Source organism: Rhodococcus sp. NPDC056960 (genome assembly GCF_042674125.1).
In the GTDB taxonomy this organism is placed as follows: domain Bacteria; phylum Actinomycetota; class Actinomycetes; order Mycobacteriales; family Mycobacteriaceae; genus Rhodococcus_F.
Genome location: NZ_JBHURF010000008.1, coordinates 112,895 through 170,100 on the forward strand (window position 1 = coordinate 112,895; position 57,206 = coordinate 170,100).

Annotated in this window: 49 protein-coding genes (2 of these 49 running past the window's edge); 19 read left to right on the plus strand and 30 right to left on the minus strand. The window is 69.3% G+C overall.

Going from position 1 to position 57,206, the window contains the following annotated elements; all coding sequences use genetic code 11:
• Positions 1 to 384, minus strand: the 5' end (the start) of a protein-coding gene (locus tag ACFTWF_RS14555) for an aldehyde dehydrogenase family protein (RefSeq protein ID WP_378461915.1). Its footprint begins 1,032 nt before the window's first position; 384 of the gene's 1,416 nt are visible here — the first part of the coding sequence; it begins with the start codon at positions 382 to 384; its stop codon lies off the left edge, out of view.
• 135 nt (positions 385 to 519) lie between these two features.
• Between ACFTWF_RS14555 and ACFTWF_RS14560 the strand changes: the two genes are divergently transcribed.
• A complete protein-coding gene (locus tag ACFTWF_RS14560; protein WP_378461916.1) occupies positions 520 to 2,808 on the plus strand; it encodes a CoA transferase in 2,289 nt (762 codons plus the stop codon).
• 48 nt (positions 2,809 to 2,856) lie between these two features.
• Here the strand turns inward: ACFTWF_RS14560 and ACFTWF_RS14565 are convergent, their stop codons facing one another.
• From ACFTWF_RS14565 to ACFTWF_RS14605, 9 genes are all read right to left on the minus strand, one after another.
• Positions 2,857 to 3,267, minus strand: coding sequence for a MaoC family dehydratase (locus ACFTWF_RS14565; protein ID WP_378461917.1), 411 nt, complete (start codon positions 3,265 to 3,267; stop codon positions 2,857 to 2,859).
• A gap of 14 nt (positions 3,268 to 3,281) precedes the next feature.
• A complete protein-coding gene (locus tag ACFTWF_RS14570; protein WP_378461918.1) occupies positions 3,282 to 3,776 on the minus strand; it encodes a MaoC family dehydratase N-terminal domain-containing protein in 495 nt (164 codons plus the stop codon).
• Positions 3,773 to 4,912, minus strand: a complete 1,140-nt coding sequence (locus ACFTWF_RS14575) for an NAD-dependent epimerase/dehydratase family protein (RefSeq protein WP_378461919.1) — start codon at positions 4,910 to 4,912, stop codon at positions 3,773 to 3,775. Before ACFTWF_RS14575 ends, ACFTWF_RS14570 begins: the two co-directional genes overlap by 4 nt.
• Positions 4,913 to 4,946: 34 nt before the next feature.
• Complete coding sequence (locus tag ACFTWF_RS14580; RefSeq protein ID WP_378461920.1) at positions 4,947 to 6,767, minus strand: FAD-dependent oxidoreductase; 1,821 nt, start codon at positions 6,765 to 6,767, stop codon at positions 4,947 to 4,949.
• A complete protein-coding gene (locus tag ACFTWF_RS14585) occupies positions 6,767 to 7,312 on the minus strand; it encodes a VOC family protein (protein ID WP_378461921.1) in 546 nt (181 codons plus the stop codon). The genes ACFTWF_RS14580 and ACFTWF_RS14585 overlap by 1 nt, the downstream gene beginning before the upstream one ends.
• Positions 7,309 to 8,166 (minus strand): enoyl-CoA hydratase-related protein, encoded by an 858-nt coding sequence (locus ACFTWF_RS14590; RefSeq protein ID WP_378461922.1) that lies wholly within the window; start codon positions 8,164 to 8,166, stop codon positions 7,309 to 7,311. The genes ACFTWF_RS14585 and ACFTWF_RS14590 overlap by 4 nt, the downstream gene beginning before the upstream one ends.
• Positions 8,166 to 9,410 carry a CaiB/BaiF CoA transferase family protein gene (locus ACFTWF_RS14595; protein ID WP_378461923.1) on the minus strand — a complete coding sequence of 415 codons (1,245 nt, stop codon included), beginning with the start codon at positions 9,408 to 9,410 and terminating at the stop codon, positions 8,166 to 8,168. The genes ACFTWF_RS14590 and ACFTWF_RS14595 overlap by 1 nt, the downstream gene beginning before the upstream one ends.
• A complete protein-coding gene (locus ACFTWF_RS14600) occupies positions 9,407 to 9,907 on the minus strand; it encodes a nuclear transport factor 2 family protein (RefSeq protein WP_378461924.1) in 501 nt (166 codons plus the stop codon). Before ACFTWF_RS14600 ends, ACFTWF_RS14595 begins: the two co-directional genes overlap by 4 nt.
• A gap of 99 nt (positions 9,908 to 10,006) precedes the next feature.
• Complete coding sequence (locus ACFTWF_RS14605; protein ID WP_378461925.1) at positions 10,007 to 10,501, minus strand: VOC family protein; 495 nt, start codon at positions 10,499 to 10,501, stop codon at positions 10,007 to 10,009.
• Between the two features lie 96 nt (positions 10,502 to 10,597).
• Here ACFTWF_RS14605 and ACFTWF_RS14610 point away from each other — a divergent pair, with 96 nt between their 5' ends.
• Positions 10,598 to 11,767: an amidohydrolase family protein gene (locus ACFTWF_RS14610; RefSeq protein WP_378461926.1), complete on the plus strand. Its 1,170-nt coding sequence runs from the start codon at positions 10,598 to 10,600 to the stop codon at positions 11,765 to 11,767.
• A gap of 132 nt (positions 11,768 to 11,899) precedes the next feature.
• Entirely contained in the window at positions 11,900 to 13,189 is a 1,290-nt protein-coding gene (locus ACFTWF_RS14615; protein ID WP_378461927.1) for an ABC transporter substrate-binding protein, read from the plus strand.
• A gap of 15 nt (positions 13,190 to 13,204) precedes the next feature.
• On the opposite strand, the gene ACFTWF_RS14620 is transcribed toward ACFTWF_RS14615, so the two are convergent.
• On the minus strand, positions 13,205 to 15,628 hold the full coding sequence (locus ACFTWF_RS14620) for a CoA transferase (protein WP_378461928.1): 2,424 nt from the start codon (positions 15,626 to 15,628) through the stop codon (positions 13,205 to 13,207).
• Positions 15,629 to 15,720: 92 nt separating this feature from the next.
• Between ACFTWF_RS14620 and ACFTWF_RS14625 the strand changes: the two genes are divergently transcribed.
• Both ACFTWF_RS14625 and ACFTWF_RS14630 read left to right on the plus strand, forming a co-directional pair.
• On the plus strand, positions 15,721 to 16,308 hold the full coding sequence (locus tag ACFTWF_RS14625; protein WP_378461929.1) for a Rieske (2Fe-2S) protein: 588 nt from the start codon (positions 15,721 to 15,723) through the stop codon (positions 16,306 to 16,308).
• The gene (locus ACFTWF_RS14630) at positions 16,305 to 17,438 is read left to right on the plus strand and encodes an amidohydrolase family protein (RefSeq protein ID WP_378461930.1); all 1,134 of its coding nucleotides are present in this window, start codon (positions 16,305 to 16,307) and stop codon (positions 17,436 to 17,438) included. Before ACFTWF_RS14625 ends, ACFTWF_RS14630 begins: the two co-directional genes overlap by 4 nt.
• 52 nt (positions 17,439 to 17,490) lie before the next feature.
• Here the strand turns inward: ACFTWF_RS14630 and ACFTWF_RS14635 are convergent, their stop codons facing one another.
• Together ACFTWF_RS14635 and ACFTWF_RS14640 are read right to left on the minus strand one after the other, a co-directional pair.
• Positions 17,491 to 18,765 carry a cytochrome P450 gene (locus ACFTWF_RS14635; protein WP_378461931.1) on the minus strand — a complete coding sequence of 425 codons (1,275 nt, stop codon included), beginning with the start codon at positions 18,763 to 18,765 and terminating at the stop codon, positions 17,491 to 17,493.
• A 28-nt stretch (positions 18,766 to 18,793) separates the two neighbouring features.
• Positions 18,794 to 19,780, minus strand: a complete 987-nt coding sequence (locus ACFTWF_RS14640; protein ID WP_378461932.1) for a PDR/VanB family oxidoreductase — start codon at positions 19,778 to 19,780, stop codon at positions 18,794 to 18,796.
• Positions 19,781 to 19,871: 91 nt separating this feature from the next.
• Between ACFTWF_RS14640 and ACFTWF_RS14645 the strand changes: the two genes are divergently transcribed.
• From ACFTWF_RS14645 to ACFTWF_RS14655, 3 genes are all read left to right on the plus strand, one after another.
• Entirely contained in the window at positions 19,872 to 21,188 is a 1,317-nt protein-coding gene (locus ACFTWF_RS14645; RefSeq protein ID WP_378461933.1) for a hypothetical protein, read from the plus strand.
• 139 nt (positions 21,189 to 21,327) lie between these two features.
• Positions 21,328 to 21,543, plus strand: a complete 216-nt coding sequence (locus ACFTWF_RS14650) for a ferredoxin (protein ID WP_378461934.1) — start codon at positions 21,328 to 21,330, stop codon at positions 21,541 to 21,543.
• A gap of 8 nt (positions 21,544 to 21,551) precedes the next feature.
• Positions 21,552 to 22,316 carry an SDR family NAD(P)-dependent oxidoreductase gene (locus tag ACFTWF_RS14655; RefSeq protein ID WP_378461935.1) on the plus strand — a complete coding sequence of 255 codons (765 nt, stop codon included), beginning with the start codon at positions 21,552 to 21,554 and terminating at the stop codon, positions 22,314 to 22,316.
• A gap of 44 nt (positions 22,317 to 22,360) precedes the next feature.
• Here the strand turns inward: ACFTWF_RS14655 and ACFTWF_RS14660 are convergent, their stop codons facing one another.
• Entirely contained in the window at positions 22,361 to 22,897 is a 537-nt protein-coding gene (locus tag ACFTWF_RS14660) for a nuclear transport factor 2 family protein (protein WP_378461936.1), read from the minus strand.
• 229 nt (positions 22,898 to 23,126) lie between these two features.
• On the opposite strand from ACFTWF_RS14660, the gene ACFTWF_RS14665 reads away from it, so the two are divergent.
• Positions 23,127 to 24,431 carry an ABC transporter substrate-binding protein gene (locus ACFTWF_RS14665; protein WP_378461937.1) on the plus strand — a complete coding sequence of 435 codons (1,305 nt, stop codon included), beginning with the start codon at positions 23,127 to 23,129 and terminating at the stop codon, positions 24,429 to 24,431.
• 363 nt (positions 24,432 to 24,794) lie between these two features.
• Here ACFTWF_RS14665 and ACFTWF_RS14670 read toward each other — a convergent pair whose 3' ends face one another.
• From ACFTWF_RS14670 to ACFTWF_RS14690, 5 genes are all read right to left on the minus strand, one after another.
• Positions 24,795 to 25,553, minus strand: coding sequence for an ABC transporter ATP-binding protein (locus ACFTWF_RS14670; protein ID WP_378461938.1), 759 nt, complete (start codon positions 25,551 to 25,553; stop codon positions 24,795 to 24,797).
• Positions 25,550 to 28,267, minus strand: a complete 2,718-nt coding sequence (locus ACFTWF_RS14675) for an ATP-binding cassette domain-containing protein (protein WP_378461939.1) — start codon at positions 28,265 to 28,267, stop codon at positions 25,550 to 25,552. Before ACFTWF_RS14675 ends, ACFTWF_RS14670 begins: the two co-directional genes overlap by 4 nt.
• Positions 28,268 to 28,445: 178 nt before the next feature.
• Entirely contained in the window at positions 28,446 to 29,285 is an 840-nt protein-coding gene (locus tag ACFTWF_RS14680; protein ID WP_378461940.1) for an enoyl-CoA hydratase-related protein, read from the minus strand.
• A gap of 8 nt (positions 29,286 to 29,293) precedes the next feature.
• Positions 29,294 to 30,139, minus strand: a complete 846-nt coding sequence (locus ACFTWF_RS14685; protein WP_378461941.1) for an amidohydrolase family protein — start codon at positions 30,137 to 30,139, stop codon at positions 29,294 to 29,296.
• Positions 30,140 to 30,182: 43 nt separating this feature from the next.
• Positions 30,183 to 31,700: a carboxylesterase/lipase family protein gene (locus ACFTWF_RS14690; protein ID WP_378461942.1), complete on the minus strand. Its 1,518-nt coding sequence runs from the start codon at positions 31,698 to 31,700 to the stop codon at positions 30,183 to 30,185.
• A gap of 177 nt (positions 31,701 to 31,877) precedes the next feature.
• Here ACFTWF_RS14690 and ACFTWF_RS14695 point away from each other — a divergent pair, with 177 nt between their 5' ends.
• Positions 31,878 to 33,605 carry a class I adenylate-forming enzyme family protein gene (locus ACFTWF_RS14695; RefSeq protein ID WP_378461943.1) on the plus strand — a complete coding sequence of 576 codons (1,728 nt, stop codon included), beginning with the start codon at positions 31,878 to 31,880 and terminating at the stop codon, positions 33,603 to 33,605.
• Positions 33,598 to 34,083 (plus strand): HtaA domain-containing protein, encoded by a 486-nt coding sequence (locus ACFTWF_RS14700; RefSeq protein WP_378461944.1) that lies wholly within the window; start codon positions 33,598 to 33,600, stop codon positions 34,081 to 34,083. The genes ACFTWF_RS14695 and ACFTWF_RS14700 overlap by 8 nt, the downstream gene beginning before the upstream one ends.
• A 64-nt stretch (positions 34,084 to 34,147) precedes the next feature.
• Here ACFTWF_RS14700 and ACFTWF_RS14705 read toward each other — a convergent pair whose 3' ends face one another.
• The 4 genes from ACFTWF_RS14705 to ACFTWF_RS14720 all read right to left on the minus strand — a co-directional run bounded on the left by ACFTWF_RS14705 (position 34,148) and on the right by ACFTWF_RS14720 (position 38,402).
• Positions 34,148 to 34,975 (minus strand): SDR family NAD(P)-dependent oxidoreductase, encoded by an 828-nt coding sequence (locus tag ACFTWF_RS14705; protein ID WP_378461945.1) that lies wholly within the window; start codon positions 34,973 to 34,975, stop codon positions 34,148 to 34,150.
• Positions 34,972 to 35,901 carry an enoyl-CoA hydratase gene (locus ACFTWF_RS14710; protein ID WP_378461946.1) on the minus strand — a complete coding sequence of 310 codons (930 nt, stop codon included), beginning with the start codon at positions 35,899 to 35,901 and terminating at the stop codon, positions 34,972 to 34,974. The genes ACFTWF_RS14705 and ACFTWF_RS14710 overlap by 4 nt, the downstream gene beginning before the upstream one ends.
• Before the next feature lie 71 nt (positions 35,902 to 35,972).
• Positions 35,973 to 36,971: a cyclase family protein gene (locus ACFTWF_RS14715; protein WP_378461947.1), complete on the minus strand. Its 999-nt coding sequence runs from the start codon at positions 36,969 to 36,971 to the stop codon at positions 35,973 to 35,975.
• Between the two features lie 39 nt (positions 36,972 to 37,010).
• Complete coding sequence (locus tag ACFTWF_RS14720; RefSeq protein WP_378461948.1) at positions 37,011 to 38,402, minus strand: aldehyde dehydrogenase family protein; 1,392 nt, start codon at positions 38,400 to 38,402, stop codon at positions 37,011 to 37,013.
• A gap of 131 nt (positions 38,403 to 38,533) precedes the next feature.
• On the opposite strand from ACFTWF_RS14720, the gene ACFTWF_RS14725 reads away from it, so the two are divergent.
• The 4 genes from ACFTWF_RS14725 to ACFTWF_RS14740 all read left to right on the plus strand — a co-directional run bounded on the left by ACFTWF_RS14725 (position 38,534) and on the right by ACFTWF_RS14740 (position 43,933).
• On the plus strand, positions 38,534 to 39,751 hold the full coding sequence (locus tag ACFTWF_RS14725) for a cytochrome P450 (RefSeq protein ID WP_378461949.1): 1,218 nt from the start codon (positions 38,534 to 38,536) through the stop codon (positions 39,749 to 39,751).
• A 114-nt stretch (positions 39,752 to 39,865) separates the two neighbouring features.
• Positions 39,866 to 41,062: an acyl-CoA dehydrogenase family protein gene (locus ACFTWF_RS14730; protein ID WP_378461950.1), complete on the plus strand. Its 1,197-nt coding sequence runs from the start codon at positions 39,866 to 39,868 to the stop codon at positions 41,060 to 41,062.
• A gap of 46 nt (positions 41,063 to 41,108) precedes the next feature.
• Positions 41,109 to 42,245 carry an acyl-CoA dehydrogenase family protein gene (locus ACFTWF_RS14735; protein ID WP_378461951.1) on the plus strand — a complete coding sequence of 379 codons (1,137 nt, stop codon included), beginning with the start codon at positions 41,109 to 41,111 and terminating at the stop codon, positions 42,243 to 42,245.
• Positions 42,246 to 42,319: 74 nt separating this feature from the next.
• Positions 42,320 to 43,933 carry a GMC family oxidoreductase gene (locus tag ACFTWF_RS14740; protein ID WP_378461952.1) on the plus strand — a complete coding sequence of 538 codons (1,614 nt, stop codon included), beginning with the start codon at positions 42,320 to 42,322 and terminating at the stop codon, positions 43,931 to 43,933.
• 96 nt (positions 43,934 to 44,029) lie between these two features.
• Here the strand turns inward: ACFTWF_RS14740 and ACFTWF_RS14745 are convergent, their stop codons facing one another.
• Together ACFTWF_RS14745 and ACFTWF_RS14750 are read right to left on the minus strand one after the other, a co-directional pair.
• Complete coding sequence (locus ACFTWF_RS14745; RefSeq protein ID WP_378461953.1) at positions 44,030 to 44,479, minus strand: nuclear transport factor 2 family protein; 450 nt, start codon at positions 44,477 to 44,479, stop codon at positions 44,030 to 44,032.
• Positions 44,480 to 44,503: 24 nt separating this feature from the next.
• Positions 44,504 to 45,952 carry an NAD-dependent succinate-semialdehyde dehydrogenase gene (locus ACFTWF_RS14750; RefSeq protein ID WP_378461954.1) on the minus strand — a complete coding sequence of 483 codons (1,449 nt, stop codon included), beginning with the start codon at positions 45,950 to 45,952 and terminating at the stop codon, positions 44,504 to 44,506.
• Between the two features lie 185 nt (positions 45,953 to 46,137).
• Between ACFTWF_RS14750 and ACFTWF_RS14755 the strand changes: the two genes are divergently transcribed.
• Positions 46,138 to 47,784: a hypothetical protein gene (locus tag ACFTWF_RS14755; protein ID WP_378461955.1), complete on the plus strand. Its 1,647-nt coding sequence runs from the start codon at positions 46,138 to 46,140 to the stop codon at positions 47,782 to 47,784.
• On the opposite strand, the gene ACFTWF_RS14760 is transcribed toward ACFTWF_RS14755, so the two are convergent.
• The 3 genes from ACFTWF_RS14760 to ACFTWF_RS14770 form a co-directional block, all read right to left on the minus strand.
• Positions 47,766 to 48,821 carry an NADP-dependent oxidoreductase gene (locus ACFTWF_RS14760; protein WP_378461956.1) on the minus strand — a complete coding sequence of 352 codons (1,056 nt, stop codon included), beginning with the start codon at positions 48,819 to 48,821 and terminating at the stop codon, positions 47,766 to 47,768. The genes ACFTWF_RS14755 and ACFTWF_RS14760 overlap by 19 nt on opposite strands.
• A gap of 50 nt (positions 48,822 to 48,871) precedes the next feature.
• Complete coding sequence (locus ACFTWF_RS14765) at positions 48,872 to 49,432, minus strand: hypothetical protein (protein ID WP_378461957.1); 561 nt, start codon at positions 49,430 to 49,432, stop codon at positions 48,872 to 48,874.
• Positions 49,433 to 49,584: 152 nt separating this feature from the next.
• Positions 49,585 to 49,866 carry a hypothetical protein gene (locus tag ACFTWF_RS14770; RefSeq protein WP_378461958.1) on the minus strand — a complete coding sequence of 94 codons (282 nt, stop codon included), beginning with the start codon at positions 49,864 to 49,866 and terminating at the stop codon, positions 49,585 to 49,587.
• A 147-nt stretch (positions 49,867 to 50,013) separates the two neighbouring features.
• On the opposite strand from ACFTWF_RS14770, the gene ACFTWF_RS14775 reads away from it, so the two are divergent.
• Positions 50,014 to 50,358, plus strand: a complete 345-nt coding sequence (locus tag ACFTWF_RS14775) for a hypothetical protein (protein WP_378461959.1) — start codon at positions 50,014 to 50,016, stop codon at positions 50,356 to 50,358.
• Positions 50,359 to 50,470: 112 nt separating this feature from the next.
• Here ACFTWF_RS14775 and ACFTWF_RS14780 read toward each other — a convergent pair whose 3' ends face one another.
• Both ACFTWF_RS14780 and ACFTWF_RS14785 read right to left on the minus strand, forming a co-directional pair.
• Complete coding sequence (locus tag ACFTWF_RS14780) at positions 50,471 to 52,930, minus strand: CaiB/BaiF CoA transferase family protein (protein ID WP_378461960.1); 2,460 nt, start codon at positions 52,928 to 52,930, stop codon at positions 50,471 to 50,473.
• A 169-nt stretch (positions 52,931 to 53,099) separates the two neighbouring features.
• Complete coding sequence (locus ACFTWF_RS14785) at positions 53,100 to 55,412, minus strand: ATP-binding protein (protein WP_378461961.1); 2,313 nt, start codon at positions 55,410 to 55,412, stop codon at positions 53,100 to 53,102.
• Between the two features lie 357 nt (positions 55,413 to 55,769).
• Here ACFTWF_RS14785 and ACFTWF_RS14790 point away from each other — a divergent pair, with 357 nt between their 5' ends.
• Together ACFTWF_RS14790 and ACFTWF_RS14795 are read left to right on the plus strand one after the other, a co-directional pair.
• The gene (locus ACFTWF_RS14790; RefSeq protein ID WP_378461962.1) at positions 55,770 to 56,039 is read left to right on the plus strand and encodes a hypothetical protein; all 270 of its coding nucleotides are present in this window, start codon (positions 55,770 to 55,772) and stop codon (positions 56,037 to 56,039) included.
• A gap of 126 nt (positions 56,040 to 56,165) precedes the next feature.
• On the plus strand, positions 56,166 to 57,206 hold the 5' portion of the coding sequence (locus ACFTWF_RS14795; RefSeq protein WP_378461963.1) for a cytochrome P450. Its footprint extends 207 nt past the window's final position; 1,041 of the gene's 1,248 nt are visible here — the first part of the coding sequence; the start codon lies at positions 56,166 to 56,168; its stop codon lies off the right edge, out of view.

Consider the following 57,206-nt stretch of genomic DNA (forward strand, 5'->3'; position numbering starts at 1 on the left):
GCCGAGGTTGATCGTCTCCCCGAACAGTGCCCGGACCACGCCGCCGTAGTACTCGAAGTAGTCGGCGGCGACCTGCAGGCCGCCGCGCATCTCGGCGACGAGCTTGCCCGTCTCCTCGACCTCGACGTCGACGAACTCCTGGGCCCGCTCGCGCAGCGCCCGCGCGACCGCCGCCAGCAGCCGGCCTCGCTCGACCGGTGCTCGGTCCGCCCACGCACGGGCGGCCCGGCGTGCGGCGTCGACGGCCAGGTCGACGTGGTCGCGGCTCCCGAGAGCGACCCGGGCGATCGGGCTGCGGTCGAAGGGGCCGGAGACGGTCAGCGCCTCCTGTTCTCCTCGCGGAACGCTCTTGCCGTCGATCCAGTGGTTCAGCTCGCGGACCATGTGCGCCTCCTGGGGACGTGTGTGGGGTTGTTCGATTCAACCATGTTTTGAACACAACAGTTCTACTGCGTTCAATGCTAGTGATGTAGATTGCAAATATTTAGCAGAACTATTAAGAGGATCGAGAGGCTGACCGTGGACGACACGACCCAGATGACCTCGGAGCGGCCGGCGCTGGACGGCGTGCGAGTGCTCGACGCGAGCCGGGGCATAGCGGGCCCGCTGGCCGGGATGGCGCTCGGCGACTACGGCGCCGAGGTCATCCGGCTCGACGACCCCTCGGACGCGGACCTTCCCGGGGCCGTGGCCTGGCATCGCAACAAGACGATCGTCCCGCCCGAGCGCGGCTCGGCCCTGGTCGCGGACGCCGACCTGGTGCTCACCACCGACGCCCGCACGGCGGCCGCACTGGGTCTCGGCCCGAACGACGAGACTCCGGCAGGCCTGGTCCACCTCCACCTGCCGTTGTGGCACGACGAGCAGGACGGTCTCGACCCCTACACCCGCGACCGGATGGTCTCCGCCGACTTCGGCGCTGCGCGGCGGCAGACCTCGTTCAGCGGCGGGCCGGTCGACGAGGTCTACCCCTTCCTGTCGTCCATGCAGGGCGCCTGGGGCGCCACCTGTGGCATCGCCGCGCTGGTCGAGAAGGTCCGCACCGGCCGCGGCCAGCGGGTGGTGGTCGACCCACTGCACGGCTCGATGGTCACCACGATCACCACCATGCTGGTCAGCCCGACCGAGCCGCTCCCGGCGACCACCGTCGGCCCCGGCGGCCCCAACCCGACGTTCGGGACCTACCGCTGCGCCGACGGCGAGTGGCTGTTCCTGGGCGCGCTGGGTTCGAAGTTCCAGGACATCGCGTTCGAGCACCTCGGCACCACCGACATCGTCGTCGACCCGCGGATCGACGGTGTGCGCGAGCGGCTCTACGCCCCCGGCAACAGGGACTGGGTGCGCGCGCGACTGGCCGAGGCGTTCGCGCGGCGTACCCGCGCGGTGTGGCTCGAGGAGCTCACCGCCGCCGGGTGCCCGGTCAGCCCCGTGGGCGACCGCGACGACTGGCTCGACCATCCGCAGGTCGCCGCGCTGGGCCAGCGCGTCGAGTTCGCGGACCCGATCGTCGGTGACGCCGTGACCGGCGGGGTCGGCGCCGAGCTCTCCCGCGGTGGCCTGCGCGAGCACCGGGCGCGGATCTTCACCGACGACGCCGGTTGGGCCGAGCCGCGCGCCGGCCTCCCCTCACCGCAGGCCGCGCTGCCCGCCGGCACCGGTCCGCTGGCCGGCATCAAGGTCGCCGATCTCGGCACGGTGCTGGCCGGTCCGTACGCCGGGATGCTGCTCGCCGCGCTCGGCGCGGACGTGGCGAAGGTGGAGACGGTGACCGGCGACGAGCTGCGGGTGCGCGGCTACGGAATCGCCCGTGGCCAGCGCGGGCTCGGCATCAACCTGCGCGACCCGCAGGGGTACGACGCCTTCCTCCGGCTGGTGGCGGCCAGCGACGTCGTGCTCGACAACTACCGGCCGGGTGTCCTCGAGCGCCTGCACATCGACCACGCGACGCTCGCCGATCGCCGACCCGACATCGTCACCACCTCGATCACCGGGTACGGCGCCGACGGTCCGCTCGGCAGCCGGCCCGGTTACGACCCGGTGGTCCAGGCGCTGACCGGGATCATGAAGGCCCAGGGCGGCAGCGCCGAGCCGGTCTTCTCCACACTGGCGATCAACGACGTGACGGTCGCGTGCCTGGCCGCGCTCGGCACCTGCGCGGCGCTCTATCAGCGTGCCGCCGGCCGCGGCGGGCAGCACGTCACCTCGTCACTGGCCGTCGCCGCCACGTTCATGCAGAGCGGTGAGCTGGTCCGCTACGCCGGCCGGCCTGCCGCCGAGACCGGTGGCCGGGACTTCCCCGGGCCGGGGCCGCTGTCCCGGTTCTACCCGTGCGCGGACGGCTGGGTCAGGGTGCATCTGCACTCGACGGCACAGGCGGTCGACGCAGGGCTCCTGCCGGAGGCCGCCCGCGCCGAGGAGGGTGCGGACGCGCTCGCCGAGCTCATCGGAACGGCGGTCGGCGCGCTCACCTCGGCCGACGTGGTGGCGGCCGTGACCCGGGCAGGCGGCGCCGCGGTCCGCGCACGCGACTTCCGCGAAGTGGTCGACGACCCCGAACTGCTGGCCGACGGCCACGTCACCGAGCTGGTCTGGCCGGACGGCAACTCGACCTTCCTTCCGCATCGCCTGGTCACCTTCAGCGGGCATGCGCCGTACCCGGTCATGCGGGCGACCGGCCACGGCGAGTTCAGTCGCGAGCTGCTCGGCGAGGCGGGACTGTCGGGTGCGGAGATCGAGCAGCTGATCGGCGCCGGCGTGGTCGTCGTGGGCGAACCGATGCACTCGGTCGTGGGCGTGGGCTACCGCTGATCCGCGACCCCCGATCCGCGACCGCGGACGCCCGGCCGTCGCGGCGCCTCAGGGCACCGCGACGGTCGCCGTACCGGGTGCGAGCACGGTGCCCGCCTCGTCCTCGATCCACAGCGCGAGGTCGACCTCGCGGTCCCCTGCCTCCTCGCGCACATCGGTGACCCGGGCCTTGACGTCGAACAGCGCGCCGCGCAGCGTCGGTCCGCGGAACTGCAGGGCCAGCGCGACCACCCGGGCCCCGGGCAGCCACTCGCGCAGCATCCGGTGGGCGTAGGACCACTGCAGCCTGCCCATCGCGATGGCGCCGGGGTAGCCGGCCCTGCGACCCTCGTCGTCGTCCATGTGGATCGGTACGAACTCGTCGTTGACGGCCGCGAAGCGGTTCCACTCCGGGTATCCGGTGCGGCGCGGACCGGCGGCGATCACGTCGCCGATCCGCACCTCTGCTCTCGCGCTCATCGTGGCTCCTCCGGTCAGTAGCGAATCGAGGTGTCGTGGCCGAGCTTGACGCGAGCGCCGTCCTGGTTGGTCCACTCCACCTCGGTGACCGTGACCAGCATCGGCCCCATCCGTCCGGTCTTCTCGCGGTAGGAGTGCAGGCGGGTCTCGGAGCGGATCACGTCGCCCTCGCGTATCGGGGCGCCGTAGACGGCCTCGCTGCCCCCGTTGATCTGGTGGCACAGTCCGGGGCCGACGATGCCGATCGCCTTCTCCAGCCGGTCGGTGTCGCGCAGCATCGGCGCCACCGCGGGCACCCTCCGGTCCGCCACGGCCCAGGCGAAGGGATTGAACTCCTCGGGCGCCACGAGCGGCCCGTCGCCGGGGGCCACGAAGCGCGCCGGCGGCGGATCGGGGTAGTAGACGGCGATCGCCCAGCGCCGGATGTCGGAGGCGGCGACGGGGAACGACACCCGCCAGTCGGCGACGCCGCCCAGCGCGGCCCGCATCTGATCGCTGACCAGGCTCATCGGTCGCGGTGGTCGCGCTGCCCGGCGACCTCGGGGTGGGCGTAGGGGTGCACGACCCTCGCGGCCGGCGGCTGCTCGGCGCGCAGTGCCGCCGTCGCGCGAAGGTACGCCTCGACGACCCGGTCCTCCTCCGCGTAGTCGAAGCGGTCGGCCAGCGCATCGGCAGCCCCCGCGATCGGCGGATGTTCGACGTACCAGCGCACCGTCTCCGCCAACGCCACCACGGCCGGCTCCGGCTCGACGTAGCCCAGCAGGTCCGCGGCCTTGTGGACGTCGACCAGCAGATGATCGTCGTGGGAGAGCGGGTAGAGACCACGGCCGGGGCCTGCCAGGTCGAACGGCAACGAGACTGGGCGCAGCGCGCCTCCGGCCGCCGACGCACATACCTCGACCCACTGACGCATCGAGAGCTGGTCGCGGTCTCCGACGTTGAAGATCTCACCGGCCGCGGCGTCCGGCCGGTCGACGGCCGCGAGTAGGTACGCCGCGGCGTTCACCGCGGCGCAGCGCATCGTGACGGTAAGCCCGTTGTCGGCCAGGATGATTCGTTCGCGGCCGTCGAGTACCCGCCGGACCACCGACCACTCCCGCGGGTAGACCTGGCGCGGTCCGTAGATCGAGGGATAGCGGAAGATCGAGGCGGAGAACGCGGCGTGCTCGTGCAACTCGAGCACGTGCTGCTCCGCCGCGCGGATCTTGCGGGAGAACGCCTCGCCGCCGCCCTCCGACGCTATGTCCTCGGGCCGCGTCGCCCGTCCGACGTCGGCGGCGTCCTCCCGGGCCTGGACCGGCATCCCGTGCGGCGCAAGGCGGCCCGGCTCGTGGTAGCCGGCGTAGGCGGGCAGCCCACTGACCGCGACCAGGGAGCCGCAGCGCCCCGCGACGGCGTCGGCCACCACCCGGAGCCGGCCGTACGCGGCGACCACGACGTCGTACGAGCGCCCGGCGAGCGCGTCGTCCAGCGATTCACGGAAGTGCGGGTCAGCGTGGACGTGCTCGTACACCTCCAGCTCCGGCAGCTCGTGCGTGCCGCGGTGCAACAGGGTGACCGCGTAGCCGCGCTCGGCGAGCCCGGCGGCCACGTGCGGGCCGGTCGGACCGCTGCCGCCGACCAACAGCGCTCGGGGTTGACTCATCCGGCGATCCCTTCGTCGGTCGGCGGTGCCGGCGTCAGCCGGTCTGCTCCTGCTTCTTCTCCACATTGATGCTCGGGTCGATCAGACCCTCGTTCATCGCCTTGATGAGCAGCGCGACGTGCTGGGAGAAGAAGCGCGCCAGGCGCAGACCGGTGGCCATGAACCAGAGCTTCTGGTGGCCGGAGTGGCGCAGGGTCGTCCGGAGCTCACCGCGGTCGTCGACGTCCCAGACCGTCGCCAGTGCGTCGGTCACCTCGTCCCCGACGATCGGGCGGGCCGCCTCCCGCATGTTGCGGAAGCCGGTGCAGAAGACGACCACGTCGGCGGCCTCCTCGGTACCGTCGCGGTACACCACGCCGTCTGCGGTGAACCTCTCGATCTCGCCCGGCTGAATCCGGATGTCGCCGTTGATGATCAGCGCGCAGTTGCCCTTGTCGATGTAGACGGCACCACCGCCGCGCGTGGTCAGGTGGGCCTGGCCCGCGTCGCCCGGTCCGAGGGTCGTGCGGAAGCCAGCAGCCTCCAGACCTTCCAGCATCTCGGCGTCCAGTTCGGCGATCTTTCGCGTCACGCCCGGCGCCAGCTGGGTGCCGAGTGCGAGCGGGGTTGCCGCAGAGAGGAGGTCGGCGGTCGTGGTCTCCGGGCCGTCCTCGCCGTAATAGTTGCCGAAGAGGTTCTTCAGCCCGTGCCGCTGGGAGAAGACCAGCACCGGGCTGCGCTGGACCATCGTGATCGAGGCGGCCTCGTGCTCATAGGCGTCCTGCGCGATGTCGTGTGCACTCGCGCCGGCGCCGACCACGACGACCTTCTTGCCGCGCACCGCCTCGCCGCCCAGATGCGTGCTGGAGTGGGCGACGGTTCCGGTGAACTCGTCCATGCCGGCCACCACCGGCTGATTCGCCATCGTCTCGCGACCGGTCGCGAAGACCAGGTGCTGTGGGTGGAGGGTGCGCCGCTCGCCGTCGTGATCGAGCTCGACGGTCCAGTGTCCTTGCGCCTCGTCGTATTTCGCGCTGTGCACATTCGTGCCGGTCCACAAGTCGAGGTCCATCAGGGTGACGTAGGACTCCATCCAGTCGGCGAGCTTCTCCTTCGGGGTGAAGAGCGGCCAGGTGCTCGGGTAGGGCAGGTACGGGAACTGGGTCGCCCACTTCGTGTCGTGCAGCAGCAGCCCGTTGTAGCGCAGCCGCCAGTTGTCGCCTGCGCGCGCGTGGCGGTCGACGAGCAGCGTGGAGACGCCGAGCTGTCCCAGCCGGGCGGCCAGGAACAGGCCGGAGTGTCCGGCACCGACGACGAGGACGCTGGGGTCGGCGTCGCGGTACTCCCGGCGCTCGGCCCGGACCTCGTCGAGGGAGCGACGGGCGCCCGGCACCGACGGCGAGTTGTGCTCGTTACTGGCTGCGTCGTCGATCGAGACCACCGGCTCGGGGAAGTCGCGGAGCGCCTCGAGGCTGGTGGACACGACCCACGAGCGCCAGGTGCCGTCGTCCTCCTGGACCAGCCGGACGACGCCGCGACCGGTCGAGACCCGGGTCTCGAAGTGGTAGATCGCCTCGATGTAGGTGCCGTTGAACGAGACCGGCCAGGACTCGTCGAGCCGGAGCCCGCCGAAGCCAGTGTCCCCCACCGCGCCCTCGAGCGCGTCGACGATGTCGTCGGCGCCGTGCATGGAGACCAGGTCCCAGGTCAGGGCGTAGATGTCGCGCCACCAGGGGTCGGCGGAGAGCAGCGCACGCACGCCGGTGCGATCGGCACCGGCCAGCGCTCGATTCATGCCGTCAAGCCACTCCTGCACCACGGTCGTGTGGTCGGGCTCCAGCCTGGTCAGGACCGGTGTGTCGTCGATCTGGGTCATCAGCTCTCGTCCTTCCCTGCCTGAGCGCGAAACTCCCGCACCGTCTCCGGTGAGGGCAGTGCGATCAGCTCCACCTGGTTTCCGTCCGGGTCCTCGCAGAGGAAGAGCGTCACGGGACCGTAGTTCTTGATCAGGCTGGTGGTGGGCTCGGAGTAGACCTCGTAGCCCATCGTGACCAGCCGGTCGTGAAGGGCACCGATGTGGTCGGGGTCGACCGGAAAGGACAGCTGGCCCATGCCGACATCACCCGGTCGCTTGGGCCGGTCGTCGTCGCCCGCCGGCAGGTTCCACTGCGCGAGCTCGATCTGGCCGACCCGCGAGGCTCCCTGCACGAAGACGGTGGTCGCCTTGGCATGCGCCGGAAGCCGCATGAGCGACGGCGTCAGGTCGCTGGTCTCTTTCGTCAGGGTCTGGCGCATGCCCAGCCCTTCGACGTAGAACCGCACGGAGGCCTCGAGGTCGCGGACACCGAGCGCGACGTGGTTCAGGCTCCCGACGGCGACCTGAGTCTCCGCCGGGGCGCGATTCTCCTCGGCCGTCTTCACAGCACGAACCCCTCTTCCTTGAAGTCGCCGTCGCGCCATTGCAGCGCCGACTTGAGCCCGTCGCGGGCCGCCCTGGTCTTGAACTCGCCCGAACCGGGCCGGAATCCCTGGGCGAGCACATACCACGGGACCGACGACTGCAGCGCGGACCGGAAGCCCATCGCCTCGTACGTCTGGTTGAGCGCGATCTTGTTGGCCGAGAGCATCGCCGGGTGCAGCTTGGCCATCGGCCGCAGCTCGCGCATGACCTGTTCGTCGAGCTCCGCGGCCGGGTAGCTCTTGGCGATCCAGCCCATCTCCGCGGCACGCTGCCCGGTCACCGAGTGACCGCCCAGCTGAAGGTATTTCGCCTGCGCCATCGACATCTTCCAGGGGAAGTACTCGATGTCGGGGGTGGACTGCGCCCGGGTGGGCGGGTAGCCCATCACGCAGTCGTCGGCGGCGAAGACGATGTCGCACATCGACATCAGCTCCGAGCCTCCGGCCAGCGCGAAGCCGTGCACCTTCGCGACCACCGGCTTGAGCAGGTCCCAGATGGTCATCCAGTCGCGCAGGCAACTGCGCGGGAACTGCCCGGTCCAGGACTCGAAGAGCTCCGAGTGGTTCCACCCGTCGGGCCGCTCCGGGTCGGCCTGGCCGCCGGCGTAACTGTTCATGTCGTAGCCGGCGCAGAACGCCTCGCCCGCCCCCTGGATCAGGATGAGGGTGACCTCGTCGTCGGCCTCGGCGGCCTTGAGTGCCGCCACCACCTCGCGCCGCAGCGCGGGGCTGAGCGCATTGCGCTTCTCCGGCCGGTTGAGGGTGATCGTCGCGATCCGGTCCTCCACGCCGTACAGGATGTTCTCGAACTCCACTAGTTCTCCTCGGATCTGTGCTCATGGCTCTGCCCGCTGCCGGGCTGGAAAGGGGGTGGGGTATCGGTGGCGACGACGACTCCGCGGGCGATCAGGTCCTCGATCTGCGCGGCGGTCACGCCTGCGGCGGCCAGCACCGCGCGGGTGTCGGCGCCCTGCGCTCGTGGTGGGGTGCGCACCGCTCCGGGGGTCCGCGCCAGCCGCACCGGAACGCCGAGCATCCGGACGCCGCCGGCCTCGGTCACCATGCCGTGCTCCGTCAGGTACGGGTCGTCCAGCACGTGCTCGACCCGGCGCACCACGCTGGCCGGCACGCCCTTGGCGATCATCTCGCGTGCGATGTCTGCGTCCGGGTCGAGTCCGGAGACCAGGACGGCCAGGTCCGCATTGAGGTCGTGGCGGTTCGCCAGCCTGTCGGCGTTGGTGCGGTAGCGCGGGTCGGTGGCCAGGTCCGGCTCCCCCAGGAAGTCCGCGAGCAGCGCGAACTGCCGGTCGGAGCCTGCCGCGACGTACACCTCGCCCGCCGGCGAGTCGAACACCTCGCAGGGGGCGATGTTCGGGTGGCCGCTGCCGAGACGCCGCGGCGGCTCGCCCGTCATGAAGTAGTTCGCCGCGACGGGGTGCAGCAGGCTGACCGCGCCGTCGGCCAGGCTCAACTCGACGAGCTGCCCACGACCCGACGCGGTGCGCTCGTGGAGCGCCAGCAGCACGCCGGAGAGGGCGAGCAGACCGGCGGTGAGATCGGTGATCGGCATCGGCACCCGCATCGGGCCGCCGTCGGGCTCGCCGTTGAGGTGCATGATCCCGGCGTGCGCCTGGATCACCGCGTCGTACCCGGGCAGGCCTGCCATCGGGCCGTCGGTCCCGAACGCGGTGATCCGGCAGTAAACCAACCGGGGAAACCGCTCCAGGAGCGATGCCGCGTCCAGTCCCCAGCGATCCATCACGCCGGGCTTGAAGTTCTCCACCAGGACGTCGGCGCACTCGAGCAGCCGCAGCACGAGTGCGCGGCCGTCGGGCGCGGAGAGATCGGCGCTCACGTGCTGCTTGTTGCGGTTGAGCCCCGCGTAGTAGGAACTCACGCCGTCGGGACGCGCCGGCCCCCACGTGCGGGTCAGGTCACCGGCGACGGGCTCGACCTTGACCACCTCCGCACCGTGGTCGGCCAGCATCTGGGTGCAGTACGGGCCCGCGAGGACGCGTGAGAGGTCGATGACCCGCACGCCGTCCAGGGCCCCGGTCACTCCGCTGCCCTCAGCACCTCGGCGGCGTCGGGGGCCCCGGGCATCCGGCGCTTGCGCATCTGGATCCGCCAGCGGCCGGCCTCACGCCGGAACGCCCACTCGTTGATCGAGGCGCTGAGCAGCTTCAGGGTGGGGCCGTCCTGGTGGAAGATGAACGAGTAGCCGTTGGCCACGGCGTCGTCACCGGTCACCGTGATCGCCAAATTGTTTCCCTGCACGTGCATGCTGCGGCCGTAGAAGCCGTTGTCGTGGGCGGCGGTCCGCACCGAGAGGAACTCGCGCATCGCGGCGAGCCCCTCCCACCGGACCACCTCGTAGGGGTCGTCCCCACGTCCGGCGGAGACGTCCATGACGCAGTCGTCGGTGAAGAGCGCGAAGTACTCCTCGTCGAGTGGGGCGTCGGCGTAATAGCCGTACCGGGCGAGCAGCTCACGGATCTCCCGCTCGTCCTCCAGCTCGCGCAACCGAGCCTCCAGCATAGCCAGCCGGTCCTCCACGTGCATCATCCTTTCGCGTCGCCCCACCACGCACTGTACATCAGTGCAACATGCTTGCAATACATCACTGCAAGACGCTTGCAAAAGCCACGAGCGGTCTCAGCAGCAGCCGTCGGCCGAGGCACCCACCCGCTCGTCGAACTGCAGGATCGTGCCATCGGGGTCCTTGACGAACATCGCCCGCATCGGCTGGTCCGCGCTCTCGCCGTATCCGACTCCGGTGGTGTCCTTGACCGAGACCGGTTCGTAGCCGGCCGCACGCAGCCGCATCGCCAGCGCCGGGATGTCGTCGACCCAGAACCCGACGTGGTGGATTCCGATCTGACCCAGGTGGAGCGGTGTATTGCCGGCCAGTTCTTCGGACTGCGAGATCGCCAGGAAGAGCCGGTCGCCATAGCCCTCGCCGTCGTTGCCGCCGAACCTCAGCATCACCTCGCGACGCCGGGTCGAGCCCACCCCCGGCCCGTAGAGCGAATCCGCCGGCGGTTCGTTCGTCGCGTCGCGGATCACCGTCATCCCGAGCGCGTCGCGGTAGAACGCCAGCGAGCGCTCCAGGTCGCTGACCCCGATGGCGATGTGGGAGGCGAGCTTCATGAGGGTTCCCTTCTGCATGTGCCGTAGATAACATGAAAACAATAGCCTCATCACTTAGCGATCACGCGGCGCGGCCGCCCGTTCCAGGAGGACTCTTTGACTGCCACGCTGCCCGATCTCGGCACCGCGGAGACCGGGCGCACGCTCGGGATCATCGACTGCGACGTCCACCCGCTCAAGATTCGCGAGCACCAGCAGCGCGGTGCCGGCGTGCTCTCGTATCTGCCGCAGCGCTGGCAGCGGCATGCAGCCGAGGTGGGTGTCGCCCGGGGCGGCTGGGCCGGTGGCGACCGGCCGCGGCCGCGGGAGTACGGCCAGCGCTGGGACACCGAGCCTCCCGGCGGCGGCGCGCCGGGGAGCGACCCGCTCTTCGCCGCCGAGCAGCTGCTCGACACCTACCAGATCAGCGCGGGCCTGCTCAACGACCTCGGTGCCTTCTCCTCTGCGGGGATGAAGGGGCAGCCGACCGGCTTCTCGGCGGCGTACTGCCGGGCGCTCAACGAGCACCGGTGCGACAACTGGCTGGCCCGGGACCCGCGCTGGTACGCCTCCATCAACCTTCCCTACGAGCTACCGGAGCTGGCCGTGCGGGAGATCGAGTTCTGGAAGGAGCAGGACCGGCAGTACGGCGACCGGATGAAACAGATCATGCTCGCGCCGGACAACCTGCGCCCGCCGGGCCACCCGACGTACTGGCCCATCTACGAGGCCTGCGAGCACTACGGACTGCCGGTGACCTTCCACGTGATGACCGGCAACCGGGTCACCCCGTCGGGCTCGCCGAGCTACTACTACGAGGAGCACTGCGACTACGCGGCATTCAACTTCCCGATGGTGGCCAGCTTCATCTTCGAGGGCGTCTTCGACCGCTTCCCGAACCTGAAGATCGTGCTGGTCGAGCTCGGCTGGTCGTGGGCGCTGCCGCTGTCGTGGCGCCTGGATGCCGCGGCTCGCACGTTGGGCGGCGAGGTCGCACACCTCGCCAAGACACCCTCGGAGTACTTTCGCGACCATTTCCACTTCACCACCCAGCCGATGGAGGAGCCGGAGGAGGACGCCCACCTCGACGAGGTCTACGACGCATTCCTGGCCTCGGGCCTGGGCGAGAAGCTGATGTACTCCTCGGACTACCCGCACTGGGACTTCGACGAGCCGGGGGCGCTGCCGCGGCACATGAGTGTCGAGCGCCGGGCGGCCATCCTGGGCGGGGTGGCGAGCGAGCTGTACGACATTCCGCTGCTTGCCGGCAGGGGCTTCACGATCTGACCACTGTGCGGCTCAGTTCCCGCACTCCATTTCTAGTTATCTTCTTAACATGGACACAACAATATTGTGGGCCTAGGCTGCCTCCGGTGCCGCACCGCAGGTGGTGAGGCCGGATGGAACGCGAGGAGAAGCGTGACAGTAAAGGTGAACGGTCGAAGGAGAACAGCGCGAATCGTCGGCGCTCTGGCGGCGCTGGCGACGGTGACACTCGCCGGCTGCGGCGACAACACGTCGGGGTCCGAGCAGACGGCGGGTGGCACCGACAGCGCGGCGCCCGCCCTGAGCGGGACCCCGATCGAGATCGGGTACGCCGCCTCGATGTCGGGGGCGCAGGCGAGCAACGGACTCAGCGGCAAGGCCGTCGCCCACGCGTGGCAGGAGTACACCAACGCGCACGGAGGCATCCTCGGTCATCCCGTCGATATCACGGTGACGGACACCAAGAACACCGTGCCGGGCGCGACGTCGGTCGTGAAGGGCTTCATGAGCGACGCCGACGTCGACGCCGTCTTCCTGACCGACCTGGTCGCCGAGTCCGCGATGACGGACACGTTCGAGAACACCGATGTTGCGGTCATCAGCGCGAACGGCGCCACGAACGTGCCCTGGATCACCGTGCCGGGGCTCTTCCAGGACGTGTCCGGTGCCGAGTACGCGGCGCGGGTGTTCGCCGACGTCGCGAAGGCCGCCGGCACCGAGAAGCTCGGGTGGGCGGTCTGCTCGGAGGTGAAGAACTGTCAGGAGAACAGCGAGAAGGGCTCGGCCTACGCCGAGACGCTCGGCATCGACCCGGTCGGCACCCAGCTGATCTCCGCGACCTCGTCCGACTACACCGCCCCCTGCCTGTCCTTCGCGGGCAAGGGCGCCGACGGCATCGCGATGTACGCCGGCTACACGACCGGCACCCGCTTCGCCACGGACTGCCTCCGGCAGGGGTACTCCGGCACCTTCCTGACCGCGAACTCCGGATTCGACCAGAGCGCCTTCGGCAAGGTCAGCGGCTTCAAGTCCTACGGCAGCACCGAGGGATTCCCCTGGTGGGCCGACGACGCCGCCGTGGCGACGTACCGCGACGCGATGGCGAAGTACTCCCCCGACGGCGCCTGGCAGTCCGGCAACGCGACAGCGATCTGGTCGTCCTTCGAGCTCTTCAAGAAGGCCCTCGAAGGTGCGAAGCCCGCGACGATCGACCGCGCGACGGTGATGGACGCGATGTACCAGGTGAAGGACGAGACGCTCGGCGGCCTCCTCGCCCAGCCGGTCACCTACGTCAAGGGCGAGCCCTCCCAGCCCGTCGAGTGCAGCTGGTTCCTCGAGTTCGACGCCGGCGACGACAACCCGACGAGCATCGAGCCCGCGAAGTCCGGCAACGGCGCGACCGGCGATCTGGCGAGCACGTGCGAGGACAGCGCCGGCAGCTGACGCTCGACGAAACATTCACTGCGCGAGATGAATCCGGCGCGGCCGGCCCGATCTGATCACCTCGATCGTTCGGGCCAGTCGCGCCGGGGTGGTGTAGGACTCGATCGAGCCGCTCGCCCAGTAACCGGGAGTGTCGGTGACGTTCACCACCGGGTTCTTCCCCACGGCTACCGCTCCCGAACCGATCAGGTCGTCCAGGAGGTGACCGGCACCCAGCTCCTCCAGGACGGCGACGGTGTCCAGGCCGGGTCGCCGGGCGGCCAGGAACGGACGCGCCGAGTCCTCGAACGACCCGAAGACCGGATGCCCGATCCCGAATGCGCGCCCGATGCCCGGGTGGTCGACAACAGCCAGCAGTCCGCGCCGAAGCGCGGTCGGGTCCGCGACGAGGTCGATCACCGGCACGTAGCGATGCGCGCCGATCCCGGCGGTGCGCAGATCGGCCACCGCCTCGGCGACGCGGCGCGCAGCGAAGCGTGCGGCCAGCCACGCGCCGAGGTGTCCGTCCGGCACGGCGCCCGACTCCTCGAGCCCGGCGACCTGCGCGAGCAGGTCCCGGCCGCCCGAGCCGGCGGCCACGTAGAACCAGCCGTCGCGGGCACGGTAGAGGCGGTCCAGCGCATGCCGGCCCGTGGCCTCGGGCCCACTCGGTTCGTCCCACGACCTGCCGTCGTACCCGATCGCGAGCGGCAGCTGATGCAGCGTGGCGGTCCGTGACAGCGAGGCGTTGACCTGCTGTCCCGCACCGGTGCGCAGCCGGTCCAGGAGCGCGAGCATGATGCCGAAGGCGTTCAGGTGGCCGGCCGCGTGGTCGTTGACCACGACGCCGAGCATCCGCGGCGCGCCCTCACCACCGGCGCGGACGCCCATGCCGGTCGCCATCTGTGCGAGCGGCTCGTGACCGCGGTATTCGGCCCGGGAGCCGCCGTGCGAGTGCAGCGACATCGTGGAGTAGACCGCGGCCGGATTCAGCTCGCGCACCCGCTCGGCGCCGAGACCGAGACGCTCGGCCGCGGCCGGCGTGAAGTTGTGATGGATGACGTCCATGTCGCCGATCAGATCCGGCAGCACGGCCTGGATCCTCTCGTCCCGGAGGTCGAGGAACGCCATCCGCTTGCCACTGCTGACCGTGCGGTGGCCGTTGAAGGCGGACAGGTCGTCGGTCAGCGGGTCGGCCCCGCTCGCGGCCACCGCAGGATTGTCGATCTTGAGCACGTCGGCGCCGTACTGCGCCAGCACCCGGGTGCTCGTCGGCCCGGCGAGCAGACTGGCGCAGTCGAGCACCCGAAGACCGTCCAGGGGGAGGTCGTGACGCAACTGTCTCTCGCTCGACCAGGAGAACCCCTCCCCGACCCAGTCGACGTCCGCGTCCGGGCCGACGCCGTCGGGCCGCGCGGAACGGCCCCAGCGCAGCTGGGGCCGAGTCTCCGAGAGCAGCACCGGGAATCCCGGCTGGACCGTCGCACCGAGCAGGGGGTCGGCGACCTCGATGACCGACCGGCTGGCGCGCGCATGGTCGTCGGCAAGCCACGCCTGGGTGCTCTGGCACAGCCCGAAGGCACCCTCGAGCTCCTCCTGGCAGATGCGCTCCCAATCCCGGCCGGACCGGGTGCCGATCAGCTCCACCAGGTCCCGCACCATCTGCTCGCACGTGGAGTCGTCGAGATCGACGAGCCGGTACCGCGGAAGGAACCGGTCGAGGAACCGCTGCAGGCCGCGCAGCGGCGTGTCGAAGTAGAGGTGGGTCCCGTCGGCCGCCGGCGCGGTCTGGAGCATCCGGTGCAGACGCGCGTACGTCGGGTTGTCGGTCTTGCGGGAGACGGGGACCTCGGCGTAGGAGCCCACCGCCTGGAAGGCCGCCTCGTACAGGGAGACCTCGATCCACGCGCCCCGTCCGGTGGAGGCTCGGGTGAGCAGTGCGCCGGCCACCCGGTGCGACGCCATGAAAGCCGCGAAGGTCGAGGCCATCGGGAGCGCGCTGAAGACGGGGTCACCGTCGACCTCACCGTGCCGCGCCGGGTACAGGCCGGTGGCCGCGGCGAGCAGACCGTCCCAGCCGGGCAGCCCCGCCCGGGGATCGTCGCGGGGGAAGCCCGGCAGCGAGCACCACACCAGTTGCGGTGCGCGCTCGCGGATGGCCACCGGGTCCAGACCCAGTCGCTCCAGGACTCCCGGGCGGAAGTTGTCGATCACGACGTCGGCGGACTCGGCCAACGCCACAGCCCGGGCGACGGCCGCCGGGTCGTGGAGATCGAGGCGGAGCTGCCGCTTGTTGCGATACAGCGCAGCGTTCGCCGGCGAATCCCACCGCGGGCCGTCCGGAGGATCGATGTGGATCACGTCGGCGCCGTTGTCGCCGAGGAACATCGCCAGCATGGGCCCGGCCAGGAAATGGCCGAGGTCCAGGACACGCAACCCGCTCAGTGCACCGGTCGTCATCGGGCCGGACCCTCTATATACATAGCTACATCATTTCTGCACAATAGAAACAAAACAAGGTCCGAATACGACGGGGCAAGTCAGGAGGTCAGGTGAACACCAGGAGGTACGTCGTCGGCAAGGCGGCCGATCTCGCCGACGGGGAGAAGATGGCCGTCGACGCGGGCGGCCGCTCGATCGCGATCTTCAACGTCAAGGGCCGCTACTACGGCCTGCTCAACCGCTGCCCGCACCGCGGCGCCGACCTGTGCGCGGGGCGATTCCTGCCGCGGGTGACAGCGGCCGTCCCGGGCGAGTACCACTACGACACCGAGCACACCTTCCTGGTCTGCCCGTGGCACGGCTGGGAGTTCGACGTGGTCACCGGCCAGTCCTACTTCGACCCGGTAGGCATGCGCGGGCGGCCCTACCGGGTCGAGGTCGAGAGCGGCGCGACGGTCACCCACGATCTCGACGAGGGAACAGTGGCGCTCTCCCGGCTCACCCCGCAGCAGTACGCCGCCGTCGCGGCCGACCGGGGCGACGAGGCCGGGCCCGCCGTCGCCGGGTTGCAGCCCGGACCGCTCCGGGCCGAGACGGTCAGCGTCCAGATCGAGGACGACTACCTCGTCGTCGACCTCCGTCCACAGCGACCACAGCGTGCCCAGGGGGCCCGCACCGAGAAGCAGGAGACTGCGTGACCACCCTGACCACTCCCTCGGCACCGACCGAGCCGGCCGAGATCGAGCCCGTCGCAGACCGCGCGGGACGCGAGACGCTGTGGACCGGCAGCGTCATCGACGTCGACGTGCACGCCCAGGTGCCGAGCGCCGAGACGCTCTTCCCCTACCTCGCCCAGCAGTGGGTCGACTGGTGCACCGAGCGGAACTGGAAGCAGCCGCAGGGTCCGCTGTCGCACTACCCTCCTAACTCACCGCGCACCTGCCGTCCGCAGTGGCGGCCCACTGACGGCCGCACCCCGGCCTCGGACGTGGACCTGCTGCGCAGGCACGTCCTCGACCCGTGGGACGTCGATCGTGCCATCCTCAACTGCTACTACGGCATCGACAGCATCCGCCAGCCCGATTGGCACAACGCGATGGCCGGCGCAGTCAACGACTGGCTGATCGAGGAGTGGCTGAGCAGGGACTCCCGGCTGCGTGCCTCGATGGTGCTGCCCGCCCGCGACCCGGCGTCCATGATCAGGGAGATCGAACGCGTCGGCTCGCACCCGGGAATCGTGCAGGTGCTCCTGCCGGTGCGCACCGACGCCCTGTGGGGCCGGCGGATGTTCTTCCCAGTCTTCGAGGCGATGGCCGAGCGCGGCCTGGTCGCCGGGCTGCACTACGGGGGCACCGCTGACGGCGTGCCGTCGACCACGGGCTACCCGTCGTATTTCGTCGAGGAGTACGCCGCCGAGTGGCAGGCCTTCGGTAGCCAGATCACCAGCATGGTCGCCGAGGGCCTGTTCCAGGTCGTCCCCGACCTGCGCGTCTCCGTCCTCGAAGGCGGGTTCCTGTGGCTGCCCGCATGGGGCTGGCGGATGAACAAGGACTGGAAGGGGCTGCGTCGCGAGGTGCCGTGGCTGACCGAGCCACCGTTCGACTTGGTGCGCAAGCACTTCCGCTTCTCCACCGCACCCACCGAAGCCGGTCCCACCCCATTGCTGGAGAAGGCGATCGGGTGGCTCCGCAGCGAAGACCTGCTCATGTTCGCCACCGACTACCCACACGCGCACGACGACGACCTGGCCCAGCTGCTGAGCGCGATGCCGGAGTCGATGCGGGCCAAGACCATGGCGGAGAACGCCCGGTCCTGGTACCGCCTCTGAGACGCTGATCGGCGGGCCCCGTACGTCGTACGTGGACCCGCCGATCAGCGTCTCAGGAACAGCGTCCGCGGCCCGAGACCAGGAGCCGCACCGGACCGCGGAAGTTGTACTCCGGGCGGTAGTCGAACCCACCGGCGACGCGGAGGTCCGGGTAACGCCGATAGAGGGCGGTCAGCCCGACCTCGATGTCGAGTCGGGCGAGCCACTGTCCCAGGCAGGTGTGGATCCCGAACCCGAAGTCGAGTTGGTGCTTGGCATCCTCACGCTCGATGTCGAGCCGCTCGGGGTCGGGGAACCGGGCCGGGTCGTGGTTGGCCGACGCGACGAGCAGGCGGAGCGTCTCGCCGGTACGAACCTCGAACCCGTCGATCTCGGTGTCGACCGCGACCGCGCGGTGCACGCCGTGCGCGGAGGGGCAGTAGCGGAAGAACTCCTCGATCGCGTTGCTCATCAACTCGGGACGCTCGTGGAGCAGGGTTCGCTGCCCGGGGAAGGCGTCCAGGGCGATCACCGCGTTGGAGATCATGTCGTTGGCGTTGCCCGAGGTGAGCATGACGGTGAACATCGTGGTCAGCTCGGCGTCGCTGAGTCCGGTGCCGTCCTCGCCCGCCGCGAGCAGGTTCGAGACCAGGTCGTCGTCGGGGCCGTCGGCGGAGCTCCCCGGCCGACGTGAGCGAATCACGTCGTGGACGTACGCCTCGATGTTGCGGACCGCGTCGTACGCCTCGGCGAGGTTCTCGTAGTTGGTGCCCAGACCACGACGCGCGGCCAGTGCCCAGCCACGGAACGACTCGACGTCGATGTCGGGGATGCGCAGCATCCGGCAGACCACCCGGAACGGCAGGTAGAAGGAGAGCGCGCCCAGGTCGAACGGGCCCTCGCCGGTGGCGGCGATGCCGTCGAGCAGTTCCTCGGCGACCCCCTCCGCCTCACCGCGCAGCGCGTTGATCGCCCGCACCGAAAAGGCCCGGGCGACGAAGCGGCGCAGCCGGCTGTGGTCCGGTGGGTCGTTCAGTCCGAGGTGATGGGAGTCGTGCCCGATGAGATGGTCGTACATCGCCAGCTCGTCGCCGCCCAGGGCGGCCCGTTTCTCGGTGACGCGGGAGCCGGTCTGCCGCCGGTTGGAGAAGCGCTCGGTGTCGCGGAAGATCGCCTTGATGTCGTCGTACCGCGAGACCACCACGACCGGTCCGACGCGCAGCACGGGCGCGTGCGCGCGCAAGTCCGCGTAGAGCGACCAGGGATCGGCCAGCATCTCGGGGTCGAGTGCGAAGAAGCGGCTCGCCCGCTCCTCGAGGTCGCCCAGTCGGGCATCGGTCACGGTCATCGGCGTGCCTCTCTGTCGGTTCGGGGACTCACAAGTCGAGGACGAGGCGCGGGCCCTTGGATCGGGAACAGCAGATCATCATCACGTCGTTCGCGGCCCGCTCGTCCTCGGTCAGCAGGGAGTCGCGATGGTCCGGCTCGCCGTCGAGGACGGTGGTCTCGCAGGTACCGCAGGTGCCCTCGCGGCAGGACGTGAAAATGTCCACGCCGGCCCGCTCGACGACGTCGGCGATGGACTCGTCGGGTCCCACCGTCATGGTGAGCCCCGAAGCGTCGAGCACCACCTCGAAGGAGGTCGTCGGGCCGTCCAGGGCACCGTCCTTGGGCCGGAAGCGCTCGACGTGCAAGGCTCCGGTGGGCCACTCGGCGCACTGCGCCTCGACCGCGTCGATCAGCGCACCGGGACCGCAGCAGTAGACCGCGGTGCCGTCGACCGGCTCGCCGAGCAGCCCGGCCAAGTCGATCAGGCCGCGCTCGTCCTCGGGCCACAGCGTGACCCGGTCCCCGTAGCGCTCCAACTCGCCGCGGAAGGCCATCGAGTTCCGGCGCCTGCCGCCGTAGACCAGCCGCCAGTCGGCCCGGCGGCCCTCCAGCTCGGCGATCATGGTCAGCAGCGGCGTGATGCCGATGCCACCTGCGATGAAGAGGTGACGCTGCGCCTCCTCCAGTGCGAACTCGTTGCGGGGGCCGCGCACGCGCACGGTGTGTCCGGCCGCGACCGTCTCGTGCAGATACGACGAACCGCCTCTGCTCTCCGGCTCGCGCAGGACGGCCACCCGCCACGACGACGTGTCGGCCGGGTCGCCGCACAGCGAGTACTGCCGCTCGACGCCGTTTCCGAGCACCAGATCGACGTGTGCGCCGGGCGTCCACGTGGGCATCGCGCCCCCGTCGGCGCGCACCAGTTCGAAGGAGCGGACGCCGTCGGCCTCGGCGACGACTGCTCGCACAGTCGCATCGAAGAGCCGGTCCTGGTCGGCCGACAGGGGATCCCTCAGTGCGCCGGTCTGTGTCATTTCGATAGCCCTCGACATCGTTGCTGTAAAAACATTAGAAATCATAGTAACATGATTTGTACATAACATCGTTCGACGAAGGGTGGCGGAGATGGCCGGAGAATTCACCCGCAACGGCCTGCAGCGCGCAGCGCTGAAGTGGGGGCATCAGCTCAGCAATCTGCTCTACCCCATCGCGCGCAAGACGCTGCCGTATCGCCCGAAGATGTGGTGGATCCCGCGACTGCCGATCTGGGCCCACCCGAGGCGCGCACCGCACGGTCGCCCCTGGAGCACCCCGATCCCGGCACCGGCCGACGAGCTGCGCACCGGCCCCGGCGTCCAACTGCTTCCCGAGGCGCAGCAGCGCGCATTCGACGAGGCTCCGCTGCACGACTTCATCCGACTCCACCCGGAGATGCGTGGAGAGCACAGCCCCACCGGCCACATGTGGATCTCGCTGCTCTCGACGTCGCCGCGCGTCCAAGGCGCCGCCCGACGCCGTGCGCAGGCCAACCTCCACCCCGACGCCACCGCACCGCCCGCCCGGGTGACGCCGGCAGCGCTCACCGAGGCGATGAAGCGTGAGGCGGCACGCCTCGGCCTCGCCGCGGTCGGCGTGACCGCCTACGACATCAAGTACAACTACGCCGAATACCACGGCCTCGCCGTCGGCGACACGATCATCGTCGGCATCGTCGAGCAGAACTTCGACTCCACCCAGATGTGCCCGAGCCTGCGGTCGGAGAAGGCCGCCCTCTCCGCGTATGCCGGGCTCGAGGACCGGATGCGTCTGCTCGCCGACTGGATCCGAGCGCAGGGCTACGCCGCCAGGGCCGAAGGATTCGTGGGCGAGTCGATGGTGATCCCGTACGCCGTCCAGGCGGGGCTGGGCCAGCTCGGGCTCAACGGCCAGCTGTTGACACCGGATGCCGGGTCGCGCTGTCGGATCGAGGTGATGTCGACCGACGCGCCGTTCCTCCACGACGTCCCGGTGGACTTCGGGATCGAGGGCGTGTGCGACAAGTGCCAGATCTGCGTGCGCCGGTGTCCCGCGGGCGCGATCCCGGCGGTCCGCAAGGAGAGCCGTGGCGTCGTCAAGGCGAAGCTCAACACCAAGCGCTGCCTGCCCGTGATGGGCAAGACCGCCGGCTGCTCGGTCTGCATGAAGGTCTGCCCGGTGCAGCGGTTCGGCCTCCCCGCCGTCCTCGAGGAGTTCGAGGCCACCGGCCGCGTCCTGGGCAAGGACACCGACGATCTGGAGGGCTTCGACTGGCCACTGGACGGCCGGCACTACGGGCCCGGTGAGCGGCCACGGCTGGCTCCCGAGGTCTTCGAGACGCCGGGCTTCGAGTTCGACCCCGGACGCAAGGCGCCGCTGGACTGGGTGGACCCGACCGGGAAGAACACCGAGGCGCTCGGCTACTGAACCGCTCGATGCGGCGGGCGCCTGCCTCTCCCCCAGGTGAGTGAGAAAGCGTGCCCGGGCACACCACGGCACTCACATGGGGAGAGTGCCGACGAGACCCCACACGTTTCCATCCTCTGACAACCCCAGGAGAATCCCGATGAAACTCGCAGTCGACCTCAACCAGTGTGAAAACCATGGTCAGTGCACGTTCGCCACGCCGTCCCTCTTCTCGCTCACCGACGAGGGCCTGCTGTCGTTCCGGTCCACGGCCCAGGACGAGTACGTCTCGCCCGACCTCACCGCTGCCGACGCCGAGGCGGCGGCCGTCGCCGTCGACATGTGCCCCATGCAGGCGATCAGCCTGCGCGGGTGAACGCGCCCATGAGCGGGGGCTGCCGCCGGTTCGACGACCACGTGGTCCTGGTGACCGGGGCGACCGGCGGCCTGGGTGCGGCCTGCGCGCTGCGGCTCGCGGCGGAAGGTGCCGACGTGGTGGTCACGGGTCGGCGCGCGGATCGCTGCGCAGAAGTGGCCGAGGAGGTGCGCCGGCTCGGCGGGCGATGCCTCAGTGTGCCCGGCGACATCACCGACCCCGCCCATCCGGAGCGTCTGGTGGAGGCGACCCTGGCCGAGTTCGGCCGGCTCGACGGCGCCGTGAACAACGCCGGGGTCAGCCCGGCGCCGAGACCGGCGGCCGAGTATCCGGACGAGCTGTGGAACGACACGATCGCACTGGACCTGACGGCCGTCTTCCGCTGCCAGCGTGCGGAACTCGGGGTGATGGTCGCGGCAGGCCGCGGCGCGATCGTCAACGTCGCCTCCTACGCCGCCACGACGGTCCAGGCACGAGGAATTGCCTCCTATGCCGCGGCCAAGCACGGGGTGCTCGGCCTGACCCGGTCGGCGGCACGCGACCATGCGGCCGACGGGGTGCGGGTGAACGCGGTCGGACCCGGGCACATGCGCACGGCGATGATCGACCGGCTGCTCGACCCGGAGGGCGAGGAGCGACTGCGGACGCGCATCCCGATGGGCCGCATCTCGGACCCGGAAGAGGTTGCCGCCGTGGTGGCGTTCCTGCTCTCTCGGGACGCCTCGTTCGTGACGGGGCAGATCGTCGTCGCCGACGGCGGACTCTCGATCTGAACCGAACCAGGTCGATCGGCTGAGCCCGCCGCCGGGCGTGCGCCTCAGCCGATCGACGTCTCGGTCTCCGGGTTCTCCGGCCACTTCAGGCGCTTGTAGAGCGGATCGTTCTGGTCGCGCGTGCCCCGGAAGTGGCCGCCCGGCACGGCATTCTGGCAGGGCACCGTCCCGTCCCACTCCATCACCACGCGGCGGTAGGTGATCTTCCAGCCGTCCTCGGTGCGCTGGAAGTAGTCGAGATAGCGCCCGATCGACTGGTAGAGCCGGTCCTCGGCGGTCTGCATCCAGTAGGCGAAGTAGGATTCGCCGTACGCCTCGTCGCCCTCGACCTCGAAGATCGACTGGCCCATCAGGTGGTAGATGAAGCTGGAGGCCGACGTGAATCCGGGGTTGTTGCAGATGAACTCGGCGAACTCCTCGCGGCTCCCCCGGAAGCGACCGTGGTCGTCGAAGGACTTCTCGGAGTAGCAGGCCAGGATCCCCTCGCGGTCCATCCGGTCCACGGCGCGTTCGAGCTTGGCCACCAGTTCGGTGAGCTCCATCTTGTCGGCCAGCAGCGCCAGGTCAAGCGTTGCAGTCATGTATCGCTCCTTCGGTCAGAACGCCGTCAGTTGTTGTCAACTTATGCTCAAAGTAGGCTAGCGCGGCGGGTCCACATCGTCCAGCACGTGGGACTTCTCGGATTTCGAGTCGTAATCAAGTGTGTTTACTATTATGTAATAAGTAGACAAGTGATGCTCGTCTCATCTATGTTCCCTTCAGAGGACACCCGTCGCCCGATGACGGGACCCGAACACACGAGGAGCATCGGTGTCATCCAGGATTCTCACCCTCAAGAAGGCAACGCGGGTCGGTGCCGTGTTCGCCGTGGCCAGCATGGCCAGCGTGGCACTCGCAGCGTGCGGCGGCAGCAGCAACGACACATCCACGTCCGGCCCCGACAGCGGCGGCAGCTCGTCCAGCTTGACCGGGACGCCGATCAAGATCGGTTATGTCGCTTCCAAATCCGGCGCGCAGGCCACGAACGGCCTCGCGGCCGAGGCCGTCGCACACGCCTGGCAGGAGTACACCAACGCCAACGGCGGCATCCTCGGTCACCCGGTCGAGATCGACATGGTCGACTCCAAGAACACCGTTCCGGGCGCCACCTCGGCGGCCAAGGCATTTCTCGCCGACGACAGTGTCGACGCAATCTTCATGACCGATCTGGTCGCCGAGGGGTCGATGGCTGATCTGTTCAAGGACACTCCGGTCCCGGTGATCAGTGGCGGCGGCTCCAGCGACCTGCTCTGGTCGAAGGTCCCCGGCGTCTTCCAGAACGTCTCCGGTTCGGACTACACCATCAAGTCCTACATCGACCAGTCCAAGGCAGCAGGTGCGAAGAGCTTCGGCTGGGCCGCCTGCGCCGAGGTCGCCGTCTGCGCGACCAACGGCGAAAAGGCCGAGGACTACGTCAAGTCCATCGGCATGACTCCGACCGGTGTGCAGCAGTTCTCGGCGACGGCCAGCGACTACACCGCCCAGTGCCTGGCCTTCACCGGCAAGGACACCGACGCGATCGCCTTCAACATCGGCTATGCCGTCGGCGCCCGTGTCGCGACCGACTGCCTGCAGCAGGGCTACGACGGCATCTTCTCGGTCATCAACTCAGGCTTCGACCAGGAGGCGTTCAGCAAGGTCTCGGGCTTCAAGTCGGCCGGCGGCACACAGGGCTTCCCGTGGTGGTCCGACGACGCAAAGGTCGTGACCTACCGCGACGCCATGAACAAGTACTCGCCCGACGGCGTCTACAGCTCCGGCAATTCCACCGCCATCTGGTCCAGCTTCGAGCTGTTCCAGAAGGCGCTGGAGAACGCCAATCCGGCCGAGATCAACCGGTCGACGGCGATGGACGCGATGTACACCATCAAGGACGAGACCCTCGACGGCCTTCTGCCGGAGCCGATCACATACACCAAGGGCCAGCCCTCCAAGCCGGTCGGCTGCAACTGGCTGTTCACCTTCAACGCCGGCGACGACAACCCCGAGGGCATCCCGCCGGCAACGTCCGGCAACAGTGCGAAAGGCGACCTCGCCAGCACCTGCGGGGGCTACCTGCCCGGCCTGGGTATCTGATCCACCGCTCGCATCACCGAAGGCCCGCGCCCTCCATCCGGAGGGCGCGGGCCTTCGGCCATCTCCGGCACAGGGCGCAGGGTAGGGGCTGACGTCGTACTCAGCCGCCACTCTTCGCTCCTTCGGGGCCGAACGGCCGCGCGATAGCAAGGAGTGGCGTCTCAGTTCATTTCGTGCATCGACTGCTGACCTGCCCGCTACCCCGGCAACCGAATCGCTCAGCGCCGCACCACTACCCGGAACTTGGTCCGGCAAGCTGGGGCACGCCCTGGACGCAGGCGCCTGCAGGGGAGATCTCCACGCAACCGAGCCCGCCCCCCACAAGGGGGGCGGGCTCGGTTGCGTCAGCGGCGTGGGAGGGACTCAGGCGGCGCCGTCGCCGATGTACTGCTCGAGGACGTTGCCCTGGAGCAATGTCGCGGCGCTGCCGTCGTAGGCGATCTCGCCGCGGCGCAACACATAGGCGTGGTCGGCGATCGACAGGGTGCGCAGCGCGTACTGGTCGACGAGGAGTAGTGCGACGCCCTTCTCACGCAGGGTGCGGAGGAAGTCGAAGACCAGGTCCACGATGATCGGCGCCAGACCGAGCGAGGGCTCGTCGACGAGAACCAGACGCGGGTTGGCGACGTAGGCGGCCGACAGCGCGAGCATCTGCTGTTCACCGCCCGACATGGTGCCGGCCTTCTGGTTCAGCCGCTCTCCCAGACGCGGGAAGACGCCGGTCGCGATCTCGATGCTCTCCTGGGCGTTGAATGCGTTGGACTGCATCAACAAGTTCTCCCGCACGGTGAGGTTGCGGTAGACGCCCCGGCCCTCGGGCACGTGGCACAGTCCCGCGCGCGAGCGCCGCGCCGCCGAGGTTCGGGTGACCTCGTCACCGTCGATCAGCACCTCGCCCGCCGAGGGTCGGATCAGCCCCGAGGCGACCCGCAGCGACGTGGTCTTGCCTGCACCGTTGGGGCCGATCAGGGCCGTCACCGAACCCGGCTCCACCCGCAGGGACACATCCCGGAGCACCGAGGTGGTCCCGTAGCTGGCGTTGACGTTGCGCAGTTCGAGGGCCGGCTTCTGGGAAAGGGCGACTCCCCCTCCGGCCTCTGTCGCGGTCGTTCGTTCGGTCATCGGACCATCTCCTCGATGAGGTCGTCGGCGGTGTCGATCTCGATCTCGGCCTCGGTCTCCGAGCCGAGATACGCCGCCTGGACGACGGGACTGTTGCGGACCTCGGTCGGCGTGCCGTGGAAGAGCATCTTGCCGAAGTCGAGGACATGGATCTGCGCGCAGATCCTGAGTACGAGAGCCATGTCGTGCTCGACCAGCAGGATGCCGCAGCCGCGGGTCTCGACGATCTGGGTCAGGGTCTCGCCGAATTTCTCCGTCTCGACCGGATCCAGGCCGGACGACGGCTCGTCCAACAGCAGGACGTCGAAGGGACCGCTGAGGCAGCGTGCCAGCTCGACGAGGCGCCGCTGTCCGGTGGAGAGCTCGCCCGCGTTCACGTCACGAAGGTGTGCGATCCCGCACAGCTCCATCGCGTACTCGGCCGCCTCCAGGGTCGCCTTGCGTTCCTTCCGGGTCGCGACCAGTTGACCGCGCAGGCTGGAGCCGGCCATGCCGGACTCGACGCCGAGCGCGACGTTCTGCGCCACCGTGAGCGAATCCGCCAACTGCATGAGCTGGAACGTCCGGCCGAGACCGCGGCGTCCACGGGCCGCGGCGCCGAGGCCGGTGACGTCCTCGCCGTGCAGCATGACCCGGCCGGTGGTCGGGGTGAGCAGGCCGCTCGCGGCGTTGAACAGCGTGGTCTTGCCCGCACCGTTGGGGCCGATCAGACCGGTGATCTGGCCGACCGGAGCCGTCAGCACCGCCTTGTCGAGCGCGGTCCGACCGCCGTACTTGATCGTCAGGTCGCGGATCTCCAGGCCGGTCGCCGCCGACGGGATCTGCCACGGATCGTCGGCGACGGCGACGATCGGTGCCTCCTTGCGACGCCGGAAGTAGGTGTCGATGAAGTCGCGGGCGCGCTGCGGGAGTGTGTCCGAGCCGCCGCGGGTGGCGATCACGATGGCGCCGACGCCGAAGATCACGCTGAGCCACGGGGTGGCGGTCTCGCTGTGCCAGTACGCCGGGATCATCGCCGAGACGACGCCCACGACCGCGTACCACGGCTCGCGGAACGGCATCAGTGCCAGCGTGGCGACCAGGACCAGTGAGTAGTAGGCGGCGTAGTTGCTGTCGCCGAGCACCGCGTAGTGGATGGTGCTGCCGTACAGCGTGCCGCCGATGCCGGCGATGTAGCCGGCGATGCAGAAGACGATGAGGCGCAGCAGATTGGTGTTGAGTCCGAGGGTGCGCACCGCGAGCGTCGCCTCCGACAGCCCGCGCAACACCCGGCCCAGCCGGCTCTGGTGGATGAGCACCATCACGAGTGCGGCGACGACGAAGAAGGCGAGCACGACGTAGTACCACGCCTCGTCGCCGGCGTCGCCCGGTCGCGGCATCGGCAGACCGGTGCCGGTCGTGCCGAAGAACCAGCTCTTCTGATAGAGCCAGGCCTCCGCGGACAGGCCGAAGCCGAGCGTGGCCAGCGCGAGGAAGAGTCCCTGTAGACGGATGGCCGGCAGGGCGAGCAGCGCCGCCACTGGGACGACGACCAGTGCGGAGAGCAGGACGCCGACCAGCCACGGCAGACCCCAGTGGGCACTGACCTGGGCGAAGGTGACGGCACCGATCGCGGCGAATACGGCCTGGCACAGCGAGACCATGCCACCGGTGCGTACGACCAGACCGAGCGAGAGCAGCACGATCGCCTGCGTGAGGCCGACGGTCAGGAAGGTCAGGTTGGAGGAGAAGATCTGCGGGCCGAGGAGCAGGAAGACCAGCACGACGCCACCGCCGATGAGTCGGGTGCTGGTCGGGCCGTGGTACGGGATCTTGGGCGCCTGCTCGGCTCTCGCCGGCACGTCGAGGCGCCGCTTGGGCGTCACCATGAGTGCGACGATGAGGACGATGAAGGGCAGCGCCGTCGACATGCCCTGCAGGGACGGGATGTCGATCGCGAACTTGGTGAAGAGGCTCGAGGCGACGCCGATCACCAGCGCGCCGATGTAGGTCAACGGGATGTTCGAGAACCCGCCCAGTGCGGCGGCGCCGAAGGCCTGCACGAACAGGAAGGTCATCGCGACCGCCTCGATGCCGGCGGTCGGAGCGATCAGCACGCCCGACAGGGCCGCGAACGAGGCGCCGATGCCCCAGGACAGCCGCTGGACGGCCTGCGGGCTGGTGCCGTGCAGGGCGACGAGGTCGGGATCGTTGACCACCGCCCGCATGGCCAGGCCGACCCGGCTGAAGCGGAAGAAGTAGAACAGCGCGGCGACGATCACCAGGGAGATGACGATGATCGTCAGCTGGGCATAGGTGACGTTGACGCCGGCGATCCGCGTGAACTTGGTGGCGCCGGGCAGGAACGGCTCGGGCCGCAACGGGTTGAAACCGAACTTGACGGTGGACAGGCCCTGGACGAGCAGGACGATGCCCACCGTGGCCACCACCTTGAAGGTGGGCCGCTGGTTGCTCAGTTTGAGACTCACCGCAGAGAGGACCAGACCGCTCAGCGGGCCGAACACCAGTACCGACAGCAGCATCGCGAGCCACCAGTTCATGGTGAGCTCGACATGCAGCCAGTAGAAGATGTAGGCGGCCGCGGCGGCGATCGCGCCGTGGCCGATATTGAACAGGCCGGACGTCTTGTACGTCAGAACCAGCCCCGTCCCGGCGAGGCCGAGCACAGATCCGGTCACCAATCCGGCGACGATGAAGGGCAGGAGAGTGTCCACGTGATACCTCGAGGTTGCTGGGAACGATGGCACGCGCCCCGGGACCGGGCGTCGGTTTCTATTGATGTTCTATGAATCCCACAATGACTCTTTAATGGTCGTCTAATAATGCTCAGAGATCCACGTCACGTCAATCGTCACGGCGGACGAATACGACGGAACGGTCGCCGCGCTCGCGTCACGCCCCGGTCGCCGGCCGGGTCGCCGCGTCGACGATCGCGGCCCGCTGCGCCGCGCCGAGCACCCAACGGGGTGGGCGCCGCTCGACGAACGCTGCGGTGCCCTCCGTGTGGTCCGAAGAGCAGCGCAGGACGTCCAGCGCCTGCGCGGTGACCCCCCAGCCCCGCTGCTCCCCAGGCTCCTCGATCCGCTCCAGTCCGCGCAGGATCTGGGCCACCGACCCGGGTGCGCTCGCGATCGCATCCAGCGCGAGCTCGAACGCGGTCCGGAGCACCGCTCCGGGCTCCACCAGCCGATTCACCAGTCCCAGGTTGTAGGCGCGCGCGGCATCCAGCCGGGCGCCGGTGAGCATCATCTCGACAGCCACGTTGCGGGGTAGCCGCGCCGGAGCGCGCAACAGTCCTCCTGCGCCCGGCAGCCGTCCCCGCGCGCCCTCGGGCAGCGCGAACCAGGCGTTGCGCGAGGCCACCACGAGATCGGCCGCGAGCACCATCTCGAAGCCGCCGCCCAGCGCCGGCCCGTCGACCGCGGCGACGAGAGGCTTGGTGCGGGAGCGCCGGATCATGCCGTACTGCCCGCCATCGGCGGTGTGCGGCCCCGCACCCAGGACGAGGTCGCTGCCGGCACAGAAGTAGTCGCCGGTCCCGGCCAGCACGCAGACCCTCAGGTCGGGGTCCGCCTCCAGCCGGGCGAACGCCGCCTCCAGGCCGAGGGTCATCGCCGGGTCCACCGCATTGCGCTTGTGCGGCCGGTCGAGAGAGATCTGCAGCACCGGTCCGATCGCCCGGACCTGGACCACGTCCCTGGGTCGCCCCTCCTCCGCGCGAGGATCAGTCATCGAAGTGCTCAGTCATCGAAGGGCTCGGGCCAGTCCAGCCAGGTGGTCAGCGCCCGCCCGGCCACCAGTGCACGCTCCGCCTCGCTCAGCGCGGGGAGACGGCCGACGAAGACGTCCGTCAGCTCGGCATAGGGCACCGCCAGCCGCGACAGATCGGATCCGAAGAAGACACGCGCGGCGCCGAAGGACTCCACCAGCCGGTAGACCGCCTCGGTGATGGAGGGAAACGGGTGCGGCTCGCGTACGAAGCACGGCAGCGCCGACGCCTTGACCGCGATGCCGGGATAGCGGGCCAGGGCAGCGAGCGGCGCCACCGCCTCGGGCAGCGGAACGTCGGCGGTCTCCACGGCAGCGTGGTCGACGGCGATCTTCAAGCCCGGGAACTCCTCGGCCAGTGCGGCGTAGAGGTCGTAGCGACCGGGGGCGTAGATGCTCAGGGGAACGCCGTAGCGCTCGGCCGCCGCGAAGAAGCCGCTGCGCCGCGCCGCTTCCAGCGTCCCCTCGACGTCGCCCCGGTTGAGCGACATCCGGATGGCCCGCATCCCCGCGATGTCGCGCCACTGCGCCAGCCGCTCGACCGCTTCCGGGTCGCCGGTGGCGAAGCGGCAGATCGCGCCGAAACGCGCCGGGTCGGCCGCGGCCACCTCGAGGACGTAGTCGTTGCGCGATCCCTCCCAGGTCGGGCCGAGCAGGAGGGCGGCGCCGACCCCGGCACCGGCCATCTCGTCCACCACCTCGGGCACCTCCAGCGGAACGGGCCGCTGCGGCTCGATGGCGTCGAGTGGCCAGGGACGGTCCGGCGTCGAGGCCTTCCAGACATGGATCTGGGCGTCGATCAGTTTAGTTGGAGTCATGATCACAGGATCATAGTTCCATCATTTATTCATGAGAAGGATCTCAGAACGCGACACCCTGCCAGGCCTCTCTGCTGAACGCCAACGGGTCCTGCACCTGCGAGAGAGTGAGGTCGAGGCGGCAGAACGTCCTGTCCTCGCCATACGCCGGCCAGCCGGGCTCGCCGGTGGCGACGAACGCGACCCAGGCGCCGTGCACCCGGGTGGCCAGCTCTCGCGGCGCGTCGGCACCGCGCAGCTCGATCCCCCAGGGATCGTCCAGGGTGTCGAAGACGAAGGGGACCTCGAGTGTGTGGCAGGCGCCCAGCCGTCCCTCGAACGTCGTCGGCCGCCAAGCGAATTGGTAGGCGTACGACGCATTCCCGGCCGCCTGCCGGGCCTCGAGGAGGCGGTCGGTGGGGGCGACGCAGAACCAGTCCGACTGCACCGCCACGAACAGTTCGGCCGGCGTCGCCTCGGGTAGCTCCTCGCGGTACGTCGCGAGCATTGCACCCGGGTTCTCGCACAGCCTCGCCGTGGTGGCGGTGAGCACCTCGTCGTTCATCGCGTCGGCCGCCCCGGTGGGTGCCACGAAGAGCCCGTACTCTTCGGCGTTCACCCCGATCAGCAGGTCGACGTCGGCGGCGGCGCCGGCCGCGATCGCGTCCGCCGGGTGCTCGGGCAGGAAGTCGCCGTCGACCACCGGCTGGAACACCAACCGCCGGAACTCGGCGAAGCGCGGGTCCCGGCCGGAGGTCAGCCGGGTGATCACGGCGTTGGTGGCGGCGTGCAGCTCCTCGACCGGAACCTTCGCCAGGGCACGCGCATTCGCCTCGACACCGAGCTCGACGCCCAGCTCGGCGGCGACGGTCTCGGCCTGTGCCCGGGTGTGCACGTGATGCCCGGTCCCGCTCTGCGAGATGGCCCGGTGGAAGAGGCCACGCGCGCTCGGGACGGCGAGCAGGGTGCACACCGCCATCGCGCCTGCGGACTCGCCCGCGATGGTCACCCGCGCAGGGTCTCCGCCGAACGCTGCGATGTTGTCGCGGATCCACTCCAGCGCCGCGACCTGGTCGCGCAGACCGCGGTTGGTTGCGGCATCGGGAAGCAGCGCGAAGCCCTCCACGGCCAGTCGGTAGTTGATCGTCACGGCGAGTACGCCGTCGCGTGCGAACGCCGTGCCGTCGAAGGCCGTGGTGGAGCCGGCGCCGGTCACGAATCCGCCGCCGTGGATGAACACCAGCACTGGTGCGCTGCCCCCCGGATCCGGCGTCCAGAGGTTGAGGTTCAGGCCGTTCTCGCCGTGCCGGTGCGGGTCCGGCAGCAGGGCGTCGATCACCGCGGAGCGCTGCGGCGGGGTGGAGACGGTCGGCCCCCAGTCGGTGGCGTCCGCGATTCCTCGGTGCGGCACCGGAGGGTGCGGGGCGTCGAAGCGGGCCTCGCCGACCGGCGGTGCGGCGTACGGGACACCCTTGAAGGCCCAGCCGCTGCCGGTGCGCGCGCCACGGAAGGCGCCCTGCGCGATGCTCACCACCCTCGTCTCGGCCGCTTCGTCCACCATTGCCGTCTCCGCCTGTGCCATGGGTCGCCACTTCCTGTCGTGTTCGTGCCGCGGTCTCGCCGCGCGCATCGCGCTCGTACTTATTTTGCTATTATGTACAACCATTGCAGAAGTCGCGCTGAGACGCGACCGGCCTCCGCCGGAACGAGAGTGTCCGCGGCGGGCGCTCGACAGGCATTCGCGAAAGGTAGCGCCACCATGACCCTGGACGAGACGACTCGACTCCGGCTCCTCACCGCACCCGACGGGGCGTTCCCCTTGACGGAGATCGCCGTCGACGGCGTGCGCCTGGAGATGTTCGACCGCGACCCGCGCACGATGCGCGACGCCTTCCTCGCCACCCGGGAGCACGGGAACCGGACCGCGGTCGTGTACGGCGAGGAGCGCTGGACCTACCAGGAGCAGTGGCAGGAGGTCGTGGCGCTCGCGCATGCACTGCGCGACGAGCTCGGTGTGCGCAAGGGCGACCGGGTCGGCCTGGCCATGCGCAACTACCCGGAGTTCATCTTCACCTTCTGGGCGACCCAGCTGCTCGGTGCCGTGCTGGTGCCGTACAACGGCTGGCTCCGCACCCGCGAACTCGCCGACCTGATCGCCGGGTCGAGACCGGTGGTGCTGGTCGCCGACCGCGAGCGCGTCGCGCTGCTGGCAGAAGAGGACCTGGCCGCCGGCGGCGTCCGCGCCGTCATCGAGGTCCGAGCCGAGGGCGCCACCACCACCGAACGCGGGCGCAACGCGACAATCGCCTACGCCGACCTGGTGCGGGCCGCCGGTCACCCGGCCGAGCCGCCGGCCGAGGAGGTCCTCCCGGAGGACCCCGCCACGATCCTCTACACCTCGGGCACCACCGGGAGACCGAAGGGCGCGCTGCACCGCCACCGCAACCACTCGGCTTCCCTGCTCAACAAGCTGATTCGCGCCGTGCGGGTCGCGCCGGCGACCGCCACCGAGCCGCTGCAGGTCCTGCCGCCTGCTCCGTCGACGAAGCTGATGACGTTCCCGATGTTCCACATCGCCGGGATGAACACGCTCTACACGGCGGCGTACTCGGGCCACACACTGGTGCTGATGTACAAGTGGAACGCCGAGCTGGCGCTCGAGCTGATCGAGCGCGAGGGGGCCAACGAAATCGCCGGCCCGCCGTTCGTCATCCAGACCTTCCTCGACGCCGCCGCGACCACCGAGCGCGACCTGAGCAGCCTGCGCGTCATCGGGATGGGTGGATCGGCAGCCTCCCTCCAGGTCGTCGACGCCATCCGGGAGCGCTTCGGCGACCAGATCACGCCCCGCACCGGGTACGGCCTGACCGAGACCACCTCGGGTGTCCTGTCCATCCCGGCGGGCGACTTCGCCCGTCATCCCGACAGCGTCGGGCGCCCGCTCCCCACCGTGCAGGTAGCCATCCTGGGCGAGGACGGTGACTCTCTCGCGACCGGCGCAGTGGGCGAGATCGCGATCCGCGGACCTCAGGTCGTCAGCGGCTACTTCGACCTGCCGGACGCCGAGGACTTCCGCGACGGATGGTTCCACACCGGCGACCTCGGCCGGATCGACGAGGAAGGCCTGGTGTACATCACCGGTCGCCTCAAGGACGTGGTCATCCGCGGCGGCGAGAACATCTACTGCGCCGAGGTCGAGGCCGCGCTCAACGCCCATCCCGACCTCCTCGAGGCGGCAGCGTTCGGCGCGCCGCACGCGGCGCTCGGCGAGGAACTGGTCGCTGTCGCACGTCTCCGGCCCGGCAGCAACCTCGAGCCGGAGGAACTGCGCACCTTCGCCGCCGGGCGACTGGCCGCTTTCAAGGTGCCGGCGCGGATCGCGATCGTCGACGCCGAGCTCCCGCGCACCCCGAGCGGCAAGATCGTCAAGCGCGACATCGCCACCACGCTCGACGTCGCCGACCTGCTCAACCCGGTCGATGCCTGAGAACGCGGGCGCGGAGCTGCGCTGGAGCATCCGGGCCAGCTTCCTGCGCTACGTGGCGGCGCTGCCGGACGCGCGGGCATCGGTGTCCGAGGGCGCGCGGATGACCCGCGACGACCCGCAGCTCGTCGTCTATCCGGTGGACCCGGACGCGACCACTGCCTCGACCCTGGCCTTCCGCGGTGACCTGCGGCTGTCGGGTCATGGCGGGCTGCTCTTCGTCCGGCTGGCCGGGCCGCGGATCGAGCTGAGCGTCGACGGCGGCACGGCGGTGCTCAGCGTGGAAGACCCGCAGTCCGAGGACGGGTCCGGGCCGCGCCTGCCGCTCGTCACGTTGACCATGACCCGGACCGAGGCCGGCTGGTCCGGCTCGGACGCCGCGCTCACCGCGGACGGTGTGGCGCTGTTCAACCACGTCTACCCTGCCGGCGCTCCGTTCGACCCGCTCGAGATCGTCGCCACCGCCACCGTGGCCCACTAGGTTCGACGAACGCCCTGGATCCTCGTCTGGACGGGGATCCAGGGCGCCGGGGTCGTCGTCCCGATCAGACCTGCTCGGGTTCGGGAGTGTCGACGTTGAAGACGATGCTGTTGCCGCCGTCGACGGTGATCGTCTGACCGGTGACGTGGCCGGCCAGCGGCGAGCTCAGGAAGAGCAGCACGGCGGCGATGTCCGAGGGATAGGCGACCTTGCGCAGCGGTGTCTTCTCGACGTTGGCGACCACGAGGTCGTGGGTCCAGCGCGGGTTGGTCTGTTGCCGCGGCGTGCGCACCAAGCCCGGGGCGGCGGCGTTGACCCGGATGCCCAGCGGGCCGAGTTCGACCGCGGACGTGCGTACCAGCGACATCAGCGCCGCTTTCATCGCGCCGTACGCGCTGGTCTTCGGAGCGCTGGTCATCCCGGCGACGGATGCGACGAAGGAGATCGAGCCGCCGGTGCCGGTCCGCTCCCAGAGCCGGCTGGCGTAGGTGAGCGCGAGGTAGGCGTGCTTGAGCACAATGTCGACGTGGAAGGTCCAGTCGTCGTCGGTCAGGTCGACCAGCGGCTTGTACATCGCCAGTCCGACGATGTCGACGACGCCGTCCAGCCGGCCGCACTGCTCCTCGACGAAGTCGAAGAGCGAGGCCATTGCCTCGCGGTCGGTGATGTCCCCCGTCCAGGCAAGGCCGCCGACCTCCGCGGCGACATCGGCGGCGCGATCCTTTTCGCGATCCACGCAGACGACCGTCGCGCCGTTTGCCGCCAGGGCCCTGCAGGCCTGCAGACCGATGCCGAACCCGCCGCCGAGGACCACGTGGACCTCACCGTCCAGGCGCAGCATCGACGCGTAGTCCGGGCTCCAGTCCGCGTCGCGGTCCACCCACTCGGTCACTTCGAGGCCACCGTCGTCTGCGCCACGGTCTGCTCCGGGTCCTGATCGGGATCCGCCGAGGATTCCCGCTTGCGCCACTGGACGGCGCCGTCCTCGACGGTCGCGTGGGCGACCCGGCCGCCGTGGATCTCCGCCCAGTGAGAATGGTTGATCTGGTGCAGGCTGAAGCAGGCCTGCAGTGAGTTGTAGAAGCCCATGTTGTCCTGGGTCTGGTTGACCGCCTCCTTGATCATCAAGGAGGTCATGGTGGGCCGCTTGGCGATCTCGCGGGCGTAGTCGAGTGTGCGCGCCTCGAGCTCGTCGGCCGGGAAGATCTGTTGGACCATGCCGAGGCGGTGGGCCTCCTCGATCGTGACCTCGCCGCCGGTGAGCATCAGCTCCTTGGTGCGTCGCAGGCCGAACTCCCAGGGGTGGGCGAAGTACTCGACGCCGCACATGCCGAGCCGGGTGCCCACCGGGTCCGCGAAGGTCGAGCCCTCGGCGCCGACGATCAGGTCGCACGACCAGGCGAAAGTGAGTCCCGCCGCATGCACCGGCCCTTGGACCGAGCAGACGGTGATCTTGCGCAGGTTCCGCCACCGCAGCGAGTTCTGGTAGTAGAAGTGCCACTCCTGAGTCATCCGCTTCTCAGCGCTGAGCTTGGTCGCGCCATGACTCTGAAACGTCGGGTGCTGATCGGGCCCGGCCTCTCGCTCGACGGCCCTGTCAGGCGTGCCCATGTCGTGCCCGGAGGAGAACGTCATACCGTTGCCGGCCAGGATCACCACACGAACGGTGTCGTCGGCCTCGGCACGGAGCATCGCCTCGTCGAGCTCGACGAGCAGGCTGCGGTTCTGGGCGTTGCGGTAGCGGGGACGGTTCAGGGTGATCCGCGCGATGACGCCTCCGTCCAACTCCTCGTAGGTGATGAACTTGTACTCCGACATGAGCGTCCTCTCCGGCGCGACGACCGTCGCCCCGTTCTTCGATCGAAAATTGAAACAACACAATTGCGGTCCTACTTGACCGCGATCGGGTTCAACGGCGAGCCGACGGCTCCCGTCACCGTCAGTGGCTGGGCACTGAGGAAGAACTCGTAGATGCCGTCAACGGCGCAGTCGGCGGCGAGCTGCTCGAGGTCCCACATCTCACCGATCAGGACACCGGCGTTGACCAGGAAGACCACGTGCAACGCGAACTTCGCCTCCGGCAGCGACTCGCTGGGGACCGACTCGAGACCCCAGGTGTCGGAGGCGACCGCCGCGATCTTCCGCGGGAGCAGGTAGTCGGCCGCGCTCACGCCCAGCCCCGGCGCGGGACCGGCGGCGTAATCGCCCCAGTGCTCCTCGCCCTCCTCGCGCCGGCGCCGCATGTGCCCGGTGCGGACGAGCACGATGTCGCCCTCGCCGATCTCGACGCCCTGCGCCTCGGCGCAGGCCTCCACGTCGATGTCCTGGATCGCCGCCTCGGGTTCGAGCCAGTCGACGCCGTAGAAACGCGGAAAGTCGAGCAGCACACCGCGGCCCACGACCCGGTCACTCACCTGGGCGATGCTGTTGTGCACCGCCCCCTGGCTCGTCACCGACTGCGGACCGTGACCGTTGTAGGTGACACCGTCGTAGAACACGTGGCAGAAGGCGTCCCACTGGGTGGCGCACTGCAGCGGCATGTAGATGCCGTCGTCGGTCGACTGCATCCCGTGCTGGGCGTTGTCCCAGTCGGCCAGCAGGTCGCCACCGTGCTTGTACATCACGTGCTGCGGGTTGACCCGGGCCGACCGCGCCGGCATCGGCCCGTTCCGGTCGAGCGGGATGGCCAGGGAGAACGACTTGCCGGTGCGGATCAGCGCACCGGCAGCGACTATCCGCTCCTGAGTGATGTAGTTGAGCGAGCCGGCCTCGTCGTCACTCCCCCAGCGCCCCCAGGTGCGGTAGCGCTGCGCGATCTCGTCGAGTTGGGCCTTGCTGTAGCTGCGCCGCGGCGAGACAGTCGGGCGAGCGCTGATCGTCTTCTCCATCTTCTGCGTCCTTCTGCGTCTCTCTGCGTCGAATCCGAGTCAGCCGCCGATGCCGTACGTCTTCATGTTGGCGAACTGGTCCATGCCGCTGCGCCCGAGCTCACGGCCGACACCGGAGCGCTTGGTGCCCCCGAAGGGCACCTCGGTCGGTGAACCCAGGAAGGCGTTGATGCCGACGCCACCGGTGTCCAGGCGTGCGGCGATCCGCAGGGCCTCCTCCTCGGCACCGAAGACGGCGCCGCCGAGACCGTAGGGGTTGTCGTTGGCGAGCGCCACGGCCGCCTCCGCGTCGGCGACCCGGAAAATCATCCCGAGCGGGCCGAAAGGCTCCTCCTTGTAGACCCGCATCTCGGGCGTGACACCTCCGATGACGGCGGGCGTGAAATACGAACCGGGGCCGTCGATTTTGCCGCCCGCGAGCAGCACCGTCGCACCCTTCGCGATCGCGTCCTCCATCTGTTCCTGGAGCAGGTCGGCCGCAGCCTGGCTCGACATGGGGCCCACGGTCGACTTCTCGTCGAACGGGTCGCCGACAACCTGCCCGGCGAACGCCGCGACATACTTCTCGGTGAACTCGTCGGCGATGCCCTCGGTCACGATGACACGCTTCGGCAGCGCGCAGGCCTGGCCCCCGAGAACGAGGCGGCAGGCCGCAGCGGTGCCGGCAGCGAGGTCGACGTCGGCCGAGTCCAGCACGATGAACGCGTCGGATCCACCGAGCTCGAGGACGACCGGCTTGATGTGCCTGCTCGCCTGGGCGCCCACGGCCGAGCCCGCGCGGTCGGAGCCGGTCAGGGTCACAGCCCGGACGCGGTCGTCGGCGATCAGGGTCGAGCACTGGTCGGGGGTGGCGAGGATGGTCTGGTAGCAGCCCTCGGGGAACCCGGCCTCGCGGAAGATCTCGTCGTACATCAGCGTCGAGCCGGCACAGATCTCGGCCGGCTTCACCATCACGGTGTTGCCGAGCATCAGGTTCGGTGCGGTCGCACGCATCGCCTGGTAGAGCGGGGCGTTCCACGGCTCGATGCCGAGAACGACGCCGACTGCCTCCCGCCGCAGGATCACCTTGGCGAAGCCGGGGACCTCGATCAGCTCGTCGGCGAGCAGTTCCTCGCCGTACTTGGCGTAGTAACGGAACATGTCTACGGCACCACTGCCCTCGGCCATCGAATGCGGCAGCACCTTGCCCATCTCCAGGGTCGCTTGGTGGGCGAGTTCGGGGAGCTTGGCCTCGATCAGGTCCGCGACCTTGACGAAGAGTGCGACCTTCTCCGAGAGCGGAACGTCGCGCCAGGCGAGGTGGGCCGCGTGCGCGGTCGCCAGCTTCGCTTCCAGATCTAGGTCGTCGACGAAGGCGAACTCTCGCAGCAACTCACCCGTGGCCGGGTTGAGCGTTCGGTATGTGCGCTGGGCGGGCATCGTGGCAGTCACCGTGATCCTCCTGAGGACGTACTCGTAATTAGCCTTTAACACTAGTACAACAAGACTTAAAAAGGTATGTTCCCTTATTGAAACTCGTCAGCCCGGCGGCGCCCGGGATCTCTCTCCTTGTGGAGGTGCGCATGGACATCAACCTGCTCGACCCGGCCCATTACGTGGACGGCCAGCCCTATGAGCTCTATCGCCATCTGCGCGAAACCGACCCCGTGCACTGGCACGAGGAGTCCTACGGCGGACCGGGCTACTTCGCCCTGACGCGCTACGCCGACATCAAGGCGGTCGAAACCGACTCCGCGACGTTCGCGAACGCACCGACAACGCTGATCAACGACGACGCCCGCGCCGGCGACGAGACCCATCAGCACCTGATCTTCTCCGACCCTCCACACCACACCGAGCACCGCAAGTTCCTCAGTCCGGAACTGGGCGTGCTCGCGGTTCGCACGGGAGAGGACCGCCTGCAGGAGCTGGTCCACGACATCATCGACCGGGTCATCGAGAAGGGCGAGTGCGACTTCGTCGAGGACATCGCCGGCCGGATGGCCAGTTTCGTCATGGCCGACCTCATCGGGCTGCCGCGCGAGCAGTCGCTGGTGATGTTCGACGCCGCGGCCACCCTCGCCAGCGGCGCGGACACCTCGAAGGGCCGCGGCCTCGAGGCGGCGACGATCATGTACCAGTGGGCCGACGCGGCCCGCAAGGAGCGGCTCGAGAACCCCCGTGACGACATGCTGACCCGGATCGCGCACGGGGAGGTGCTCGGCATCCCCTTCGACGAGTTCCAATTCCAGCTCGACTTCCAGCTCCTGGTCAGCGCGGGCAGCGATACCTCGCGCAACGTGCTCGCGACGGGCATGCTCCGGCTCTTCGAGAACCCGGCCCAGTACCGCGCCCTGGTGGAGGACCCGAACCTCGTCCCCCAGGCCGTCGAGGAGATGCTGCGATTCGACCCGCCGATCGTCTTCCAACGCCGAACGGTCATGCGCGATACCGAGATCGGTGGCGTCGCGATCCGGAAGGGCCAGAAGGTGGCGAGCTACTACGGCGCCGCGAACCGTGATCCCGCCGTCTTCTCCGATCCCGACACCTTCGACATCCGCCGTTCCCCCAACCCGCACCTCGCCTTCGGCGCAGGCCGGCACTTCTGCCTCGGCACGCACCTCGCGCGGGCCGAACTGGTGGCGATGTTCACCGCGCTGGTGACCCGGATGCCCGACCTGCGCGCGACCGGTGACACCGTCTGGCACGAGTCGCCCGAGACCCCCTCCGTGATCGGCCCAGTGGCGATTCCGGTGGCGTTCACTCCCGGCGTTCGACTGGGCAGCGCCGCACTCGTCTGACGTCCGACTTTCACCCATCCAAATTATGTTTACAGTGATGCGACTCACCTGCTTTAACTATGTTAGACGGAGTAGGTTGGTCGTCGTCACTGCCCCCGGCTGCGAAGGATCACCATGACAACCGCGCCCCCTGCGACCACCAGCGAGACCCTGGTCGAGGAGACCGCCCGCCGAGTAGTGGCCGAGCACCCGCCTGCCGCCACCCCGCTACCCGAACTGATGGGCGCGTGGTACGACGCCGGCCTCACCTGGGTGCACTTCCCTCTCGGCCTGGGTGGCCTGGACGCACCGCGCTCGCTGCAACCGCTCGCCAACCGGATCCTCCGCGAGGCGGGCGGCCCCGAGCCTCGCACCGTCAACACCATCGGCTACGGCATCGTCGCCGGCACCATCCGCCGCTATGCCGACACCGACCTGGCCGCTCGCCTGCTGCGACCGCTGGCCACCGGCGAGGAGAAGTGGTGCCAGCTGTTCAGCGAGCCCGGCGCCGGCTCCGATCTCGCCGGACTGGCGACCCGCGCCGTACGCGAGGGGGACGGCTGGCGGATCAACGGCCAGAAGGTGTGGAACAGCCTCGCTCACCTCTCCCGCTGGGCGGTCCTGCTGGCCCGGACCGATCCCGACCTGCCCAAGCACAAGGGCCTCACCTACTTCATCGTCGACATGCAGAGCCCCGGCATCGAGGTCCGGCCGCTGCGCCAGCTGACCGGACGGGCCTCGTTCAACGAGGTCTTCCTCGACGACGTCTTCATCCCCGACAGTCAGCGCTTCGGCGAGGTCGGGGAGGGCTGGATCGTGGCCAACAGCACCCTCGGCGACGAACGGACCTCCCTGGGTGACCGCGTCGCCGCCCGCGGCAGCGGCGCCATCGGCGACGCCCTCGCACTGTGGGCCGCCCACCCCGAGCGGCACACCCCGGTACTGCGTGAGCGCCTGATCCGGCTGTGGGTGCGGGCGGAGAGCCAGCGGCTGACCGGCAACCGGGCCCGCGTGGCCGCCACCAAGGGCGTGGTCGGTCCCGAGAGCGCCATCATCAAGCTGCTCAACTCCGAACTCACCCAGCATGTCTACGAGTTCTGCATGGAGTTGCTCGGACCCGAGGCGACGCTGATCGACACGTACTCCCTGGATGCGCCGGACGACGAGAGCGGGCCGACCGCGATCCAGCGCAAGTACCTCCGTTCCCGGGCCACCACTCTGGAGGGCGGCACCTCGGAGATCATGCGCAACGTCATCGGCGAACGCGTCCTGAAGCTCCCGCAGGAGCTGCGCGCCGACAAGGGCATCCCGTGGAAGGACATCCCCCGATGAGCGCGACCCCGACCACCCCGATCTTCCCCACACGACAGGCAGGCCGATGACGCAGGAGTTCGAGTTCAGCGACGAGTTGGTGGAGCTGCGCGCCATGGTGCGCGACTTCTGCCGCGAGTTCTCCCCCGAGACCGTCGTACGCGCAGCGATGGAGAGCGACACCGGCCACGACCCGGCGCTGTGGCGACGGTTCGGTAGCGAACTCGGCGTCCTCGGGCTCGCCGTTCCCGAGGCGTACGGCGGCGACGACGCCGGTCTGGTTGCGCAGGCCGTCGCTGTCGAGGAGATGGGTGCTGCTCTGGTGTGCGGCCCTGTTCTCGGCACCGTCGCTCTGGCGATGCCGGCCCTCGCCGCGCTGACCGACGACGACGTCAAGCGTGAGCTGCTGCCGGAGCTGTGCTCCGGCGCGAAGCTCGCGACGCTGGTCGCGCCGCTCTCCGACGGCACGCTCGACGTGGATGCCGTCAGCGTGACGGCGGTGACCGCGGACGGCGCCTGGCGGCTCGGCGGTGAGGTCGCGCAGGCCCCCGACGCCGGCACCGCCGACCTGCTCCTGGTCGTGGCGACCACCGACGAGGGACCTGCACTGTTCGCGGTCGCAGGCGATGCCGCCGGGCTGACGCGGACACCGCTGACCACCCTCGACCTCACCCGTCGTCAGGCCGCACTCTCGTTCGCCGGTACTCCGGCACGGCTCCTGGCCACCGGCGCCGAAGCGCTCGATGCGTGTGCGCGCGCCGCTCTGGTCGCCAGCGTGCTTCTTGCCGTCGAGCAGGTCGGTGGCGCCCAGCGGATGCTCGACATCACCGTGGCGCACGTGGCCGCCCGCAAGCAGTTCGGTCAGGCCGTGGGCGCGTACCAGGCGGTCAAGCACCGGTGCGCGAACATGCTCATCGCGGTGGAGACGGCGCGGTCCGCGGCCTACCACGGTGCCTGGGCGCTGCAGGACGGCACCGACGACCCGCAACTCGCGGCGAGCCTGGCCAAGGCGGTGGCAAGCGAGTCCTACGCGTGGGTCAGCACCAGCGCGATCCAGATGCACGGCGGTCTCGGGTTCACCTGGGAAGGCACCCCGCAGCTCTACTTCAAGCGCGCCACCACCGACTCGCTCACCCTCGGCACCGCCGAACAGCACCTCGACCGGGTCGCTGGGCAGGTGCTCGACGGGCTCGTACGGGCCTGAGGCCCCGTCGCCCAACACAACTCGCGTACCGGCTCCCTGAGCCGGTGCGCGCGCAGCAAGGAGAAGAGAAGACCGTGGAGTACGACTACGTCATCATCGGATCAGGCGCGGGTGGCTCCGTGTTGGCAGACCGGCTCTCGGCCGGCTCCAACGCGAGCATCCTGGTCATCGAGGCCGGCGGCAGCGACCGAAACCCGATGCATCTGGTCCCGAAGGGCTTCTTCTTCACGATGCATTCGGGCAAGTACGCCAAGAGGTTCGACGCCGGCCCGTTCGGGCCCAACGACTCGATCGATGCCTGGTGGCGCGGCCGGGTGGTCGGCGGCTCCACCACGATCAACGGTCTGGTCTGGAACCGCGGGTGGGCGGGAGACTTCGACAGCTTGGTCGAGGACGGTAATCCCGGTTGGGGCTGGGACACCTTCCTGACCGCCTATCGGGAGATCGAGTCCTTCCAACTCGGGGCCTCCGAGCTTCACGGCGGCGGCGGCCCGGTGAGTGTGGAGATCACCGCTCCCGCCGAGCAGGTGTCGGAGGCGTTCATGGCTTCGTCCGCCGCCATCGGCGCGACGCGGGTCGGCGACATCAACGGCTCCGACCTCGAGCGCGCCGGCTACACCCAGTTCTCCACCCGTCGCGGGCTGCGGGTCACCGCCGCGAGTGCGTTCCTGCGTCCCGCCCTGCGGCGACCGAACGTGACCCTGATGACCCGCACCGAGGTCGCCCGCATCCTCTTCGACGGCACCCGCGCCGTCGGCGTGCTCGCACGGCGACGTGGGGAGAAGGTGGAGATCAAGGCGCGCCGCGAGGTACTGGTCTGCGGCGGCTCGCTGGACTCCCCCATCTTGCTGGAACGCTCGGGCATCGGCCGCGGCGACGTGCTCGCGGCCGCAAGCGTCAAACAGGTCGCGGAGAGCCCGAACCTCGGTGAGCGGCTCAACGAACACCGCGGACTGCGCTTCATGTACAAGCTCGAGGGGCGCACCGCAGCCGAGAACGGGTTCAACCCGCTCGTCGACAGCTTCCCGAAGCAGATGACGCAGGGTGCCAAGTACCTCGTCCGCCGGGACGGCATCATCGCCCAGGGCTCGGCCACTTGCCTGCTCTACTTCAAGGCCGACCCCACCTCGGACCGGCCCGACACGATCGGTTTCTTCAACCCGATCTCGATGAAGGCCCCGACCATGCACAACGACAAGCTCGCGGTGGACGACGAACCCGGCCTGATGCTCGCGGCGTACCCGTTGCGGCCCACCAGCCAGGGCAACATTCACATCACCGGCCCCAACCCGGGGGACCCGGTCGCGATCCAGCCCAACTTCCTCGGCACCGAGGATGACCGGCGGATCCTGTCGAAGGTAGGACCGCGGGTGCGTGAGCTGTTCGCCAGCGGCCCCATCGCCGACCTGGTCACCGAGGAGCGCGTTCCTGGTCACGACGTCCGCACCGAGACCGACTTCGAGCAGCTCGGACTCAACGCCGGCTCCTCGGGTTACCACCCGCTCGGCAGTTGTGCCCTCGGGCCGAACGCGGACGATGTCGTCGATGCCCGGCTGCGCGTGCGCGGCGTCGAGGGCGTGCGGGTGGTCGACGCCTCCGTCTTTCCCCGCCAGCCCTCGGGCAACACCTCCGCACCCACCCAGGCTCTGGCGTGGCACGCGGCCAAGCTGATCCTGGAGGACGCGTGACCGTGCGCTCTCCGACACCCGTCCGCGGATGAGTCGCTACACGTAACTGGCCCCGACGCCTCCCGCGTCGGGGCCAGTTCTGCCAGTGCCGCCCCCTCAGCCGCGCGTGACCTCGTCCCTCACCCGCCGGGTCTCCTTCCACTTCATGAAAACTCGACGCTCGGTGATCCGCCATCCTGCGTCCGTACGCGCCAGCGTGTCCTCGTAGGCGCCACCACCGGACACCCGCACGATCTCGCCCTCGCTCTCACCGCGTCGCCCGGTCTCCATCTGATAGTGGGAGAAGGCAGTCGCGGTGTCTCCCTCGAGCTCGATGACCGTGTTGTACAACGGATGCTGGGCGAACAACCATGCCGGGTCGGGCTTGCTGAGACGTTCGCGCATCTGCGCTGGAGTCTCACGCTTACCCCCCATCGGCGTGAAGTCGATCGCCGCGTCGGCCGCGAAGGCCAGATCCCACTCCTCCCAGCGGCGCTCGTCGAGTCCGATCGCGTAGTGGCGCAGCGCCTTCTCGATATCGAGCCGATCCTGCAATTGATCAACCATGTTCAGTGTCTCCTCGTCGTCGGCTCAGTTCGGCCATTGGATGCTGAAGTACTGCGTCTCGAGGAACTCCTCGAGACCGGCGCGGGCGCCCTCGCGGCCGAGGCCGCTCTGCTTCATCCCGCCGAACGGCGCCGACGGATCCGAGACGAGTCCGCGGTTGATGCCGACCATTCCGGCGTCGATCCGCTCGGAGATCCGCAGTGCACGGCCCAGCTCGCCGGAGATGACGTACGCCGCCAATCCCATTTCGGTGTCGTTGACCAGGCGCAGCATCTCCTCCTCGTCGGTCCAGGTCACGATCGGGGCGACCGGTCCGAAGATCTCCTGGGTGACCACGTCGGCATCGGGCGCCACATCGACCAGCACCGTCGGTGCGTAGTAGAAACCGGCGTCGTCCGGCGTCGCGGCGCGGTGGCTGACGCGGGCGCCGCCGGTCACCGCGCGCTCGACCAGGCTGCCGACCTCCTCCACGGCGCGAGCGGAGATCAGCGGGCCGATGTCGTGGCCCTGCGCCGCAGGGCCGACGCTGAGCTTCTCCACCGCGGTGCCGAACCGCTCGGCGAATTCGTCTGCGACGGCGGCGTGCACGTAGAAGCGGTTCGCGGCGGTGCAGGCCTGCCCCGCACCGCGGAACTTCGCCACCATCGCCGCCTCGACGGCCAGGTCGAGGTCGGCATCGTCGGTAACCACGAACGGCGCGTTGCCGCCGAGCTCCATCGAGGCGTTGAGCACCCGGTCGGACGCCTGGCGCAACAGGGTACGACCGACTTCCGTCGAACCGGTGAAGGAGATCTTGCGCACGCGTGGATCGGAGAGCCACGTCGAGACGAGAGGGCCCGACCGCTTGGTCGTGACGACATTGACGACCCCGGCGGGGAGACCGGCCTCGACCATCAGCCGAACGACGGCGAGCGTGGTCAACGGGGTCTCCGAGGCCGGCTTCACCACGGTCGTGCATCCGGCCGCCAGTGCCGGCGCAAGCTTGCGGGTGGCCATCGCCGCCGGGAAGTTCCACGGCGTGACAAGCGCCGCGACGCCGACGGGCTTGTGCGTGACGACGGTGCGGGTCCCGCCGGCCGGCGCGACGCCGAAGCCGCCGGCGGTGCGCACGCCCTCCTCGGCGAACCAGCGGAAGAACTCCGCCGCGTACGTCACCTCGGCGCGGGCGTCCGCGAGTGCCTTGCCGTTCTCACCACTGATGAGGGCAGCCAGTTCCTCGCGGTCGCGCAGCATGAGTTCGTAGGTGCGGCGCAGCAGTTCCGAGCGCTCACGCGGCGCCGTTGCGGCCCAGCCCGGAAGCGCCTCGGCCGCGGCATCGACCGCGGCGGTGCCGTCGGCCTCGTCCCCATCCGCGATCGTGGCGACCACGTTGCCGTCAGCCGGGTCGAGCACGTCGAACTCGCCGGCGCCACCCGCCCGCCAGACTCCTCCGATGAACAGGGATTTGTGGATAGATTCATTACTTGAAGTCATATAAGCATTATTCACAACATAATTGTTGTCGTCCAGGAGTCGCCGGTCTACCAAACGGGATACCTCGCCGCCACCGCTCCGATCCGATGATGCCGCCCGTGACAGAATTACTACAAGACAACTAGAAGATCAGAGACCGGGTTCTGTTCGGACGCCGATCCGCTCGCGAATAGGATGAGCCCATCATGCAGAGCCAACGCGACGAGTCCATCTCGATCGCCCTCGAGCGACTCGCCCTCGCCCTGGGCGAGAGCGGCGCCGTGCCCGTGGCCGAGCTCGTCCGTGCGCTCGAGCGTGCTGCGGAGCGGCTGCGCACCAAGTCGGTCGATGACGAGAACCCCATCGACCTGGTCACCCAGGCTGACGCATCGCGTGCTGTGGGGGTCAGCCGCCAAGCGGTCAACCAGTGGGTACGCAACGGTGTGGTGCGCTCCTACGCCGGCTCGGGCACCAGCGGCCGCTACGGCCCGATGGTGTCGCTCGCCGAGATCGCGATCGCCGCCAACCGCCGGACCCGCGACGTACCGTTCTCGAACAGACGGCGCCGGGAGCTGGTCGACTTCCTCCGGCTGGTCGACCGGAGCGCGGCCGCTCCGGTGGCAGGGGAGATCCTGCGCGCGCTCGAGGACGACAGCTACGAGAGCCGCACGCCCGAGCAGACCCGCGTTCTCGGCGAGTTCGTGATGGCATCGATGGGTCTGGGCGACCAGCAGCGTGAGTTCACGCCCGAGGGACTCCGTCTGCTCTCCCAGCTCGAACCCGCGATCACCGTCGAAACGGACTCCCCCTTCGGTCGGTTCACCGACTCACTGGGTCTGCTGATTCGCTCGTCGGGCGGCAAGGCGGGCTTCGACTCTCCCTCGACCGCGCTGCTGTCCCTGTTCGGCTGTGCGACCGTCGGCGCGCTCTACTCCGGCGCCGACGCGGGGATCGGTCGCGACATCGCCGATGCGGCGCACGAGGTGTGGGGAGAGGATTGGGTCGAGCGCCTGCTCGACGCCGTCTTCCACCTCGGCGAACTGCGCCGCTCGCCGCTGACCCGGTTCACCGCCTCTTTGACGTACCTGGACAACAACCGCTTCCTGCGCAACGCCCAGGCGGCCGGAGTGAGCATCGCCTACTCGCGTGGGCCGGGCCCGTTGCTCCCGCACCGCTTCTACGGCGGCCCGATCTTCCGGGACATGATGGCGGACGCGGGACGGCGCAGCACCCCCTGGGGCTTCTCGCCCGCCTCAGCCCATGTCGGGCGTCCCGCCGAGCTCGACAGTGGGCTCAACCCGTTCCGCGTGATGAACTACGAATTCGGGCTGCTCGACCCCCACGTGCACGGAATTCGCCGCTATTGCTTCTCGACCACGGATGCCCGGCGTGACCTTCGGGCGTACGTCGAATCGCTCCACGGGAGTGAGCGCGAGCGCTATGTCGGGTATGCCGTCGACGGACTCGCCCGCACTTTGCAGCAGCAGAACATCGAGTTGGCCGCCATCGATTCCGAGCAGGAGTTCGACTGGTGGAAGGACCACATCATCCGTTCCTCGGAGCAGGAGATCCTGCTCGGTCTGCGCGACGAGCGCGCCCGCAAGGTCGCGCATGCCCTGCTGGTCTCGACGAGTCTGCTTCCCGAGGTGGTCAGCGCCGCACACACCGACGGCGCGTTGCGCGACCGGCTGCGGATCTATGTGAAGAACCTCGAGTTCGACGTCATCGACTCCCGCTACCGCGACGACCTACGCCGCGGTGCCTCCCGGGTCATCAAAGGTGGCGGTGTCACCTTCGACGAAGCCAAAGCCACCGAGGTCGCGACGACCGAGATTCAGGCGATGCTCGCCTGAGCCTCGGACTGCCGCTCGGGAGCCACTCTCACCAGACGCTTGCCCAGGTGCTCGCCTGCGAGCATTGCCAGGAAAGCTGACGGCGCGTTGACCAACCCGTCCACCATGTCCTCGTGATGGACCACGTCGCCGGCTCGGAGCCAGGTCGCGACCTCGCGCTCGAATGTGGGACGTAGATGCTCGAAGTCACTGAAGACGAACCCTCGCAGCGTGATGCTCCGCGTCACGAGACCGGACATCAGGCTGTCGGCGTCGGTATCGAAACCTGTCGAAGCCGCGCTGTACGCCGAGGCGACACCGCAGACCGGCACCCTCGCGTGCCGGTTCAGGCGGGGCCAGACCGCCTGCCGGACCCGCCCGCCGACGCTCTCGACGTAGACATCGATACCGTTCGGCGTCGCATCGGCGAGATTGCTCTCGAAGTCCGGGTCGCGGTGGTCGAGGGCGACATCGAAGCCTGCGGCGCGCAGCCAGCCGACCTTACGATCGCCACCGGCGATGCCGACCACGCGGGAGCCCTCCAGGCGGGCCATCTGCCCGGCCAGCGATCCGACCGTCCCGGTCGCAGCGGCGACCACGACCGTCTCCCCCGGCCGCGGCCTGCCGATCTCGCGGATGGCGGCGTACCCGGTCAGTCCGGGCATGCCCCGCACGCCCAGCGCCGTGGACACTGGTGCATCAGCAGGGTTCAGGCGTCGGACGGCGGCCGCCGGAGCAACGGCGTACTGCTGCCAGCCGGTGGCTGCGGCAACGATGTCACCCGGCACGAAGCGCGGGTCCCGGCTGACGACGACCTCCCCGACGGTGCCGCCCTCCATCACCGCGCCGAGGGCGACCGGCGGAGTGGCGGAGGAATGCGACACCGAGGAGCCCATCCGGCCTCTGAGGTAGGGATCGAGCGACAGGTACAGCGTGCGCAACAGCAGCTGGCCGTCCGCCGGCTCCGGGATCGGACCCGAGGTCACCTCGAAGTCGTCCGGCCGCGGTGCGCCATCGGGACGTGCTGCGAGCACGATCCGGATCTGGGTAGGTGTCATCGTTACCTCGCGGTGGGTTGTCGGGAACCTCACCGCGAGGCGGTGGGCACTCAGTCGGCGGAGCGGGCCGCCACGACGTCGTCCCCGTGCGCCGCCGAGCTCAGGGGCTGGGCGAGCAACTCGGCGATCTGATTGCGCGCGATCTCGAGACGTCGGGCGTACTGGTCGCGCTCGGCCGCGATCTGATCGGTCGTGATCTGGTCGGCCGTGGCGGCGGCCGCGGGTGCGGCATCGCGCTGGGCCTCCGCGGTGGCCGACAACAGCTCGGCGACCAGTGCCTGCGCGAGCCGCTTGTAGTCGAGCTCGATCGTGGGCTGACCCGGACCGGCGATCACCGTGGTGGTCTGACCCGTCGAGGCCGGCGCCGCGGAGGAGGGCATCACCGGGACGCCGATTCCCTCGATCTTGTAGGTGCGCTTGCCGCTGATCTCACGCTCGATCTCGCCGTCACGGTCCATGGCGGCGATCAACTGGATGAAGGCAACAGCGGATCCCGTGTAACCGACAGCGTCCTTCAGCAGGCTCGTCGCGTAGCCCGACGGGTCGACGATCGGACCCGACGTTGCGAGGTACTGCCGGATGCGCGTGCGCGCGGTGCGGTCTCGTGACATTGCTCCTCCAATGATGCATCGCCCATGGCCGCCCCATGCCGCCGGTCGGGCGACGCGTCTGGGATCCAGCCATTAGCACAATAACACATCAACTTAAGGATAAGTACAACCTCGAGCCCGCGAACAGCTGCAGACCGACCGCACGACGGTGATCAGCTGTGGTGGGCGGCCGACACCTCCAGGTTCGTCTCGCGGCGTACGCCGATCTGCGGCGCTGTGCGCAGGTGCTCCGTCGGCGTGTCCGTGTCGGCCGGAACTGGTACGGCGCGCACCGAAGTAGGGAACAGTCCGGCCCGGCGGGGATGGCCCGCCGGTTCCTCGGCCGCCCGGGCGAAGGCGGGGTCCATCCGCTCCAGCGGCGCTGCGGTCCGCAGCTTCCGGGAGAAATAGCCGTCGCGGGGACGCTGCGCGGCTCGGGTGGACACGGTGCTCATCTGCTCCTCGTTCTGATGCTGTCGCCACAGTCTTCATGACTACCGAGTGTTTGTCAATGGCATCACTTGACGCCGACTTCTCGACAGCCTAGCGTCGTGACGGCGGTTACATCCGGGTCGCTGCAACACGACGAGGGAAGGCGCACCATGGCCGACGAGCGAATGATGTTGATGGCCGGACAAGTCGCTTCCCTACTGCCCGAACCGCCTGCCTCACACGACGCGTTCGGTTATGTGGCGTGGGAGGAGCTCGTGCTCACCGCAGCCCAGTGGCTTCGCGCTTACCTTCCCGACGTCGCTCTCCAGGGCCCGGTCCGGCGTTCGCGTCTGTCCTTCTCACCCGAGACCGGCCGCCTGGCCACCGGCTCGCTCACGGCGCTCGCCACCCTTCTGGCGCACGAGGTCGACACCGCCTCGTGCGAGGCGCTCCTACTTCAGGCCACCAAGTCCTGGCAGTCCGACTCCAGGACAACCGTGCCGGCCCGCGCCTGACCCGAAGCACCGGCCGCGTTCGCCGGCGGAGGCGCAGAAACGACGGTGGCCGATCCGTTCGGATCGGCCACCGTCGTCACGATGCGCTCGTCGAGCTGACGCGTGCTGGTGCTCAGACGCGGGCGTCTCGCCAGCGAGCCGACGGCACTTCGACCTCGACGTCGGTCGTCTGCAGGCCGAACTCCGCTGCCACCAGCGCGGTGTCCGCACCGGGGATCGGAGCGGCGGCAGGGGCAAGGTCGGGAGCGGCGCTGAGCTTCAACGGCGCGTTGGCGACCTCGATGCCGCCGACGAGGTCCATGTCCGAGAGCCGGAGCCGCATGCCGCGCGCGACCGCCTGCGGGTGCGCGAACGCCTCCCCGACGGTCAGGACGACGGCGCCGGGGAGCTTGACCGAGTAGTAGAGCGCCTCCCACTCCTGCGCCGTGCGCGCGAGGAAGCTCGGCTCCACGAGCGCATAGAGGTCGTCCTCGTTCTCCCGCCGCAGTGGCTCGGTGACGAACCGCGGGTCCTCGATCCACTCGGGATGACCGGCTGTCTCACAGAATTTCGCCCAGAACTGCGGCGTGATGCAGATCGTGAACCACTTGTCGTCGGCGGTGCGGAACACGCCGAAAGGCAGCGAACCGGTGCCGCCGCGGCGCGGCTCGGGCACGAACTCCTTGCCCACCGTGACCGCCTGGGGAGCGCGGTAGGACAGGAGCGCGACCTGTGAGTCGAAGAGGCTGATGTCGAGCCGCCGGCCGTGGCCGCTCAGGCTGCGCAGTCGCAGCGCGCCGAGCGTTCCGAGGGCCGCGAACATCGCGCCGGTCAGCCCACCGATCGGGTTCCCCCAGCGGATCGGCACCTCGGGTCGGGTGTGGTCGACGGTGATACTCATGCCGCCGCCGAGAGCCTGGATGGCATTGTCGAAGGCGGGATATGCACTCCACGGACCGCTGTGCCCGAAGCCGGTGATCGAGGTGGCGATCAGCTTGTCGTTCTTCGCGCTGAGCGTGTCGTAGTCCAGGCCGAGGCGCTCGAGCACACCCGGACGGTAGTTGTCGATCATCACGTCGGCGTGACCCGCCAGACCGAGGAGGAAGTCGAGCCCCTCGGGCGTCTTGAGGTCGGCGACGACGCTCCGCTTGCCACGGTTCAGCCCCGCCCGGAAGGATGCCTCTCGGCTCTCGTCCGGATAGGGCTCCATCACCTGACCGAACGGGCGCTCGACGCGGATCACGTCGGCTCCGAGGTCGGCCAGTAGTTGGGCGGCGAACGCCTTGCTGGGCTCGTCGCCGTTCATCTCCAGGACCGTCGTGCCGTCCAGCGGTCGGCCGATCTGCCGCGAATGTTCGGGTGCGACGGACGGGACCACCCGCTCGCGAAGCGGCAGGCTCCCGCGATCGTCTCCGCAGTGAATCACGCCCGCGCCGGCGAGCCGGTCCAGTTCGGGCCCGTCGAGTCCGAGGAGGGTGCGCAACACCATGGCGGTATCCGCGCCGACCTGGCGTGGCGCCCGCCAGGTCGAGACGTCGCTGAACTTCAGCGAGTCGCCGACCACGGTTGCGGTCCGGCCGAACTCGTCGGTGATGTCGACGGACATGCCACGTGCCTGGACCTGCGGGTGGCGGAAGACGTCGGCGACTCGCGTCACCTTTCCGCAGACCACCCCGGCCGCCATCAGGTTCTCCTGCCACCAGTCGGCGGGGCGCTGCTTGAACACCTCCTGCAGCAACGCGACCAGTTCCTCACGATGCGCGTGCCGCGCCTGTCCGGTGTTGAACCGCTCGTCGGTGAGCAGATCGGGCCGCTCCATCACCCTGGCGGCGGCGGGCCACATCCGCTGGCTGATGCACGTGGCGACCCAGCCCTCGCTGCACTCGAAGTTGCCGAAGGGAACCGTTCCCTGGCCGCCCTCGAAGGGCGCAGGCAGCGGCTCCTGCCCGAACGTCAGCGCCTGCGGCACGCGGTAGGTGTTGAGCGCGAGCATCACGTCGAGCATGGACACGTCGACGTGCTGGCCGGCACCGGTCCGATCGCGATGGATCACCGCCGCGACAACGCCGATCGCGCTGAAGATGCCGGCGAAGAGGTCGCCGATCGGAATCCCCCAGCGCACGGGGGGGGTGCCCTCGTCGAGTCGGGTGTAGTTCATCGTGCCGCACATCGCCTGCACGATCGGGTCATAGGCCGGCATCGTGGACCATGGCCCGTCGCCACCGAAGCCGGTGAGCGAGCACGTGATGATCGCCGGATTGAACTCGAGCAACGACTCGCGGTCGACCCCGAGCCGTCGGGTGACCCCGGGACGGAAGTTGTCCACGACGACGTCGGCCTGCGCCACCATCTCCTGGAAGAGCCGGCGCCCCTCGTCGGACTTGAGGTTGATGCCGACCGAGTGCTTGTTGCGACTCAGCCCCCAGTTGAAGGCCTCGTCCTCGCTGAGCCGGGTGTGATCGATCTTCGCGGCCGAGCCGGGCGCGGGGACCGACTCGACCCGGATCACCTCCGCGCCGAGATCCGCCAGGAGCAGGGAGCCGAACGGACCCGAGACGACCCGGCACAGGTCGAGGACCCGCAGCCCGGACAAAGGGGCTGACGGCGATGACGTCGGAGAGGTCGCTACATCTTTCATAATGCTTTGACCATAATACGTGCCTCATTACGACACAACTACACGTGGCTCATATCATCATTAGAGGCTGTCGCTTGCTCAGGCGGCCGGAATCGCGACCGTCCTACCCCGGACGCGAGCAGGATCAGGCCGGGGCGGGTGATTCGGGCGGCCGCGTCGTGGCGACCAGCGCCGCCACCTGGCTGCGCGAAGTGAAGTCGAGCTTGGTCAGGATGCGCTGCACGTGCGTGTCGACGGTGCGCGGTGAGATCACCAGCTCGTCGGCGATCTCCCGGTTCGTCTTTCCGGTCGCCACCAGTCGGGCGATCTCCTGCTCGCGTCGGGTCAACGGCAGGTCCTGGAGGGGGTTGTCGATGTCGTCGGGCTTCGCCTGCGTCTCTCCCAGCGCGACCGAGGCCGCCTCATCGAAGGTGAGCCGCCGACCTTGCGCGAGCGCGGACCGATAGGCGCTCACGCCGAGCCCCTCCGCGGCCCGGGACGCGTAGCGGTCGTGCCACTCCCGCATCCCACCGAAGCCGTGGAACAGCGGGCCGAAGTCCTCGCCACGTGCCTCCCCGACACCGAACAGCACCGCGGCACGCCGAGCGTCGCCGACTTCGACCGCTGTCCAGGCAAGGAACTCGATCGCCCATACCACCCCCTGCCGGTCGTTGAGGGCGCGCTTGCGCACCAGACTCTCCCGCGCCAGGCCGGCGGCCGACTCTGCGTGCCCGCGCAGCAGTTCCTCCAGGGCCAGGAAGGCGAGCGTCCAGGACAGCAGCACGCCCTCGCCATAGGCAGCGCACAGCTGGCTCGCCTCGGTCAACACCTCGTGCGCCTCGTCGAGCCGGCCCTGGTAGCAGTAGGCCAGTCCCAGGTTGCTCAGCGCATCGGCCAGGAACGGCGGCCCACCCGGGGCGGCGCGCTCCATTTCGACCCCCTCCTCGAGGTGATCGATCGCCGGCTCGAGTCGGCCGTCGAACAGCTCGGCCATGCCCAGCGAGCTCCTCGCGTGGGCCGCGCTCGCGGCGTCTCCGACCTCCGTGGCGATCCGCTCGCACTCCGCGAGCAGCTCCAGCGCCGCGGAGCAGTCGCCGTTGACGGCGCACAGGAAGCCGTGGATCCACAACGCCGGCGCGCGCGCGGGGTCATCCGGATCAGCCGCAGCGAGCAGCCGACTGAGCCATCGCCTCCCCTCCCCGGGCAGTCCCGAGCTGATCCAGAACGTCCACAGTGAGCTCGCTATCCGCAGCCCGGTGCCTACCTTTCCCGGGCTGGTGAGGGCGCCTTCGAGCGCAGCGCGCACGTTGGCCTGGTCCGCGAACACCAGGCCGAGCAGTCGCCGCTGGTGCGGACCGAACCAGCCTTCCTCCGCCTCCTCGACCATCGCCAGGACATGGCGCAGGTGCGCCTCCCGCACAGCCTCGACCTCGCCGGCCTCGTCGAGGCGCTGGGCCCCGTAGAACCGGATGGATTCCAGCATCGTGTAGCGCGATCCGTCCAGTACGACCAGCGACTTGTCGGTCAGCTCGCACAGCGCGGTCCACACCGCGTCGGCGGGCAGGTCGAGTCCGGCACAGACCGCCTGCACCGCTTCGAGCGTCGCGCCACCACGGAACACCGACAGCCGTGCCCAGAGCACGCGCGCCTCGGACGTGCACAGGTCGTAGCTGTAGTCGAGGCTCGCCCGCAACGAGCGGTGCCGCTCCGGAGTCGACCGCGAGACCCTGGTGGCCGGCGCCAGCGGGTCACCGCCGTGGGTCAGCATCGACTCCACAGACAGCCATCGGCTCCCCGCGGCAGCCAGCTCGATGGCGAGCGGGAGGCCGTCCAGCTGTCGGCACAACTCGACGACCGACTGCTCGTCGTACCGACCGGCGGCGATGTCGGGATTCAGCGTTCCCGCCCGCTCCAGGAAGAGCGCGACGCTGGGATAGTTCTGCGCCTTCCCAGGTGGCAGACCCTCCTCCCTGCCGGGCAGCGCCAGCGGTGGGACCCGGAAGAGCGCCTCGCCCTCGACGCGCAGCGCCTCACGGCTGGTCGCCAGGACCCGGAGCGAGGGACAGCCGCGCAGCAGGGCGAAGGTCACGTCCGCGACGGCGTCGACAAGGTGCTCGCAGTTGTCCAGCACGAGGAGCATCTGTCGCTCGTCGATCGCCGCGATGAGGTCCCCCAGGTCGTCGCCTGCGGACAGACTGATGCCGATCCGCGCCGCTACGGTGGCAGCGATCAGATCGGGCTGGGACAGGTCCGCCAGCGGGATCGGCCAGACACCATCGGCGAAGGCGCCGCGGACCAGTCGGGCGACGTGATACCCCAGGCGAGTCTTCCCCACTCCGCCGGGACCCGTCAGCGTCACCAGCCGGGAGTGCGTGAGCAGCCTCTTGATCTCGGCAGTCTCGGCCTGTCGGCCGACCAGGCTGGTGACCTCTACAGGCAGCGCGTCCCTGCGCACCATCCCTCGCGCACCATCCCGTTCGGTCGTGGTCCTTGGTGACCGCATCAAGTCCGCTCGGCCGACCCGCGAGAGCTCTCGTGGCGCCGATGTGAGGAACCTAACATACGTAGCCGCGTACGCCGTCCTACTGATGCGCGGCCCCACGGGTTCGGCGGAGGCTTTCGTGACACAGCACACAACGACGTGGAGGTCATCCAGATGGAGTGTCGCGCTCACAACGCCGTAGCACGCCGCAGTTCGCAGCGGCCTGGACGAAGCGATGACCGAGGCCAGGTCGCGGACCGCGGCCCAGGTCGGCGACGGGGCGCCCACCCTGTACGGAATCGGCCCAGGCCGCCGGCAGCGCCGGCACCCGCCATGGACGAGCCCATGGTCCGCGCGGGCGAGCTCGTCACCCGCGTCACCGCCCTGATCCCCCTGCCGAACGAATCCCTGACCGGCGACGACACCGCCTGGGCGGCCTTCGAGGCGCTCCTGGCCGAGGCCGCGACGTTGCTGGCCGGTGCGCTCGGCCACGACGGCCGCTCCGTGCTGTCTGCGCTGGCGACTACTCCGCTGGGCGCCAATCCGCTGTGCGCGCTGCTGATGGAGCAGACCCTCGGCGAGCTCACCGCCGACCCGCGCTGACCCAGCGCCGACCCGCCCGCCAGCTCCGCGAGTGCGCGCGAGCGACCCTTGTCATGCTCGCTTATCTGTCACAAGATAGTTGCATTGATGCAAACCCATAACTTACAACTACCATCGGGAGTCTTCATGTCCGACGTCGCCATCGACGAGCTGCACGGCGCCCACCGGCGCGACTACGACCCCTACGCGGACTGCTCCATCGACGAGCACTTGGCCGAGCTGGCCGAGCGTCGTGCGGAGATCCCGGTCAGCTACTCCGCGCGCGGGAACGGCTGCTGGGTACTTACCGAGTATGACGACGTCTCAAACCTGTTGCGTCGCAACAACCGCGGCGTGGTGAGCTTCCCCAACGAGCCGGACGGGCTGAACCTGTCGGGAGCCCGCGCGGCGCAGATCCCGATCGAGCTCGACGGTCCCGAGCACAAGCAGGTCCGGCAGTATCTCGACCCGCTGTTCGCTCCGCGCAAGGTCGCCGAGCTCGAGGATCACCTCCGCGAGCAGTGCAACCGACTCATCGACGCCTTCATCGAGGACGGCCGCTGCGACTTCGTCAAGGGTTTCGCTCTTCCGTTCCCCGGTGCGACGGTGCTCGCCATCATGGGGTGGCCGCTCGAGGATCTGGAGATGATGAACGGCTGGGCCGACGTCCTTCTCCACGGCGTTCCCGGAGGCAACGAGGAGGAGAACAACGCCGCTCGGGGCAGGACGCACCAGGAGTTCGCGGCGTACATGGCCGCCAAGATCCCCGAGTGGCGTGCAGCCCCGCGCACCGGCGACGTGATGTCGGTGATGCTCGACGCCGAAATCAACGGCGCGAAGGTGACCGACGACCAGCTCTTCGACTTCTCGGTGCTGATGATGATGGCCGGCCTCGACACCGTGCAGAGCGTGCTCGCCCGCTGCGCCGTCTACTTCGCCGCTCACCCCGAGCAGTGGGATGCGATGTTCGAGTCGGAGGAGACTCTCGCGCCGGCGATCGAGGAGCTGCTGCGCTGGGCCACGCCACCGGTGCCGACGCGGACCGTCACGGACGAGTACCTGGAGATCCAGGGCATCAAGATCCCCCAGGGCGAGCGCGTGCACGCTCCGCTGGGCTCCGCCAATCGCGACCCGAAGTACTACCCGGACCCGGACAGCGTGATCTTCGACCGGCCCGCCAAGCCCCAC

Bases quoted from the DNA above. Each gene is read 5' to 3' on its own strand.
- ACFTWF_RS14565 (WP_378461917.1), bottom strand. From the start codon at position 3,267: ATGAGCGCGAGAGCAGAGGTGCGGATCGGCGACGTGATCGCCGCCGGT.
- ACFTWF_RS14570 (WP_378461918.1), bottom strand. From the start codon at position 3,776: ATGAGCCTGGTCAGCGATCAGATGCGGGCCGCGCTGGGCGGCGTCGCC.
- ACFTWF_RS14575 (WP_378461919.1), bottom strand. From the start codon at position 4,912: ATGAGTCAACCCCGAGCGCTGTTGGTCGGCGGCAGCGGTCCGACCGGC.
- ACFTWF_RS14580 (WP_378461920.1), bottom strand. From the start codon at position 6,767: ATGACCCAGATCGACGACACACCGGTCCTGACCAGGCTGGAGCCCGAC.
- ACFTWF_RS14605 (WP_378461925.1), bottom strand. From the start codon at position 10,501: ATGAAGCTCGCCTCCCACATCGCCATCGGGGTCAGCGACCTGGAGCGC.
- ACFTWF_RS14620 (WP_378461928.1), bottom strand. From the start codon at position 15,628: ATGACGACCGGTGCACTGAGCGGGTTGCGTGTCCTGGACCTCGGCCAT.
- ACFTWF_RS14635 (WP_378461931.1), bottom strand. From the start codon at position 18,765: ATGACCGTGACCGATGCCCGACTGGGCGACCTCGAGGAGCGGGCGAGC.
- ACFTWF_RS14640 (WP_378461932.1), bottom strand. From the start codon at position 19,780: ATGACACAGACCGGCGCACTGAGGGATCCCCTGTCGGCCGACCAGGAC.
- ACFTWF_RS14645 (WP_378461933.1), top strand. From the start codon at position 19,872: ATGGCCGGAGAATTCACCCGCAACGGCCTGCAGCGCGCAGCGCTGAAG.
- ACFTWF_RS14650 (WP_378461934.1), top strand. From the start codon at position 21,328: ATGAAACTCGCAGTCGACCTCAACCAGTGTGAAAACCATGGTCAGTGC.
- ACFTWF_RS14655 (WP_378461935.1), top strand. From the start codon at position 21,552: ATGAGCGGGGGCTGCCGCCGGTTCGACGACCACGTGGTCCTGGTGACC.
- ACFTWF_RS14660 (WP_378461936.1), bottom strand. From the start codon at position 22,897: ATGACTGCAACGCTTGACCTGGCGCTGCTGGCCGACAAGATGGAGCTC.
- ACFTWF_RS14670 (WP_378461938.1), bottom strand. From the start codon at position 25,553: ATGACCGAACGAACGACCGCGACAGAGGCCGGAGGGGGAGTCGCCCTT.
- ACFTWF_RS14680 (WP_378461940.1), bottom strand. From the start codon at position 29,285: ATGACTGATCCTCGCGCGGAGGAGGGGCGACCCAGGGACGTGGTCCAG.
- ACFTWF_RS14685 (WP_378461941.1), bottom strand. From the start codon at position 30,139: ATGACTCCAACTAAACTGATCGACGCCCAGATCCATGTCTGGAAGGCC.
- ACFTWF_RS14690 (WP_378461942.1), bottom strand. From the start codon at position 31,700: ATGGCACAGGCGGAGACGGCAATGGTGGACGAAGCGGCCGAGACGAGG.
- ACFTWF_RS14695 (WP_378461943.1), top strand. From the start codon at position 31,878: ATGACCCTGGACGAGACGACTCGACTCCGGCTCCTCACCGCACCCGAC.
- ACFTWF_RS14700 (WP_378461944.1), top strand. From the start codon at position 33,598: ATGCCTGAGAACGCGGGCGCGGAGCTGCGCTGGAGCATCCGGGCCAGC.
- ACFTWF_RS14710 (WP_378461946.1), bottom strand. From the start codon at position 35,901: ATGTCGGAGTACAAGTTCATCACCTACGAGGAGTTGGACGGAGGCGTC.
- ACFTWF_RS14715 (WP_378461947.1), bottom strand. From the start codon at position 36,971: ATGGAGAAGACGATCAGCGCTCGCCCGACTGTCTCGCCGCGGCGCAGC.
- ACFTWF_RS14725 (WP_378461949.1), top strand. From the start codon at position 38,534: ATGGACATCAACCTGCTCGACCCGGCCCATTACGTGGACGGCCAGCCC.
- ACFTWF_RS14730 (WP_378461950.1), top strand. From the start codon at position 39,866: ATGACAACCGCGCCCCCTGCGACCACCAGCGAGACCCTGGTCGAGGAG.
- ACFTWF_RS14735 (WP_378461951.1), top strand. From the start codon at position 41,109: ATGACGCAGGAGTTCGAGTTCAGCGACGAGTTGGTGGAGCTGCGCGCC.
- ACFTWF_RS14745 (WP_378461953.1), bottom strand. From the start codon at position 44,479: ATGGTTGATCAATTGCAGGATCGGCTCGATATCGAGAAGGCGCTGCGC.
- ACFTWF_RS14750 (WP_378461954.1), bottom strand. From the start codon at position 45,952: ATGACTTCAAGTAATGAATCTATCCACAAATCCCTGTTCATCGGAGGA.
- ACFTWF_RS14755 (WP_378461955.1), top strand. From the start codon at position 46,138: ATGCAGAGCCAACGCGACGAGTCCATCTCGATCGCCCTCGAGCGACTC.
- ACFTWF_RS14760 (WP_378461956.1), bottom strand. From the start codon at position 48,821: ATGACACCTACCCAGATCCGGATCGTGCTCGCAGCACGTCCCGATGGC.
- ACFTWF_RS14765 (WP_378461957.1), bottom strand. From the start codon at position 49,432: ATGTCACGAGACCGCACCGCGCGCACGCGCATCCGGCAGTACCTCGCA.
- ACFTWF_RS14770 (WP_378461958.1), bottom strand. From the start codon at position 49,866: ATGAGCACCGTGTCCACCCGAGCCGCGCAGCGTCCCCGCGACGGCTAT.
- ACFTWF_RS14775 (WP_378461959.1), top strand. From the start codon at position 50,014: ATGGCCGACGAGCGAATGATGTTGATGGCCGGACAAGTCGCTTCCCTA.
- ACFTWF_RS14785 (WP_378461961.1), bottom strand. From the start codon at position 55,412: ATGGTGCGCAGGGACGCGCTGCCTGTAGAGGTCACCAGCCTGGTCGGC.
- ACFTWF_RS14790 (WP_378461962.1), top strand. From the start codon at position 55,770: ATGGACGAGCCCATGGTCCGCGCGGGCGAGCTCGTCACCCGCGTCACC.